This window comes from Cyclobacterium lianum (assembly GCF_900143075.1).
Lineage (GTDB): Bacteria > Bacteroidota > Bacteroidia > Cytophagales > Cyclobacteriaceae > Cyclobacterium > Cyclobacterium lianum.
This window is the reverse complement of the sequence record NZ_FRCY01000001.1, coordinates 230687-288357: the sequence shown is the minus strand read 5'-3', so window position 1 is coordinate 288357 and position 57671 is coordinate 230687. Positions and strand designations below refer to the sequence as shown.

The following is a 57671-nucleotide window of genomic DNA, read 5'->3' as shown; positions in this document are numbered from 1 at the left end:
TGACTGAACACAGGCCCAGCCAGAATAGCCAAAACAAGTAGCAGGAAGAGTCTTCGGAAAACCTTGCGCATGGGTTCATAACAAATTATTAACGGCAATAATTTCGTAGCATACCCGAAATGTTGCCGGCAGTGTCCTTATTACCAGCCCACGTAGTCAGGAGCTTTTACACCATTCATCCGAAGGTATACCAAACATTGGGCCCTGTGATGTGCCTGGTGGTCGCGCAGCAGATAAAAAATGTTTTCCTTAGTCATGGAAACGCCTCCGAATTCAATCGTCTCATTTAGCTGAGAAGCTGAGGCGTTTCGGATCAAATCCAGCACATAGTTATTGGCGCTATCCAGAATATTCAGCACCTCTGCTTTCGCAAAGCCGGACGCGTCTTCCTGGTTATAAAACGCTTTACGATCACCCGTAATGCGTGCGGTGAGCATGCTGATATTGTCTGCGATATGAAGCCACTGGCGCTGAAAAGACATGGCCTCTTCCGTAGGCTTGTATCGATATCTTTCTGCTGGCATGGCTTCTGCCACGGCTTTGGAATAGCTTAAACTTCTTTGCCAGACTCCGGCATACTGTTTTTCAAAATACTCCTGCGCATGTAGATTCGTTCCAGCCATCATAAATAAAAGGAGTGCGATTTGTCGAAACACCATTTGATTGTCTGCATTTTTCAATTGCAATAAGCTGAAGTTTCGATTAAAAAACAATTGTAGCGGACTGTTTACCTCACATTTAGAAGACGACAACATCCTCGAAATCAGATTCAAGAATAAGCCCGGCTTGTACCTAAAAACCGGGCTCGGTCCCAGGGGAAAATGCTGCAGGGTTTCTCAGTCCTGATCCAGAATGTCTTTGATCCTTTGCAGGCTGTCTTCCAGGTGAATTTTGCTCATCCGGTCAGCTGTCCCGGGTATCGCCCGTTCTATCTGCTCCTGCAGGTTTCTCAGACTTGCGCGCGCTGCAGGTCGAATATCAGATTGGGATGCATCAAGCGAAGCTGCTGATCTCCCTGTGGCATTTTCAGTAAGCAACAGCTCCAGCCGCTCAATGTGTGCCCGCTGCAGGCTCCTGCGGTTGACATCTATCAGGCTGCCCTGACCCAACTCTGACCAGATCCCTTCCCGGAGCTCATCCATGAGTGTCAGGAGACCGTAGGCTTTTTCCCCATTTATGGCTTCATTCTCAATAACCCGGCCCAATCGCCCCCATTCCAATATGGCATTCAGGTTGTTCACTTGTATTTTTCTGATACGGTCAAGAATACCAAAATCTTCTATTCTGCGGGTGATGGCATTGTCTGTAAGCCAATCCTGACTGGCAAACAATTCCCGATTGAGGAAAGCCATGGCCTCTTGCTGGGTAGTCTTGTCTACGTGGGTGTATACCGCCTCATCCTGGCCAACGGCCTTATATATTTCGTATACGCCTCCGATATTGGTCTTTACATGACCCATGTAGCGGTTAAATTGTGCCAGTACCTGCCCATACAATTCCTCCAGATCATCGTAATCCTTGAAGGGCTTGTCCTCCTCAGCAGTCCATTCGATCAGATTGGGCAGGATTCTTTTCAGGTTTTTGATCCCATAATCCGAGGCTTTCATGGCGTTATCTCCCAGGTCTTCGCTCTGTGTGCTGGGATCATAGGCATTGCCCTGTCTGCCATAGCGAAATACCGGATCTCCTTTTTTGTCCAGTATCCACTGATCAAGTATGGCCTGCTCCTCCTCCGGGGTAGCGGCTTCCAATATGGGTCTGTACCCCCAGCCAACGGCAAACTTATCGTATGGACCCACCTCCGGGTACAAATGCACCCCTTCATCCTCAGGCTGGGCGATGTAATTGAAGCGGGCATAATCCATAATGGAAGGAGCCGTACCGTACTCGGCAGTGAATGTAGCCGAACGCAGGGAATCTACCGGATAGGCGAAGGATGATGCAAAATTATGGGGCAATCCCAGGGTATGACCTACCTCATGGGCAGAGACAAAACGGATCAGCCTACCCATTACTTCATCCTTAAATTCAGTTCCTCTGGATTCGGGATTGATGGCAGCCGTCTGGACAAAAAACCAATTCCTCAGCAGATTCATTACATTGTGGTACCAGCCAATATCCGATTCGATAATTTCGCCTGAACGGGGATCTGATACATGGGGACCATAGGCATTCTGAATATCCGAGGCAAAGTACCGGATTACCGAGTAGCGGGCATCTTCAGGATGCCAATCCGGATCCTCTTCTGGGGTAGGAGCATCTTTGGCCACAATGGCATTTTTAAATCCTGCCTCCTCAAAGGCCACATTCCAGTCTTCCACCCCTGCTTTCAAATAGGGTACCCACTTTTTCGGGGTAGCTGGATCGATGTAGTAGACGATTTGCTTTTTCGGCTCTACCAATTCGCCTGCTTTAAATTTCTCCATGTCTCCCTCCTTCACTTCCAGTCTCCAGCGATCCAGATAAGTCCTTTGGCTGGCCTTTTGGGCATCTAGCCCATAATCTGTCACCCGGGTGCTGAACCAGCCCACCCGGCGGTCTGCCAGGCGCTGCATCATGGGTTCCTCCGGCAGCAAAACCATGCTGCTGTTCATTTCTACTGTAATCAATCCCGTGCTGGAATTGGAAGGTGGTTCAGCGGCGGCATAGGTGAGTACATATCTTGCTTCTATATTGGTAGGGTAGGGACTGATGCGCTCCACATAGGTCCGGTCTGTGTCCAGCCGGGAGACTTTATATTGCGTGCGCCTGCTCTTTTGTAGGCCTAGCGCCTGCACATCCTTCGAAAAAAGATCGGTAACTTCTATTACCCAGCCCTTGTCCTCTTTCCCCTTTGCCTCTACATCAAATCGATACAGAATCGGCTCCAGGTTCGAATTCTTCACCGCATCATAGATGGGGAGCGAATCAGCGGCCGTATTGGAATAGGAAACCACTTTGAGTAAGATATTTTTATCGTTCTTATCCCAGCGCAACATTTGGGTATTGGTCCGCTCTCCCCCATATCCAATTCCTGAAGCTGTCCTGGCAATGGTCGTCACCATCAACATCTCCCTTCCAAGCATTTCTTCGGGGATCTCATAGTAATATTTCCCCTCCACATTATGTACGGTAAACAGACCGCTTTTAGAAATAGCTTTATCCGTGATTACCTTGTCATACGGCTTTAAGCCATCTTTGGATTCCGGAGCTTTCTCCTCCTTTTCTACTTCCTTTTTCTTGCTTCGTTTGATACTTCGTTGGGCCTGCGCCTGATCCATACAAATCAGATTGAGCAATAAGCCTGCACAAAAAAGTACCAGAGCTGCAAGCCTGATATTCCGAATACTTCTGTTCATTACCAATTAATTTTATTGAATGGCGAAAATAAAGTTTTAATTTGAAAGGGCTGCTAACTCCTGGACAGAAATAATCCCATAAATTACATCTGCCTATTCTAAACCTTCCTGAAGAAGAATGGTTAACACCTTGCGCATGTTTGAAAACGAAATCATAATCATCGGAGGAGGATTGTCCGGGCTCACTGCCGCCTATCTACTGGCAAAGCAGGGAAAAAGTGTTTTGGTCATAGAAAAAAAAGCCTATCCTTTTCACCGGGTCTGCGGAGAATACGTATCCAATGAGGTGCGTGACTTTCTGATTAAAGAAGGCCTGTTTCCATTCGAACACTATCCGGCCAGCATCAACCACTTCAGATTGAGTGCGGTAAATGGTGATGTAGCGGATTTTCCTCTGGAACTCGGGGGCTTTGGTATCAGCAGGTTTGTGCTGGACCATCACTTTTTTCAGAAATGCCGGGAGGTTGGGGTCAGATTTCTTCAGAAAACTCAGGCCACGAACGTCCGTTTTCTGCCCGAGAAACGGCACTTTTTAATTGAAACCAGCGATGGCAGTCTGCTTCCGGCAAGCTATGTACTGGCGGCCTATGGCAAAAGATCAAAAATAGACAAACAACTTAACAGGGGCTTTGTACGCCAAAAGAGTCCGTACATAGGTGTCAAATACCATATCGAAATTGAGGGCCAGAATGAAAATATGGTAGCCCTGCACAATTACAACGGAGGTTATCTGGGTATCAACAAGGTAGAAAATGGCCAATTTAACCTCTGCTACCTCGGAAGCCGTACCCAATTAAGGGACTCGGGAAGTATTGGTGCTATGGAGGAAAAACACTTGTACGCCAACCCGCACATTAGGGAAATATTTGAAAAAGCGCATTTTCTCTGGGACAGGCCTGAAGTGATCAATGAAATCAGTTTTGCCACAAAAAAACCTGTGGAAAACAACATGCTCATGCTCGGTGATGCGGCTGGAATGATCACCCCCCTTTGTGGCAACGGCATGGCCATTGCCATACATACCGGCAAACTGGCCGCCGACGCATTTTTGCAACACAGCCGTCTGGAGGATCTGCAGAGGGCCTACCAGGAAACCTGGAAAAACTTTTTCTACAGCCGTCTCCGATTAGGCAGGAATGTGCAAAGACTATTCGGAGCCCCTTTGGTTTCATCCCTCGCCGTCAATGTACTCAAGAAATCCTCCTTTCTTTCCAGAAAGATCATCCGCCAGACTCACGGATTGCCGATTCAGTGAAAGGCAAGCCCCGACAGGGCCCACCTCTCTTTGAATATTGAAATCAAAAGCGGATGGACACACCCGCCATGTAGTTCGTGCCTGCCATGGGGTAATAGTAGTTTTCTGTTACCAGCTCCCGGCCAGTGGCTCCTTCGCCAGGAATAAAATAGCTAAAGGTATATCCATTGGGTTCGTATAACTGGTTAAAAACATTGTTTACTTTTATTGTAAATGCGATCTCCTTCACCCATTCCGGGGACCAGAGGTAGGAAAATCTGAGGTCAGAAGTCCAGAATGGATCCAGGCTGCGGTCTTCCTGCTGGGTATTGTCCAGGTATTGCCGGCCCACGTATTTGTTGAGCAGGCTGAGTTCCATATTTTTTAGCGGTCGAAAATCGATGATTGCGCTACTAACCAGTCCTGGAGAAAAGGCAATATCGGTGTTGGTATAGCTGGTACTCTCCTGACCGGCAAAACCCCAATTTTCATCATATACATCATTGTATTCCGTAAAGGAATCAATCTTGTTTCGGCTCAGAGCAATATTACCACCCAAAGTCCACTGGGGAGCCACCTGTACGGCCGCATCCAGTTCTATGCCTGCCCTGTAGCTGCTGGCCACATTCTCCCTTATATAGGCGCCCACATCATTAAGTTGACCTGTGAGTACCAACTGGTCTTCGTAGCCCATATAGTAAAAATTGGCACTGTACTGATAGCCGGCTCTGTTTACCCTGAGCCCCGCTTCCAGGTTGTTCAGTTTTTCGGGCCGCGGAATCTCTGTAAGCGGCGAATCGGTAAAATCCCTGCGTACCGGTTCCCGGTTGGCCACCGCATAGGAAGCATATAGGGTCTTCCCATTTCCCGTCTCATAGGACAATCCAACTTTTGGATTAAAGAAGTTATAGTCCTGCTTGCCGGAAATGTCTCTAAGGTCATTGTTGATCCCATTAAAGCGGTAGTGGATATTTCTCCATTGCAGGTCTCCAAATAGATACAGGCGATCCCTTAGCTCATAGGTGGATTTCAGATACACATTTCGGTCATCTTTGACCGCCACATTATCATAGTATCGGTCCCTGATATCAGTATCGCCGGCAAATCTCATCCAGATGATCTCTCCAAAGTGGTCTCCGTCATACCGGTTTGCCCCGCCTCCCAGGATAGCATCCAGCTTGCCATCGTCAGAAACATATTGCAGCGAGAATACGCCACCATAGAAATCATTGTCGAGCCACCTCCGGCGGATAAGGTCCGTACTGCTGATCAGCTCATTGCCGATGGCTATGGGTGCTATCCCATAATTGCCCGGCAAATTATCATCGGGCCGGAACTGCTCGTAATACCCCTGTCCCTGCGTGTAGTGCAGGGCAAAATTGGCTTTTATGCGGCTCCCCCAACTACCGGCATAGATAAATTGATAATGGTCTTGCTGGTAGTTATCCGTCTCATTTTCGTAGGTATAGCCGTTGTAGGTACGGTTTGTTTCCAGCAGGTTTTCGGGTACCCCGTTCCAGGCCTGATAGGTCTGCTCTGTTCCTGAGAAAACATTTACCTTGAATACATGATCTTCTCCATAATAACCTCCGGATACAAAATAAGACTTCAGATCCGAATATGCCCGGTCTATATAGCCGTCGGAGCTGATTCTGGATAGCCTGGCATCTACTGCCCAGCGATCGTTGATCAATCCGGACCCTGCCTTGACGGTATGTTTTCGGGTATTGAATGAACCGAAGGAATGGTCTGTTTCTGCATATGCCTTTTCCCGCTTATTGTCTGTTTGGATATTGAGGCTGGCTCCGAAGGTGGCAGCCCCGTTGGTGGAAGTGCCTACCCCTCTCTGAATCTGAATATTTTCCACAGAGGAGGCAAAATCCGGCATGTTTACCCAAAACACCCCGTGTGATTCTGCATCATTCAGGGGGATACCATTTACCGTCACATTGATGCGGGTCTGGTCCGTACCCCGTATGCGCAGGCCGGTATAACCTACCCCTGCTCCGGCATCGGAATGGGTGACCATGGACGGGGTATAATTCAGCAGCATCGGCAAATCCTGTCCCAGATTATTCTTTGAAAGGTCAGATTTTTCTATCAATTGAAAGGTAGTAGGTGTGGTGGCGGATGCCCGCGTGCCGGAAACAATAAACTCCTCTGTGGTCAGCGTAGCCGGTTCCAGGTCAATCAGCAGCATGGTGTTTGTTTCCGTTGACACTTTCAGACTCCGTGTTTGGTAACCTACAAAGCTGATGATCAATGTGTAATCCTCTTTGTCAAGAGCCTCCAGGTTAAACTTACCCTCCCGGTCTGCGACCGTGCCCTTCGCGACTTCCTCTACATAAATATTGGCTCCCGGAAGAGGCATGCCATTACCGGCATCCCTGACTTCTCCTTCAATGCGGCTTTGCGCCTGAGTCCAATGACAAAACAGCGACATTGCCGCCAACAGATAAAAGCGAATCATGATATTTTACGAATTTCGGTTAAACATAAAAGGAAAAAAGGGGCTTTCCTTTTTCGATTGTTTACCCAATAGCATTGCGTACGATTAGCTATTTCTCATTTCCCTTCGCCGGCACTACCCGGATCAGGTAATATGGGTATGATCTCAGCCCGTTGCTTTGGGGCACCCCTAATGATCTGCTGACAAATGTAAGCGGTAGAAATGGATTTGGCAAGCCTTTCCGGAGAAGTTAGGCGGTACCCAGAATTCTCAGGTGACGAAAATGGGACAGAAAGGCCATACGAAGCCTTTTATGTTCCAGATATGTAATGTCGTACTCTTTACAGGCCTGCCTGATGATCCTGCTGATAGCCGGATAGTGGATGTGAGAGATCTTTGGAAACAGGTGATGCTCTACCTGATAATTTAAGCCGCCTAAAAACCAGGTCAGCAGTTTGTATCCGGTGGCAAAATTCGCTGTGGTGCGAATTTGGTGAATCATCCACTCATCTTCCAGGCTGTTTGTGGCAGGAGCAGGGACCGGAAAAGCAGTCTCTTCCAGACTGTGGGCCAGTTGGAACACCGTAGTCAGAAGCAGGCCCGCAAACAAGCTGTATACCAGAAAGCCAGGTAGCCATTGGCTCCATCCAAGCATGAAAACGGGGATGGCGACAAACAACACCAGGTGGATCGCTTTGAAACTCCAGAAGCTGATATGATCGGAAAGTTTCATTTTTTGGATTGGCACCATGCCTACCCTTTTGGTCACGTATTTTTTATAGTCTGTGAAAAACACCCAGTACAGGTACAAGAGTGAATAGGTGAAAATAAAATAGTAATGCTGGAAGCGATGGATCCTGAATTTTCGCTGGCTTGGAGAAAGCCTTAAAAATGGTCTGGCATTCAGGTCATCGTCTACTCCGTCCACATTGGTATAGGAGTGGTGTACCACATTATGTTTGGTTTTCCACATAAATACATTTGCACCCAAAAAGTTGATGGACAGGCCCGCCATCTTATTGATCCAGGGCTTGTCGCTGAAGCTTCCATGTGCCCCATCGTGCATCACATTGAATCCTATAAACGCTGTCAACGCGCCGAGCACCAGGCATTCTGCCAGGGCAATGAGCCAATGGGGAGTAAAAAAAATAAGGTGGGTGTACACCGAAATAAACGATAAAACCATTCGCCCTGCTTTCAGATACAAGGGCCGGTTTCCCGAGCGCGGCAGGTTTGTCTCCTTGAAGTAAGCACCAACCCTCTGTTTCAGGTCCTGATGGAAGGTAATTGTGGATTTTGAAAATTTTGGCGTAGCCATAATACGTTATTGGATTTAAATACTGGTGATTGTAAGCAGAAGAAAGGGCTGGATTGGGAAGCACGTGAAAAATCCCTTTGTCGGACTAAAACACATTCTTTTGTAAGGTAGGCATTTCAACTGGCAATATCAATCGAATTCAACACTATTGATCAGGTGCATCATGTCTGTCTTGACATATTCGATGATCGGTGCCAGGGAATCGTTTTTTACTGCCGTTTGGAAGTACAGGGCTCCACGCAGAAAATGCTCCGTGGAGTCGGTAACAAAAAACTGAAATTGAGTGGGTACCTGACCGCTCAACTCCGCCACCAGACCCGTATAGCCCCTGGGGGTCCGGACCAGACCTTCGTCTATACCATAGGCTTTTACCTGATGTTTGAATGTCAGGTTTAACGCATCGTCCAGGTAAGCCTTCAGATTTTCTTTTTTTCCTTCAATGGGTTTGTAGGTAAGGTGTACGCGGGCACCCAGAGAGGTATAGTGCAGGTTGATCCAGTTCTTTTCATCCATATTAAAGGAATCCGGCTCAATCTGCAGGTGGCTGGAATGTTCAAAAGAATAGGGTAGGTCCATGTCGAGAGATTCAAACTCCCGCTCAGGCAGGTCTATCCTGTTGTAGCCCATGGGCTTGGGAATATAGTCTTCCCCGCAGGCGCTAAGCAGAACTATCGTCAGAATAATCCAGCTAACGCTCAGGGCGGGCGATGGTGCTTTTAATTTAACCGGCAGCATCAATCCTTTACCCAGGTTACTTTATCAGAAATGGGCTTGCGGCGGCCCTCCGGCCAGCGGTCTGATGCTGGCTTGGCTACATAGAAAAACCCCATTAGCTTGTCCTCCTCGTCCAGTCCGAAGAAAGGCTTTGCCTCCGGCCAGAAAGTGGGGCCGCCAGTGCCCCAGTACGCTGCCAGACCATGGGCGCTGGCAGTCAGGTACATGTTTTGCACCGCCATCGCCACTGCAGCCACTTCCTCCATTTCCGGAAGATTGGCCCTCAAGTCCTTCTTCATTCCGATTGCAATGACATGAGATGCCTTTAAAGGGTTTTCTTTCAGCTTGTTGTAGGTAGCTTCAATAAAATTGCCTGTCTTTTCACTCCTCTCTCTGTAAAGGTTTGATTGAAAATCAGCAAGCTTTTGCAGGCCTTCGCCCGCAAAAACTACAAATCGCCAGGGTTCTGTCAGCTTGTGTGTGGGCGCCCAATTGGCATTTTCCAACATTTCCAAAACGATGTGCTCGTCCACCGGGTCGTTTTCCTTAAACTGGGCTACAAATTGCGATCTCCGGTTTCGGATGATTTTGTTGACTTCCTCTATATTAAATACGGGTCTGTTATTCATGATGGTATTTTATGCTAATATTTTAACCCAACCTTTATTCCTCCATAAAAGTTTCTTGTCGCAGCTGGCTGAAAATACCTGCCTCCAAACGGATTCAGGTCATTTCCAAGGCTGTAACTGGCATTCAACATATTTTCTACCCCTGCAAAAACCTCCAGGTCCAATTTGTTGCCGGCCGTACCTCTCCAGCCTGTTCTGGCATTCACCAGGTGATAGGCCTCTTGGTACACGGTATTGGCATCGTTAAGCGGGATATCATCCACAAACTGATGTGTAAAATTGACATAAAATCCCGGTCTGGTCCGTATATCCAACTGATTAACCACTGTGTGTGGAGCCACTCCGGTAAGATCATTCCCGGAATAATCGTTTTCGCCCTGCATGAAATCGGCAAAGGTAAAATAATGACCTGCAAATGTATGGGTAAGTTTCAGTTCTTGTACAAAAGCCAATTGATTCCTGATCAGGGCATAGTCTACCAAAAATTCTATACCTTTCTGGTCGGTAGCACCTGCATTCCGAAACAAGACTACCCCCTGTTCATTGGTATAGGTGGTGATGGTTTCATCCAGTTGGAAATAAAATACGGAACCATCCACGTTGACCCGGCCCTGGTTGAAGCTGCCGCGGTAGCCCAATTCATAGTTGATGCCTTTTTCGGCTTCCAGATCGAGGTTGATGGTACCTTCGTTGGTCCTGACCTCATCGATGGTAGGGGGTGAAAATCCCGAGCTGATACTGGCATGCAGTGCCGCTGTGGGGTTTAATTTTGCGGACAAGGCAATCCTGGGAATGATTACCGGATCAAAGGTTCTTTTTGCAGTAGAGGGCATCCCGTTGATTGCATCAATGTTTCTGGCAATATCAAAGCTGGAAAAATTTTCGCTCAGGCCCAATGTCATCAAAAACCGGTCTGAAAGCTCTGCTTCTATCTGCTGAAACAGGAATGCGGTGGTGGTCAGCAACTCATCACTAAACCGGACTGTATCGGCCATTCCTCCCCGGTTGCCAAAATTCTGCGCCGCAGTTTTCGAAAATTGGTATTCTCCCCCACCAATCAATCTTACAGGAATGGGTCCCCAGGCACCATCATAGGTAAAGCTCGACCTTCCGCCATAGCTATACTGTGTCTCTTTCTTATAATCCAGGTTAAATGGATTTTCAAAATCCACTGTATTGATATAGATTGATGTCTTGTTGCTGAAGTTAGGGTTGATTTGGTAATCGTGAGATAGGACACCGTACATAGACTGCTGGTCTATAGAAGCATTCTGCGCCGCTGATCCGGGTCTGGCCTGCCGGGGATCCTCCTCCCGTTGAGCTGCCGTCAACGCTCCGGGCAATTCGTAAAAAAGATCTGAATACAGCAATTGGGTGGTGAGCCTTTGCTTGTCGGAAGGCTTGAAGTATCCCGTCACCTGCAGCACCTCCCGATCCATCGCTGTATGCTCCCGGTATCCGTCAGAACGCTGTTTGGCATAAGATACTTTAATTCCGCCTTCCTCCATCTGCTGGTCCACACCGATCCGATAACGCATCAGTCCGAAATCCCCCAGAGAAAAATCGGTGCCAATCCGGTTTTCTGTTACCCGCAGGTCAGATTTAAAGCTGATCACTCCCCCATTGCCAGCACCATATATGCTGCCTGCCGGTCCCTTGATGATCTCTGTATTCTGGATATTGGAAAGGTCCAGCATGTTGAGTGGGGTGGTACCGTCCGCAGCAGTAAACGGTATCCCATTCCAGTACACTTTTACATTTCTTACGCCAAAGGGAGCACGCAATGAACTGCCCCTGATCGATATCCTGTAACTGGCAGGTGCCCGCTCTTCTACGCGTATTCCTGGTTTGGTATTGAAAGCATGAACCAACGAGGTTTCATTAAACCGGTACAATTCGGATTCTGCAACCCTGGCGATGCCGGCTGCCTGCTCCAAAAGTGGCCTTTCTGAATCAAATGAACTCACCACCACCTCCGTCAGGGATGTTTCCGCCCGCTGCATGGATATTGTCAACTCACCTGAATCCGGAACGGTCACCTGCCTGCTCTGAAAAGCCACGTGGCTCAGTTGCATTTCTGTCTGCACCGCAATGGTCAGCGTTATAACACCATTCTCATCGGCCACATAGGCTTGCTGGTTATTGCCTTTCAGTGAAGCATAAGGCACAGGTTCCCCTGACTGCTCGTCCACCACTCGTAAAGTGGTCTGGGCAAAAACAGAAACAGGTAGTAGCCATATAAGGAGTAGAAATCGAAGCATTAGAATTATTTTTGATTTTTTTAAACTGAATTTCAAAATTACCCCATTTTCCCTTTAATCCACCACCAATAAAAAAAACCTGTGGCGCTTAATCAAAAAATCAATATCTTGCCCGGGCATTTTCAATAAATCTGCCGGAAATTATGGATAGAAGAACAGCCATGAGGCAACTGGCGATTCTTACAGGAGGGGTCATTGCGATTCCATCCTGTAACTTCAGCGAAGAATCGCTCCTGCAAGCCTATCAAAACCTTAAAATAACTGCTTCCCAAAAAGCAACACTGACAAAAATCACCAATACGATCTTTCCCGGAACAACCCTGATAAAGGCGGAAGAAATTCAGCTCCAGGATTTCGTACTTGTCATGTGCAATGACTGCCTCAGAGAGGAGCAACAGGAAATCTTTGTAAAAGGACTCAGGGGGTGGGAGACCTTTGTACAGGAAAACTTTGGAGAAGCCTTCTCAAAAATGGAACAGGATAGCGCTGCAGATGCCATTCGTCAGACCATGACGATGGAAGCAACTCCGGAGAGTGAGGCTGGAATCATGGCCCGTTTTCTGGCCTTTACCAAACAATTTTCCCTGCAGGGTTACCTGAATTCAGAATACTTCATGACCGAGGTTAAACCTTATGAATTGGTCCCTGCCCGATTTTTTGGAAGTAAAAAAATTGAAAAAGCATAAATGAATCTAGCGCAATGGCGAATTTAAATATCAAAAGCAAGAAAGAAAACACCTATGATGCCATCGTGATTGGCTCAGGAATGAGCGGGGGATGGGCGGCAAAGGAACTTTGCGAGAAGGGGCTTAAAACGCTGGTGTTGGAAAGAGGACGGGAGGTGAAACACGTTCAGGACTATCCCACTACCAATATGATGCCCTGGGAATTTGAGCACAGGGGAAATATCCCGGAAGCGATCAGGAAGGAAAATCCAGTCGTCAGCCGCTGCTATGCGTTTCGGGAAGACGCACAGCATTTTTTTGTCAAGGATACCGAACATCCCTACGTGCAGGAAAAGCCATTTGACTGGATCCGTGGCTACCAGACCGGGGGTAAATCTCTGCTCTGGGCCCGGCAGGTTCAGCGCTGGAGCGATTTTGACTTTGAAGGCCCGGCCAGGGATGGATTTGCTGTGGACTGGCCTATACGGTATAAGGATCTGGCGCCCTGGTACAGCCATGTAGAAAAATTTATAGGGGTTTCGGGCAATAAGGATGGAAAGCCTAATTTGCCTGATGGTGAGTTTTTACCGCCCTTCGAACTGACAGCAGGAGAATTGTATTTCAAGGATTTTTTACGAAAAAATTATCCTGAAAGAGAAATCATAGTGGCCAGGTGTGCCCATATTACCGGCAACCAGGAATTTTACGCCAAACAAGGCAGGACCTTGTGTCAGAACCGCACGCTATGTCAGCGTGGATGTCCTTTTGGAGGATATTTTAGCAGCAATTCTTCTACGCTACCCTGGGCTGCAAAAACCGGCAACCTGAGCATGCAGCACCATGCCGTAGTCCATTCCATTATATATGACGAAGACAAGGGAAAAGCCACAGGGGTGCGGGTGATAGATGCCCAAACCAACGCCTCCACAGAGTACTATGCAGATGTGATCTTTGTCAATGCCAGTGCACTGAATACAAACCTCATCCTGCTTAACTCCATTTCCAACCGCTTTCCAAACGGACTCGGCAATGACAGTGGGGTACTCGGCAAATATGTGGCTTTTCACAATTATCGCGCAGGCATATCCGGTGAGTTCGATGGGTTGAAAGAGTTTACCACAGAGGGACGCAGACCTACTTCCGGTTATTTCCCCAGGTTCAGAAACGTATACCGACAGGAAACCGACTTTCTGAGAGGCTATGCGGCAGGCTTCAGTGCAAACCGCAGCATGGTCAATGACTACTCTGGCATAGGAGATGAACTGGAACAAGCCATGACCCGTGAGCAATACGGACCCTGGAGGGTCGGTTCCCACATGATGGGTGAAACCATTCCTAAAGAGGAGAGTCAGGTAAGTCTGGATCCTAACCTGACAGATGCCTGGGGTATCCCGCAACTTAAAGTCTCCATAGACTATGACGCCAACGATGAGGCCATGATCAAAGACTATCTGGAGCAGATGACGGAAATGTTTGAGGCGGCTGGATTTACCAATATCCGCACCCGGGATGACAAGCGGGCGCCCGGGCTGGACATCCACGAAATGGGAGGGGCAAGAATGGGCAATGATCCCAAAACCTCCATACTGAATAAATGGAACCAGGTTCATGCCTGTCCGAACGTCTATGTCACTGATGGAGCCTGCATGACCTCGACGAGTACGCAAAATCCTTCCTTGACATACATGGCCTTTGCGGCCCGTGCCGTGGACCATGCGGTGAAAAACCTGGGCTAAACACTTTTCTCTTCACATCCTGAAAGAGCTGACGTTTACCCTTCTCCGGGAGAATGAGACTTTAAAATCCAAGCGGTTTTGAGTACCTTCGTTTTTTCAATCAATAACCAGCAAACATGGAAATTTCAGGAAAAATAATTCAGGCACTAGAAGAGCAATCAGGAAATGGCAGGAATGGAGCCTGGCGAAAAAGGGATTATATCATGGAAACGCCCGGCCAGTATCCAAAAAAAGTATGCCTTACCGTTTGGGGTGAAAAAATTGATCAGTTTAACATACAGGAGGGCATTGAAATCACGGCAAATATTGAGGTCGAGAGCCGGGAATTCAATGGCCGTTGGTATACCGATGTCAAAGTCTGGCGGGTAAATAGCCAGGACAACAGCGGAAGCGGTGGAGGACAGCGCACCGGAACCCAAAAAAATGACCAGCCGGATGTCAGCACATTTTCCGACGACAGTGAAGGGGATATCCTGCCATTCTGAAAAGAGCTAATCGGTCTGTTTTTGGTGGTCACTTAAAGCGCTGCAACAAGGACAGCACGCGCTAAGCCAATTTTTTGCCGGCAGGAAATGAAATCAGACGAATGAGCATAGTGGGTAATCCAACGGACAAAACCACGGTAAATTAGATTTTTTGTCTATATTTACTATAAATCCCTCATTTTCTGCCGGCTATGAAAATCCTTATCCTTTATTTTCTGGGCTGTTTACCGTTGATTTCGGTGAGCGGCCAAATTAGCAAATCCGGCCCACCCATCATTTTTATCTATGATGCGAGTGGATCCATGTGGGGCCACCTTGCCGGAAAAACCAAAATGCAAATTGCCGCTGAGGTACTGACGGATGCGGTCAATGAGCTTCCCGAAAACCAACAAATCGGCCTGGTCGCCTATGGACACAGAAATAAGGGCGATTGCAGAGATGTTGAGTTTTTGGTAGATTACAATGAGGGAACGAACCCCGAATTCATCGCCGCTGTTGCGGCAGTCAAGCCCCTGGGCATGACCCCATTGGCCTACGCTGCCTCGTTGGTAATAGATCGGATAAGAGACTCAAAAACCCCGGCCACCGTGATCCTTGTAACGGACGGCATTGAATCCTGCGACGGCAATATCTGCGAGGTGGTAAGGAAAGCCAGAGAACAGGGAGTGGATTTTCGTTTGCACATCATCGGATTTGGCCTCGTCGATGAAGACACCGGACAATTGGAATGTGCTGCAAAGGCAGGTGACGGCCGGTATTTCCCTGCATCGGACGCGGCAGACCTGGGAGCCGTAATGCATGAAGCCACTGCCTCTACCGTTGACAAGCCCAAAAATAACGCCTCTGTATTTGCGTTTCAGAACGGGAAACCCATTGATGCCCTGATAGAAGCTTATGATATCATTGGGAAAAGGGATCCAATCCGCGTTCGGACCTATCGGGATACGGCATATTTCTACCTTCCCCCCAGCACCTATAACTTTGAGGTAAGACCGCTCGAAGGAAGCGATGTAAAAACAGTCACTGTCTCCGGAATCAAAAGCAGAGAGGACGACCTGGTGCATCAGGAGATTGGTTTTGACGGAGGTAAAATCAATATTGCCATCACCAACAACGGCAATTACTGGGATGCCATGGTCAAGGCGATTGATCAAGACGGGGCTGTGGCAGGGGCCGTCAGAACCTACGATGCCGCAAAGGAACTAGAGCTAAACCCCGGCTTATATACGGTGACGATCCAGGCGCTTGACATCAACGGTCTGGATACCTTTGCTGAGATTGAAAATGTCTCCGTCACCTCTGGTGGAACCCGACCGGTAAAACATGATTTTCAAACAGGAACCGCCTTTATCGATGCCAGGCTGGCGGACAAATCTATTGACAGTATAGTGACCATCAGCGAATCCGCGTCTGGCAGGCAGGTGGCTGCCGGACGCACCTACGACCGAGGCAGATCTTTTTTATTAAATATCGGTGTCTATATCGTAAAAATCACCCCTCTGGGACCACACAATGACCGTAGCCCCCAGTTACTCACTATTGAGGTAACGCAAGGGGCTGAAATAGTAAAGACCGTTATCTTCTAGATCATGAAAAAGCTTTTCAAACCCGCCAGTCTCTTGTTTAACCTACTTTGTTTACTTGTGTTTTTTTTGACCGGAATATTTTATGCCGGTTGGATAGGTGCAGGGGAGGGACAGGGACTGGCTGCCGGCGCTATTGTATTGAGCTGGGGAGTCACGTTCGCCTTGGTTGCTTTTTTGGGCTCCTTCTTTCTTACCTACCATCTTGTTCACAAAAAAATAATTGTTGTGAACTGGATTTTCTTTGCCCTTTTGCTGCTCGCCTATGGAATCAGCCACTACCGCTACGTAAACCGGACCAAACCTGAGGAAAATAAAAGCATTCCTATACATAGCAGGCCGGATTCCACTACCCCAACCGGTGATCAGACAGGTGTGCTTACAGCTTTTGAATCCGCCCAGCCCGCAGACAGAAAAAGACCAGCCGCCCCGGATCACAGCCTGGGTATGGGGTATTTTTCACCCAATGTGTCTGACAGCAGCATACTGTATTTTTACCATAACCCAAATCTTGAAAAATCCATGCTGGAACCTACAGCGCAGGACAGCATCACCTTCAGGAAAAATGAATACAATCAATTTGAAATAGCAACTGCCCCACCATGGCTGGTTCCGGATATCATGAAGCTGGATTATGACATGCTCTATTTCAAAATAAAAAGTGTATCCAGAGAATGGGTAGAAATAATTGTAAATAGCGGAAATGGACAATCCTCATTTGTATACAGACAGGCTGGAGAGCTGGTTTATTGGCCGGAATTTTTGCTAAATGTCAATTCGGTAGAATTGCTGCCGGATGCGGGAGAAAAAGTAAAAACACGTCCCTTAACGACATCAGGCGACATCCAAACGACTTATGCGTTTTTAAGGCCGGTGAAGATACAGGGAGACTGGGCAGAAGTGGTCTTGCTAAACCAGGATTTTCAGGAAGTGGGCAGAGGCTGGATACGGTGGAGGGAGGAAGATCACTTGCTTATCCGTTTTAATCTACTCAGTTAATTTTTAGCCCCGATTGATGAAGAAGTATTGAAATGGATCGTGTACCGTGCCAGATTAACCCGATAATCCGGGTTTAAACAGTATTAAATTACGGATTTCCTGGCCGAAAACCGTTCTCAAAATATAAAAAATACCGAAATTGGGATTCTACGCTGGCAAGGGGTTAATGAATTCAGGTACAATGAATCCGTGATTAAAATGCTGGAGATACTGGGATTTTGCAGGGAGTATGCCTGTAGTTGTTTAAACCATAATATTAGGACGAATGGTATGGCAGTAAACCTTAACCGACCATCAAATTTGGCTTTTACATGGATAATGTCGAAATCTGGCAGGGAATTATTATAGGCGCTGTTGGTGGTGCCATCGCAGGATTAGTCATTTGGCTGGCCGAGCATTCCCGCCAGGAGTACCTGAAATACTGCCATGTAAAACGGGTGGTGAAATGGCTGCAGGAAAATACCAAACCTAAACATCCGGAGGAATGGCGTTCTACGAGGGCCATCGCCAGTCATAACAATTTGTCAGAGGACCGGATCCGATTTATTTGCAGTCATTCTGATAAAATACAGTTGAATACAAAAGATGGAAATGAGTCAAAAGAACTTTGGAAACTAAAGCAATCATGAAAATTCGATTACTACCAGTCATTTTTTTTGTATACTTTCAGGGCCATGCCCAGGGCAGCTATTCACACCAACCCCAACTAGAGAGCCGGGCGGTAGCCCAATTGCACGTAGGGCAGTTGATTTTTAAGGACCTCAATAAAAACAGTAGACTGGATCCCTATGAGGACTGGCGACTGCCGGTAGCACAGCGGATCGAAAATCTGCTGAGCCAAATGCACCTGGATGAAAAGGTTGGCATGTTGCTGATCAACACCCTGAATGCAGCACCATATGGTCGTATGGACGAGCGGGCCGTGCAATTTGTAGAAGATGAAAAGATGACCCGTTTTATTTTTCGGAATGCGTTAAAAAATAATCCGAGCCGCACTGGAGGAGCCACTGGATTTGGAGGAGCCGAAATCACCCCCTTCGAAGCGGCACAATTTACCAATTCCGTTCAGGAAATGGCTGAAAATACCCGGCTCGGCATACCAGTAATATTCAAATCCAATGCACGAAACCATGTAGATTTTGATGCCAGGGCCGGGATCAATGTTTCTGCAGGCGCTTTTTCGGCCTGGCCGAAGGAAAGTGGGCTGGCTGCTACCCGGGATATGGAACTGATTGCTGATTTTGCCAACATCATGGCCAAAGAATGGACGGCCGTTGGCCTGCGAGGCATGTATGGCTATATGGCTGACCTGTCAACTGAACCACGCTGGTACAGGGTGCATGAAACGTTCACTGAGGACAGCAAACTGGCTTCGGATATTATCACAACGCTCGTAAAAAACCTGCAGGGTGAGTCTCTGAACGCAAACAGCGTAGCGCTGACGATCAAGCACTTTCCAGGAGGCGGCCCCCAGGAAGGAGGCGGCGACCCTCACTATGATTTCGGCAAAAACCAGAGCTATCCGGCAGATAATTTCGATTACCACCTGGCCCCGTTTCAGGCAGCCATAAACGCCGGAGCCTCTTCTATCATGGCTTACTATGGCATACCAGTGGGGCAGGCCTATATGCCAAATGATGTGGGCATGGCCTTTTCCAAAGGTATCCTCACCGAGCTGCTACGCGAAAAATTGGGTTTTAAAGGCTATATCAATTCTGACACGGGCATTATCGGTGACCGGGCATGGGGTCTTGAAGACAAGACCGTAGAGGAACAGATTCTCATTGCCATAGAGGCCGGTACAGATGTACTCTCCGGATTTAATGATAACCAGCAAATCCTGGATTTGGTCCAATCCGGTAAACTTTCAGAAAAGCGCGTGGACCTATCCGTGAAGAGGCTTCTGAGAGAACAGTTTGAATTGGGCTTATTTGAAGACCCCTATGTGGACCCCAACCGTGCGGCCTACCTGCTGGGCAATCCGGCCCACCAAAGGAAAGCGGATATCGCCCAGAGAAAATCCATCGTTCTGCTTCAAAACAAAATGAATCTCCCGCTTTCACTTCCGGCAGAAGAGGACTCCCTTTTGATCTATACTTTGGGCGTAAATCCGGAGGTATTTGAGGATCAGTCATGGCCTGGCATAAGGGTACAGCCCGGTGATCACCTTCCCAGCGAAGACGAAGCCATTGTTCCCATCAGTGATGCTGCCGAAATTGCCATCATTCGTGTAAATGTATCGAATAGTGGCGGAAGAGAAAGCGGAAGGATGTTTGGCGGGGCAGACCCCAAAGAACTGGATTTGCTCTCCCTATCAGCCATGGAGGGCTCGGCGTCCTGGGAAATAACTCCTTCATTAACAGACATAAAAACCATCATGGAAAAAGTTGGCGCTGAAAATACGGTACTGGCCATTGACTTTCGCCAACCTTATGTTCTGGATGAAAAATCGGGAATCCTGAATGCAGGTGCTATACTGGCAACATTTGGTGTCACGGATGCGGCTCTCCTGGACATCCTTACCGGAAAATTCAAGCCAACAGGGAAACTACCCTTTGCCCTGGCGAATAAACCGGAAGCTGTAGTAGAACAGGCACCCGATGCACCGGGATATCCTGAAAAGGATACCCTCTACCCTTTTGGTTTTGGCTTGACTTATTGAAAATTATAGGCAATCGAAAAAATTAATGGTCTCTTCCTGCACCAATTGAAAGTCCTGGTTTTCGGGATCAAATCGTTCGTTCCAGGTACCCGTCGGTCCCCCTGGGACCATGGGGGCTTCCGAATCTGTACAGGCAAAAGGAAAAAAGCCGGCTTCGGATACGCAATTGAAGTTTTCATGGGAGGTAATGTTATATCATGCAGAAAAGACGGATAAATTTTCCCTTTTGTCACCATTTCTATGGAAAAAATGCAATCGCGTTAAAAAATCACTGATATATATATGCAAATATAACGGCTATAAAACACGACCTATTCCCCCAAAATCTTCCTCCAACCCTTTTGTTCTACTTCCTTTGCACTGGCTTCCACCTTTGCCTTTAAGGATCTTTTGAAAGCTTCCATACGGTTGCCCACTGCTTCCTCAAAAGCCCCAACGATGGAAGCAGCCAGGATGCCGGCATTCTTTGCCCCATTCAGTGCTACTGTGGCTACCGGTATACCAGACGGCATCTGGAGAATGGAAAGAATACTGTCCCAACCATCGATGGAATTGGACGACTTTACAGGCACCCCAATTACCGGCAGACTGGTCAGGGAAGCCACCATTCCCGGGAGATGTGCTGCGCCCCCTGCCCCCGCTATAATTACCTTAATGCCCCTCTCCCTTGCCTTTACGGCATAATCGATCATCCGATCCGGCGTTCGGTGGGCCGAAACGATCGTAAGCTCGTAACCTACTTCGATCTCCTCTAAAAACTTCGCTGCTTCTGCCATAACCGGAAGATCCGACTGGCTACCCATGATAATACCTACCTTAATATCGCTCATGCTTTTATTTTAATTAAATTCTTTAATCGCTGGGCCTTCTCTCTGAGCAGCTGCATGTCGTCTTCCAATACCGTCACATGTCCCATTTTGCGAAAAGGCTTGGTCAGTTTTTTCCCATAAAGGTGCAGGTAAACGCCCTTTTCTTTTGCGGCTTCATCCAGGCCTTCCACCAATGCGTCTCCGGTAAACCCATCTTCGCCCAGTAAATTGACCATGGCCGCAGCACTTCTGATCTCCGTATTTCCCAGCGGCATGCCCATTACCGCCCGCAGGTGTTGCTCAAACTGGGAGGTAAAATTGGCTTCTATGGTATGGTGGCCACTATTGTGCGGCCTGGGGGCAATTTCATTGACCAGAATTTCTCCTTCTTTGCTGACAAACATTTCGACAGCAAGCAGGCCGACCATATCCAGTTTTTCGATCACTTCCAGCGCCAGGGCCTGTGCCTTTCTGTCCGTTTCAGGCGCTACCGAAGCAGGGGAAAACAGAAATTCGACCAGATTATGGACTGGATGGAAGGCACATTCCACGGAAGGAAATGTCTTTACCTTTCCCTGCTCGTTTCTGGCTACGATCACGGCCAGCTCCTTGTCAAAATCCACAAATTTTTCCAGTAAACCCGGTGCGTCAAAGGCTTTGTCCAGATCAGCTTTCTCACGTATGAGCTGTACACCCCGGCCATCGTAGCCCTCCTTACCCAACTTATGAACAGCCGGTAAAAATGCTGCATGCTGGCGTACCTCTTCCCTGTTTTCTGTAAGCAGAAAGGGAGCAGTAGGGATACCATTATCCAGGTAAAATTGCTTTTGCTTTCTCTTGTCCTGTATCATTTCCAGGACCTGGGGCTGGGGAAAAACTTTTTTGCCTTCCTTTTCAAGTTGGTAAAGGGCCTCTGTATTGACATGTTCGATCTCGATGGAGATGATATCACAATCCTTCCCAAAATCGTAAACTGTCTGATAGTCTTTTAATGCTCCCTGAACAAATCGGTTGCAAAGATGCTTACAGGGCGCATTGGCATCAGGATCAAGGATATGTATGTCCAGGTTGTAATTGATTCCGGCCTGAATGAGCATCCTGCCCAACTGCCCTCCACCCAATATGCCTAAGGTCTGTTGCTGGTAGTTTGTTTGCACGGTTTTCCTGTGTCTTTTTTTAAGCCACTAAAATAGGCAATATCTACGGTTGCAAACAAAAAAAGCCTCCCTAAAGGGAAGCCTTTTATCAAATTTCGTTTATTCGCCTATACGGATCTTCCGCCAATAAGACGAAACAATACCGCTATCACGGCCAAGACCAATAAAATGTGAATCAGTCCACCTACGCTATACACAAACGCTCCAAAAATCCATCCAATCACAAGGATGATCGCTATCAAATATAATAAAGAACTCATAGTGGTGTTGGTTAAATTAATTTATATAGAATACACAAAAATTACCAAATTTTATGCCAAAAAATATTTGCATACTTTTTTATATTTTCTCATTTAATTTTTATTCCCATCAGCTCCATGAGTTTTTGCGCATTGAAATTGGGGCAGGGTCCAGGTTTAATGGTGTAGTCAAAAACAATTTCATCCTGCTGAATATCGTGATGGAAACTGTAATTTACCAGAGATGGCAGCTTGCGCTCCAACCCGCTCAGCTCAATGTCATGTGTAGAAATGATGCCCCTGGAAGCAGTCTGTACCAGTTGATGAATCAACGCTTCACTTCCCATGATCCTGTCTGCAGTATTGGTCCCTTTTAAAATTTCATCCAGTAGGTAAAACAGGGGGACTCCCTTTGCCGCCTGATCCAGCAATCCCTTGATTCTGGCCAGTTCCGCATAAAATGAACTCACACTTTCCCCCAGGCTATCGGTATTTCGCATACTGGTATAGAGTTGGAAGGGTCCGCTTTGAAAAAACCTGGCGAAAGGAGGCACCCCCATACCAGCCAATACCATGTTGATCCCCACAGTTCGCATAAAGGTGGTCTTACCAGACATGTTAGAGCCAGTCAGCAATACCACTTGCTGCGTTTCGCCGAGCGAAAAATCATTGGCGATGCATTCCTCCGGTTTGATCAGCGGATGTTTTACCGCCTTCATGCGCAGTATATTCTCGTTACTCCATTGCGCAGGGTAGACCAAATCCTCTTCTTCAATAAAAGCCGCCAGAGAAACAAGTGCTTCCCAACTCTCAAAATTCTCTTCCCAGAGCTGCATGTTTTTCCCTACCTTTTCTTTCCAACTGGTAAGTCGGTAAAACACATAAAAATCGGTCCAGAAAAAAACATTAAAAATCAGGTACATCAGGTTTGTCCGGTTTTGAATCAAAAAAGTGAGGCTTTCCAGTTGCTTTAAGGCGTTTGAGGCCAGAAAACCATGATTTTTTACCGGCTTTTGGTAAGCTTCAAGAATAGGGTGGTCAAAATGCTCCGCTTCAAGCAGAGCGGCCCAGGCTTGAAAGGTTTTCAGATCGTGATCGTTAGGCATGGCCTTCATGGCCTTCAGCAGCGGAGAAAATACCACACTCAATAGCCCCAGGCTAATCAAAATATACAGGCTGATGTATGCAGCAGAAATGTAGCCAAACAGTACTGCGATCAGTAGTGACATTCCGGCGATCGGTCCGAAAACCATGGGCAGAAGGAAAGCTTGCTTCCAATTTACCTTGCTGTTCAGCCATTGATAAAACAAATGTTTGGACTTTTCCTGCTTCAGAAAGGCTTTCCCCAGTGCTTCAAAAACTACGAGAAATTTTTTCTTTCTACTTAGTTCCGTCAATGCCTCCTGCTTCTGCTGCGCCTGCCCGGGAGACAAAGGCCATTGCATCCAGGAAGCGAGTTTCCTGCTTCCACCCCTGCTCACGGTATGGTCAATCAATTGGAAAAGCGAGTGGTTACCGAAAAGGTCAAGGTCACTTGAAAACGGATGTCCCGGATCAATAAACACCTCGCCCCCGTCAAATTCAGTTAACTGACGCTCCTTTCGCCTGGTCCTTGCCTGCGCTATTTCTTTTACCGCCAGGTAAAAATGCTCTATATCCTTCTGTTGATTGAATTGCAGGATCAACCATACAAAAACCCCACTCAAAGGAATAAACACCAATGCTATCCAATGTGCCTCAGCAATTCCAACAACCAGTACAATTCCCATCAGGAAGAACATGATCAGCCTGGCTCCCGAAAGGAGTAATATCCTTTTGCGGGCCATGGCCAGTGATTTTTCGGGATCTGAAAGGTCAAAAGCTGTATTCATTGTGGATGTGGGTTCTAAGATCAGGGACCAAAGATAAAATTTATTTTCTAGCTTAGAGAAAAACACCTCCCCTCATCGGCTGAATAGAAATTAAAGCCGTGAGCACCTGCATATTGATAGGCCGTATCAATTAAAAGCGCAACCATTTAAATGGATTTTCGAGCAGGAAATTCATGAATATTAAAATAAATTTTTAAACTTTTTCAACAAACCCTTTTAATTAGAAACAAAAACAAGTCTATCAGTGCATACAAGCTGCATTTTTAAATTGGGCAGCCACATTTTTTTGTACATTTTTTCGAGCACACCTATTTTTTTGCTTTTTGAAATCAAATATATGTTTTGTTAATTTTAAAAGTAAATAAATTTGTTTTTTATTGGTTTAGCAATTTTTTCAATATTACATTTCGAATACAAACAAACGATCATTGACTTTATCACAAGGTTAGAGATGGGGATTTCAAAATTTAGTTTCCTGAAATATTGGGTTGCAAGTATTCCTTTCATTCTCTTTTCCTGCATGCCGACGGAATCTGAAGATCTGATACCCGCTGCAGAAATACTTTCTTCCGGAGAGGTTTCAGACATGATGGGTTTGATAGAAGAGGTAGACCTGCTGGTCCTGTCTGCCATGCAACAGGATCTGACACAGTACAAGATCAGGCCCTTGCTGGATGCTTCAAGCTGCCCGGGATCAAGCATTAGCAGAGATGAAAAGAACAAGCTGATCAGGGTAGATTATGGTGACGGATGTGTCTGCAACAGGGGACTGGAGAAAAAAGGGGCAATTGTAATCTCCTACACCGATGAGTTTCTGTTTAAAGGAAGTGAAATGAGCATTACATTTCAGGATTTTTCTCTGAACGGACACAGGATGGAAGGGCAGCGAATATTGAAGAATCTGGGATATCAGGTCTCGAGCAGAAGCCTGAGATTTTCTTCAGATACGGAAAATTTTCAATTGGTCAACGTTCAGGGAAAAAAGTTCAGCATGCAGCAGCGATACGTACGGGATCTGCAACTGTCTACAGAAAAAACAGGTTTCAGGATATACCTTTCAGGATCGGGACGCCTGTCTACGGAAAAATATCTCAGCACATCCTTTGAAATCGTAAAACCCATCGTGTACCTGCAGGAATGCATGGAATCTGCTGTTCCCAGCCCTTCAGAGGGTAGTTTGCAGCTTTTTAACCAGGGGGATAAAAAAATATTGGTTCATTTTGATGCGAAAGCATGCGAATAAAAAATTAAAGGTTTTATTTTTTTGAAAGCAAATTACGTGTGCGGTTGGAAGTGAAGTGGATTCAGTTTTGGTAGTTGGTTACTTTTTAATGTAGGGTTTGCCCGGAGCCTCTTTAACTTGGTAGTGTTGGAGGCTCCGGCTTTTTCACCCTTATTCTTTGCTATTATCCCTTTTTCTCAGGCATACCTTCCGGAAAAAAGTGGTGCACATCCCGCTGTGGGAATGGTACTTCAATATCAGCACCTTCCAGAGATTCTTTGATCGCTTCCATGTTGTCCCAATACACCGGCCATAAATTATCGGCATCGGCCCAGCACCTCACGGACAAATCCAGTGAATTGTCTCCAAAATTTGTAAAATATACGGCAGGCGCAGGATCGTTGTGTATGCGATCATCCCTTTTCAAAGTGTCTAAAATCACCTGTCTGGTTTTTTTCAGGTCAGTGCCATAGGCTACGCCTACAGCCATTTCCACCCTCCTGGTAGGTTTAACAGAAAAATTGGTTATGCTATTGTTGGCCAGAGCTCCGTTAGGAATAGTAACCACTTTGTTGTCAAAATTTCGAACAGTGGTATAGAGAATGGCGATATTTTCTACTGAGCCAAGGGTTCCCTGTGCTTCGATGGTATCCCCTACCTTAAAAGGCTTGAAGATCAGTATCAGGATCCCACCTGCAAAATTGGCCAATGATCCCTGAAGGGCCAGACCAATGGCCAGGCCGGCGGCACCCAATACAGCAATAAAGGCAGTTACTTCAACCCCCAGGGTGGAAAGTACAGCCAGAATCAGCAGTATATACAACAAGCCTTTTAAAAAGCTTCGTAAAAAGCTTGATAGAGAGGGATCAACATCATATTTCACGAAAAGTTTGTCTATCGCCTTTAAGGTAAAATTGATCACCCATTTACCAATAAAGTAAATAATTACGGCAATCAGAATACTCTTCAGGGCGAGTAAAATAAGCGGCAGCGCATTTTCCATCATACCTGCAAAATCAATGGTATCCATGTCCATAGTTGTCTGTCTTTTATGTTTGAATTGGTTTAAAATACGAAAATTTACTCAAAACCAGCAAATAACCTGCCATCTGAAGGCCCAGTTCCAGGAAATTTTAAATTTTTCGACATTGGCAGCCTTTAGGATGTGCTCCCAGTCGTTTCTGGAGAAAGCGCGCAATACCGACAGCGGCGCATCATTTTTTACCATCGCCGATCTCGAAAACAGGCTGGTTAGCCCCATGATACTGTAGTAGGCCAGAAAATGGCGGTGAAGGTCATTGATGACAATGCCGATGCTGCCGGACTGCTTTAGGTTTCCGATCAGCGAAATAAGTTCTTCATTGGTAAAATGATGGGTAAATAAAGTACAGGTGATCAGATCTGTGCCCTGCTGTAAAAATCCCGGGTCAAAAACATTGGCTACATTGAAGTCTACTTCCATACCTGCAGCCCTGCATCTTTCTCTTGCAAGGGCAATGATGTTGGGGTTGGCGTCTATCCCGGTCACTTTACAATCATGCCCCTTCTGGAGGCTCCATTTTTTTATCCATATGGCCATATCCCCCCCACCACAGCCCAGGTCGGCAATAGCGTACTGCTCCTGAGGCCTCTGCCGCATCAGGTAATCCAGGCCTGAGGTGGTCACGCTGTTGCCGCCAAGTAGCCGGTTAATGGTCTTTAGCTCCCGTATAGTTTGGTCCAGCTCTCTGCCGCTGCATTGCAGGTCATCCATCCATTCTTTGGCCTCGCTTCGTTGGGAAAATTTATCCATCATTTTTCCAGCAATAATGTTTCCAGGGTAAGTCCGGGGCCAAAACCCATGGCCAGGATATCTCCCTGTATGGCTGGATCTTCTAAAATACCTGCCAATACAAACAATATCGTGACTGACGACATGTTTCCAAATTTCCCCAGCACTTCATGGGCATGAAAATTTTGCTGCTCTCTGATACCGAAAGCCATTTCTATTCTTTTCAGAATCTGTCTACCCCCCGGGTGTATGGCAAATTGCCGGATACGGGAAATGCCGAATTTCTTTTCCAGATTTCTTCCGAACTGCTGAATACCGTTACTGAGCAGCTCCGGAATATATTTGCTGAGTTTCATCTCGAAACCAAAATCTCCTATCGACCAGGCCATATCCGACTCTCCTTCTACCAGGATATTGCTTTGGTATGCTTTGATAGCAAGTCCCTTCGCAGATGATTTGATCAATACAGCGGCAGCTCCGTCTCCAAAAAGGGCGTTGGCGATGACATTGTCTTCATTGTAGTCTTTCTGAAAATGGATGGTACAAAGCTCAACGCCTACTACCAATACCTTGGCATCCTGCTCACTGTGACAGATGCGGTCCGCCAGTTTTATCGCGTTGAAGGCAGCATAACAGCCCATAAAATGTATGGCATATCTTTCTATGGTATTGGCGAAGCCCATCGTTTGAATGATATCCATTTCCACTCCCGGAGCATACATGCCCGTACAGGAAACCAGCACCAGATGGGTAATGCTTCCTGGCAATGCGTCTGCTTTTTTCAAACAGCGTTCGATGGCCAGATTGGCGAGAACAGGCGCCTCCTTTCTGAAAATTCTCATCCTGCTGGATGTACCCGGGAAAGGTTCCAGGCTAGGATTGTTCGGAAAAAAGGCAAACTTTGCCGGGTCTTCGTGGTGAAAATCACTCAATGCACTGTACCGCTGACGGATACCGGACTTCCGGTATACAAATCCTAATTTTCTACTTTCTTTGCGATCCAAGCCATGAGCCATTTGCATGAAGCGACTGATTTTCTCCTGAGGTATAGGGTTTCCGGGATTGGCCAACCCTATACTGACGATATGGCTTTGCATGGATTTCTATTTAGCTGATATTTATTGTAATTTTCAAGATAAGTAAAAAACCGTTGCCCTGACGAAAAATTATAAAGCTTTCGAGTTATGTTTGCCAAATCCAACTGGGAACATCTGAGGATTCCCTTTTCCTACTACCTGATGCCAGTGTACTTATTTGCACTCGCAGTTGTTCCAGAGATTGACACTGGCAGGGCGATTTGGGTGTGGGTCATTCTTCACCTCCTCCTGTATCCTTCCAGCAATGGATACAACAGCTATTTTGACAAAGACGAGAAAAGTATCGGCGGGCTCAAAAACCCCAAAAAAGTTACCCGGGGATTGTACTACCTTTCACAAGTTTTCTTTTTGCTGGCGTTATTCGCTTCCCTTTTTCTCGGTATAGTCTTTTTTGCTATGGTTTTGGTGTATGGACTGGTGTCCATGGCTTACAGCCATCCCTCCATCAGGTTGAAGAAATACCCCTACATCAGTTGGCTCACCGCCGGCTTCTTTCAAGGGGCATTTACCTTTGGAATGTGTTATGAAGGCATTACCGGCTCGGGATCCACCCAGCTCCTGCAACAGGAGGTCTGGGTGCCCGCGCTACTGAGCAGCGTTCTTTTGCTGGGGTCCTATCCATTGACCCAGGTCTACCAGCACGGTGAAGACCTCAAAAGGGGAGATATTACGCTCAGCATCAAACTTGGCGTGTCGGGTACTTTCGGTTTTGCCGCCATTTGGTTTTTATTGGGAGGTGTTGCTTTTATTCAATATTTCCTAAATATTCCCCTGCCCCCCGCTATTTGGGCATTTTTGTTTGCCATGTTGCCCGTGGTGAGCTATTTCTCCCTATGGTTTTTGCTGGTCCGAAAAAATCCCGAAGAGTATGTAAGCCACCAAATGGCCATGTGGATGAACAAGGTATCCTCCACTGCACTGAATATCTTTTTCATTTACCTGGCCTTCCATTTCTAAATCAGATGCACAGGTAAGGCATCCCTTTCCCGGGCTGCAGCCCGGGCCCGGGAAATAAGGAGCCATTTAAACTAAATATGGGCCAGTTGAGGCTTTATGAAAAAGATATTCTTTATATTGCTGCAAAAATTAAAACGAAGTATGTATATCAATCGCATCATAAAGGGCTTTCTGGCCCTTTTGTTTGCAGGCCTGTTTTTAGCTGCCTGTTCTACCAGATCCGGAGATCCTAAAATATTGGTCTTTTCCAAAACCTCGGGTTACTACCATGAATCCATTCCGGATGGCGTTCGGGCAATAGTGAAATTAGGGAAGGAAAACGGATTTCAAGTGGATACCACTACCAATGCGGCCATGTTTGCAGAAGAAATACTGCAACAATACAGTGCGGTGGTATTTCTCAGTACCACGGGAGATGTGTTGAACCATTACCAGGAAGCAGATTTCGAGCGGTACATTCAGGCAGGCGGCGGCTTCGTGGGCATACACGCTGCAGCCGATACCGAATATGACTGGGCCTGGTATGGAAAGATGGCCGGAGGTTATTTTTCAGATCATCCGGGCATCAATGACCCGCATCCCAATGTGCAGGAAGGTGTAATCGATGTGGTGGATCAATCCCATAGCAGCACTTCATTTTTACCTGAACAATGGACAAGAACAGATGAATGGTACAGCTACAAGGATTTCAATACAGACGTAAAGGTGTTGATGACATTGGATGAGGACAGTTACCAGGGAGGAGAAGATATGGGAGAGCATCCCATTGCCTGGTACCATGAGTACGATGGAGGCAGGGCCTTCTACACCGGAGGCGGACATACTTCAGCTTCGTTCGAAGAGGATTTGTACCTGAAACACCTGCTGGAAGGCATCAGATATGCCATAGGAGATAACAAAATACTGGACTATTCCAAAGCGACCAGCAAAAGGGTTCCGGAAGCGGACCGCTTTGAAAAGGTCACTATGGTGCGGGGTGGGTTTACCGAACCCACCGAAATGGCCATCCTGCCCAATCTGGATATATTGGTGGCCCAAAGACGCGGCGAAATACTGTATTATCAGGCCGGTGATTCTACTGCCAATCAAATCGCGCAACTGGATGTATACTGGAAGACAGACGTACCCAGAGTAAATGCAGAAGAAGGCTTGATGGGAATCAAAGCAGACCCTGATTTCGAAAACAACCGCTGGGTGTATGTCTTTTACAGTCCCGTGGGTAAATCTGTCAACAGGCTGTCCAGATTTAAATTTGAAGCTGAAGAATGGAAAATGGATAGCGAACAGATCATTCTGGAGTTTTATTCTCAGCGGGATATTTGCTGCCACACCGGAGGGTCTATAGCCTTCGACAGCGAAGGATTGCTCTATGTTTCTGCCGGTGACAATTCTACTCCCTTTAACCAGCCCAATCAGACGCACACCTTAAGGGGGTACGCTCCTCTGGACGACCGGCCCGGATTTGAGCAATACGATGCGGCCCGTTCTTCCGGAAACACCAATGATCTTCGCGGAAAAATACTCCGGATCCGGGTCAATGAAGATGGAAGCTATAGCATTCCCGAAGGAAACCTGTATCCCGAGGGCATGGAGGGCACCCAGCCGGAAATATATGTACAGGGTAACCGTAACCCCTACCGGATCAGTGTAGACCAGAAAACAGGCTACCTCTATTGGGGAGAAGTCGGTCCTGATGCAAGGGCAGACAGCCTCGGGGTGAGGGGGCCAAGGGGATACGATGAAGTCAACCAGGCGAAAAAAGCCGGGTTCTTTGGTTGGCCCTTCTTCGTAGGAGACAATTATCCTTACAATGCCTATAATTTCAATACGGGTGAACCGGGAATACAATTTGACCCGCTGTCGCCGGTAAATATATCTCAAAACAATACCGGCCTTCGGGAGCTGCCTCCTGCCCAGCCTGCCTTTATCTATTATCCCTATGACCAGTCTGAGACTTTCCCCCAGGTAGGAACCGGCGGACGAAATGCGATGGCCGGGCCTGTATATTATTCGGACCTGTATCCGGATGGTGGAGGACTTCCAGACTACTACGACGGCAAGCTCTTTATCTACGAATGGATCCGAGGCTGGATCAAAGTGGTAAGCATGGATGAAAATGGTGATTATGTGAAAATGGAGCCCTTCATGGAAAATGTGCGCCACAATGCCCTGATCGATATGGAACTTGGCCCGGATGGCAAACTGTACCTGCTTGAATATGGCAATGGCTGGTTTAGTGCTAACCCTGATGCCGCACTCTCGGTTATCAATTATAACCCCGGCAACAGGGCGCCGGTGATCGCCGGTATCAGCGCTGATAAGACTTCCGGGAGCCTGCCCCTGGCGGTAAACCTGAGTGCTGAGGTTACCGATCCGGAAAATGATCCGCTGACTTATACCTGGGACCTGGACAATGGTGACATCATCACCACCGATGTGCCTGAACTTAGTTATTCCTTTGAAAACATCGGAGACTATGATGTGTCTGTTCGGGTAAACGATACCAGCGGTGAGACCGTAAGTAGCAATACCATCAATATCTATGCGGGCAATGTCGCCCCGGAAGTGCATATTGAGTTTACAGGAAACGGAAGCTTTTATTTTCCAGGGAAAAACGTAGGGTACCAGGTCCTGGTCAACGACCCGGATGATCCTGAGGCAGGCAATGATCTGTCTTCTCTTTATGTTTCGGCAGATTATATCGAAGGTTTTGATCAGGCCGAGGCCGCTATGGGCCACCAGGTCATGTCAGAAGCCATGGCCGGCAAAAGCATCATGGAATCACTTACTTGTAAAACCTGCCACAAAGAAAATGAAACCTCTATCGGCCCGGCCTATACGGAAGTCGCAAAAAAATATGAAGGGGATGCCGGTGCGGTAGACCATCTGGTAAATAAAATCCTCAAAGGCGGTTCTGGAGTTTGGGGCGAAACCATGATGCCGGCAAATCCCACCCTTAAGGAAGGAGATGCCAGAAAAATTGTGGCCTGGGTACTCTCCCTGGGAGAGTTGGAAAATCTGGAGGCCTCTCTACCAGCAGAAGGAGAACTTGACCCCCTTCAGGACAAGGAAATGGCGGCAAATGGCGTTATGATCCTCAACGCCAGCTTCACAGATAGAGGGGGAGAAAATATCAGGCCTCTGAGTTCCTCCACCACTGCATTCCTCAGAAATAGCAAAATTAATCTGGGCGATCTTAACTCAGGCGGAGGGTTCAATACATTCGATGTGAATGGACAACAAATATTGCTGGCACCAACGGGCCAGGGGCATTTCTCCTTAAAAAATGTTGATCTGAATGGCATTTCAGGAATTGCCTTCCTTGCAGGTTCGCAGCGTGCATTTGACTTCGGGTACAGGGTTGAGGCCAGGATAGGTGGTCCCGAGGGCAAATTACTTGGCCAGGCGATCATCAGAAAGAAACCAGCGGAGGGAATGACGCAGTATCCTTTCGAACTTTCTTTTCAGGATGCCGGTGAACCTGGCTTCCAGGATTTGTATATCGTGACTTCCTCACTAAACGAAGAAGAGTCTGTTAATATGGCCATCATGTCCATGGAAATGATGCCGGAATAACATACAAAACAGGCACTGCGGTAAGGCGGAGATATATACTAGCCGCTTACATCTAAAACCACCCCGAACCACCAGGCGTTCGGGGTGGTTTTTTTTGTTTTTCTTTGCCGTCACCTGTTTTTTATAAGCATACCGATCGACTGTTTAGCAAAGAAGAACTACCAAAAACCCTTCCCGACTTTCGACTATATGGAAATTATTTCCCAAATGAAAAATTTGCTCCGACCTCAACTGAAACGCCGTGAGTGCGATCCCTAAGCAGGCCGGTTTTAGAAACAGGCAACCAGTACTGGCTCCGCAAAAGCAATTTCCATCGCTTTGTCAACAGGTAATTGGTTCCAACTCCAAGGCGCAAATGGCTGACTGTAAACTGCCCGGGGCGGGCTGAGGCATAGTCGTATTCCTCCTCGAAATTATTTTCAAATTCATAGGTAAAATCTTGCTGGTACAAGTAATTGCCGACTATTCCAAAAGCACTTTCAAAGCTGACACCAGCAAAGCGGGGGCTTTGCCAGCGAAGCTCCAGAGGGAAAAACCACTGCCGGTTGGTAAGGTATATTTCGTCCAGATTACTGATGTCCTCAGGCACTCCCGGAAGACCATCCACCAATGCAGGGTCTAATGCCATGATTTCCTCATCATCCAGCTCCCCTTCAACCTGATTACCTATTGCTCCCAGGTAAAGCCCCCAGCCGCTACGCCATTCCAGTCCCAGGTGCGCTCCGTACTGAATGGGGGTATAATACTCAATTAAACGACTGATTGGAAACTGCAGAGAAGTGCCAGCCTCCAGGTGTACTGATGGGCCCATCTTTCTGGGAATGAATGTCTGATTCAAGTTGCTGGTATCTCCGACAACGATTTCCTTTTCTGCCCGCATCACAAACTCATTCGGGCCGGTGACCGCCGGGGCAGCATATGATTTCCTCCGGCCGGTACGACTAAGATCTTTCTCAAAGATTTCAGCAGCACCCGGAACATTCAAATCCAGGCCAGTGGAAAGCTCCACCATTGCAGACCGGTCACCATCATAGCATTTGGGTATTACGTGAGAGGTGTCCAAAGTTATGGAATCAGCTGCTGCTCCTTGCTGTAGCTTTGCCGCCGTTGCTTCAGACCCGGCAACACCCAATCCTCTTGCACCTCCATAAGCCACAATTCCAATTGATTCAGTAGGGTTTTCACTTAAACCGGATGCTGTATTCTCTCCAGGTAAACCCTTAGGGATTTCTTTGACAAATATCTTCTGGTACATATAAACGGTATCCACCAAATATACAGTATCGCTTCTGTGAACTGTATCTACCCATTTCCTATCCTCTTCCGGAGAGAAATGGGTGTCGGCGTATTTTTCATCTTTTGTCTCCAACCACCAAATGGCACCCAGGAACAGCACCGTAGCGTACAGGTAAGGTGAAAGCCAATGCTTCCAGAAAGAAGTTTCTGGCCTATCCAGCATCTGGGAAAATTTTTCCCAGGCACCCTCATCTTCAGGGGAAGGAAGCTGTTCGAGCTTCTCCCTGATTTTCTTTTCGAATGGATCTTGCTTAGCCATGATATTTTTTCTTTTCCAGGTGAAGTGCCGCCAGGGCTTTTTGCATGCCTGCTCTGGCTTTTGCATAGTTAGATTTAGATGTGCCCTCTGAGATACCCAATTGTTCAGCAATTTCTCTATGGGTATAGCCCTCTACTGCATAAAGGGAAAACACCATCCGGTAGGCAGGAGAAAGATTTTGTACGAGAGCAAGGATTTCTTCTGCACTGATTTTGTCCAGCAAATCATCGTTAAAAGAAGGTGAGATCGGTGCTTCCTCGTAGCTGCGAAACCGGTCTTCGTAGCGTTTCCTGCGCCGGTAATGATCGATAGCCGAATGGACCATGATGCGACGCAGCCAGCCTCCAAAACTCAAATCCGGACTGTAGGTTTCAAGCTGCCTGAATACTTTGAGCATACCTTCATTGACTATTGACCGGGCTTCGTCCAGATCCTGAGTATAGCGGCGTGAAACATTCAACGCAAGCGGGTAAGCCAACTTAAACAAGCGCTCCTGCGCCTTCCGGTTGTGTTTGCGACACCGGCGAATCAACTCCTGGATTTCCTTGGAATCGGGTAAGTTCATAATTGCGTATATCACGATCAAAGCACCTAAAAAGGTTGCCTCAATGAAAAAATTTCTACTTTCAGGCAACGGTTTCGGAAAGCCGGGACGTAATGCCTCTGAAACCAAATCAACATCTATATGAAAAAGTCAATTGTATTGCTATTCTTATTGGGAATCACCACGGGCGTTGTCAGAGCACAGGAAAGCCCTGAAACCCTTTTTGGCAACAAACTCTCTCTCGAGCATATTGGGTTTATGGTAGATCCGGGTGCCCAATTAAGCCAGGTCGCGGGCGAGGGTGCCGGTTTCGCAAATTTTCGGGCGGGCATAATCTTTCACGACAAATTGACCGTAGGTGGATTTTACGGACAGCTGCTGAACGATATCCGGCCTTCCTCATTTGAAAACTCCCTGCCATCAGGAGCCCACATGGATGCTTTTCAGGCGGGGGGATTTCTCGAATACACACTTTTCTCCACTCGCCTTATACACTTTACTTTCCCTTTTTCTATGGGGGTCATGGAACTGGAGATCGATGAGGAAGGCAGATATCTGGATTATGAAGAAACACAAAATCTCTTTTTCGAGCCCGGCGCCCAGCTCGAAATAAACCTGCACCGCTTTGCCAGATTGCATGCCGGGCTGGGGTACCGGATCATGGGTGCAAGCCTGCAAGACGCTACCGGTGTGCCAGCAGCCGGAAATAACCTCACTTTCCAGGTGGGCCTGAAAATGGGAGTGTTCGCTCTGAAAAATTTGAAAGAAAATTAGATTCCGATGAAATCCTATCCTATTATCCTATTACTAGTTGGGCTACTGTCCTGCAACTTATTCGTAGAAGAATCGCCCCCTTCTGAAGAACAATTGTCTGAGAGAACTATCACTGCCGCTGACCTCTCAGAGACATTGGTGTCTTCCGCTGGTGTCCGCATCAGTAGGTTTATCGAAGATGACCGAGATAAAACTGCTCATTTTGAAGCATTTGTCTTCAATTTTGATGCCGATGGATCTGTACTGGCTAACTCCGGTAGTCAGGAGATCAACGGAACTTACCGGTTCTTACGTGACGATGGAAAACTCGAGTTGAGCATGACTTTTCCATCCAATTCCAAGTTAGTACCAATTGCCCTAAGCGCATGAAAATGAAGGTGAAGGTTACTGTTTCGAAAAATCGGCTCTAAAAATACAATGTAAAAGCAGGCCATTTATGACCTGCTTTAATTTATTGATATTCTGCTTGCCTTATGGCTAAAAAAACTCACCTTAAAAATATCATTTACACAGATTTTGGGACACTGTCCAATTTTCCTGTAGACTTCAAGATTTACGCACATACAACTTCCGCATACCCATGTAACCCGGTACACTTTCCGAAATGCCACCCTGTTATTCCAGTCTGGCAAGACGCAAAACTTATATTGAGATTTAAGAAAAGGGTGTGGTGTTTTTTAGCGTCTTCAAAACAGTCACCTGTTTTGCTCGGCTTCCTCCTTACGCTTTTCTATCGTTTTTTCTCGTTCCCTAATTTTCTCTTCAATGACTTCTATCTTCGCTTCCTGTTCTTTGCGCCACTCCTTCATTCTGGCTTCAAATTCCTCCATCCGGGGTTCGTTGGCTTTTCTCCAGGCTTCCATTCTGGCTTCAAATTCCTCCATTCTGGGTTCGTTTTCCTTTCTCCAGGCCTCCATTTTTGCTTCAAACTCTTCCATCTTGGGCTTAAATTCAGCTTCCCAATCCTTCATTTTTGCCTCAAATAATTTTTGAGCATCAGCCATTTTCTGCTGAAAATCCTTCATCTTCTGCTGAAATATTTCTTTCTGCGCCATCCCATCAGGTGTGGTATCTCTATGAAACTGTACAATTTTGGAGGCGTAAATGCGGATACTGTCTCCAAACCCATCCATAAAGGTGTCAGCAATAAAAGGATGGGCGTCTGGAAATACCGGCGCGGGAGGCATGGCCGGGAACACCGGTGCAGCAGAAAGACCCGGAAAGACCGGTGGAGCAGGAATTGTCCAGGATGGCATATCCGGAACGCTGTCAAGCCGGACATTGGCCTCCACCCGCTCGCCAGCCGAATCCATCTCAACGGCTATATCCATGCTGAGGATCCGGGTTGACGAGGCGGAATTGGTTTTATTGGTATCAATATCGAGATCCAAAGACAGGGGGGAGTCCTGATCAATAGCATAAACGGTTGCGTAACGGAGCCTGGTCTCCAGCCAGTCTTCCCGGGGGAGATCTTCCTGTTGTGCCGTTCCCAGTAGCAGCACACAGCTTAGCAAACTTGTGATCATCATGGTTTTTGTGATTAATGGTGTATTGTTTATTCTATTGGGTTTCATCCCCATCATTCGTTGTATCCTGTGAAGGGTCGGAAATCCGGACTTACTGGCGGCCATGGCCAGTTGGGGTGTCGGTGTGCTGGTCATGTTGACGATATGGGCCAATGCGTGCGCCAGATCAGCACCTTTCGCTCCACAGGCTATCGCCAAATCATCAGTAGCCTGCTCTCTGGATTCCCTTATGGTCTCATTTATCCACCAGAAGGCCGGATGGTAGAAAAAGATCATTTCAAGAAAAGACTGAAACAGGTTGAACGCAAAATCATGGCGGCGAACATGGGCCAGCTCATGGGCAATTATGGCCTCCAGCTGAGCAGAAGGCATATTGAATACCAGACCCGCAGGAATCAAAACCATCGGTTTGAGTATCCCAAACACCATAGGCACCTCGATTTCTTCACTTTTTCTTATGCAGACCGGAAGCCGGATCTGCATCTGTTGCATACAGGTTTTGGTGCAGTCAAAAATCCATCCGGACAAATCTGCAGAGGACCTGCGCCTGATCTGCTGCAAACTGACAAAATTTCCCAACAGGCGCAGCATGTAAAACACCACGCCAATAAACCAGACATTGACCAGGTAGGGGAGCACCTTCCGGAAGAAATCTACGGCCATAGCAGTCAAACCTTGCTGGTATCCGGCAGGTCCGGAAGGCATGGCCAGGTATGTAGAAGTAGCGGACGGCATGGCAGGCGCTGCCGCCAGTTGCAGGTATTCGTAGCAGACTGTGGACAGAAAGCAGAGGAACATCAGGATCAGGCTGAAAAAACCTGCCAGGTAGCGGTATCGGGGTATCCGAAAAATGGGAATACGCAATATCAGCGCATATACACCCGCCAGCAATAGAAATTGCCACAGGGAATGCAGCAAAGCCCAGCCCAGCAATTCGGGTATGTCGGATAAAGGCAAGGTCAGATTCATGATCTCTTGTTTTCAATTTTGTCCAGAAATGCACGGATCTCCTCAATTTCCTCCCTGGAGGGATCACTTTGCCCCAGGGCTTGCATGACCAGCTTTTTGGCTGAGCCACCAAATGTTTTGCTAATAAAACTTTTCACGAGTGATTGCTGGGTATCTTTCTGGCTTACCTCAGCACGGTACACATGTCTCTTTTTCTGTTCATCTCTGCTAAGCAAACCTTTCGCATACATATTTTGCATGATTTTGAGTGTGGTAGTGTATCCGGTTTCCTTGTCCAGTGCCAGTTTTTCGTGCACATCCCGTACACTGGCCTCGCCCAGATCCCAGATAATGGCCAATACTTCCAGTTCGGCCGCTGTCGGTTTTTCCTGCATCTTTAAGTACGATTGATTTCGTATCAAATATATACGACATAAATCGTAAATCAAAATTTTATACGATTTTTATCGTATTAAAATTTGTTAAAAATATGCCGGATATTTTTTTCCAAACAGCGCTTCTCACTTAATTTGTGAATGTGTTTGATTAGCTTCAACTGGCAACAGCATCCGGAATATAAACTGGTACTGACAGCAAACAGAGACGAGTTTTATGAGAGGCCCAGCAAGGCCCTTCACCGCTGGGACAGCGGAATATACGCCGGCAAGGATCTGAAGGAAGGAGGTACCTGGCTTGGCTTTCATCCGGACGGCCGTTTTGCCGCACTCACCAATTTCCGGGATATAGCCAATGAAAAACCACGGGAAAGATCCAGGGGTGAGTTAGTGACAGGTTTCCTGAACGGTAAAAAAACACCACTTGACTACCTGCATGAGGTAGCAACAGTGGGCAGCTCCTACAATGGCTTCAACCTGCTGGTCGCTTCAGGGGAGGAGATGTATGTATACTCCAATTATGGCGGCGACATACTACAGGTACCACCGGGCGTACACGCCATTTCCAATGCCTACCTGGACAGTCCCTGGCCAAAAGTAATCCAGGCCAAAAATCAACTGGTGTCTCTCCTGGACCGCAAAAATCCCGAGCTGGACGATCTATTGGGCTTGCTGCAGAGTAGGGAAACCGCTCCAGAGAGCGAATTACCCGAAACAGGTCTGTCGGTAGAACTGGAAAAAGCGGTCTCCGCCCAATTCATCTGTGTAGGAGATTACTACGGCACCGTCAACACCACTGCAGTACGCTGGCACCACGACGGCACCATGGGGATCAAAGAAATCCGTACGGTACCCCTTAAGGAAATCAGCGAGTTTACCATCCCGCCAAAATAGTGGCTTTCCGGAACTATGGTCGCATAATGGTGTTTATATGCATATGAAAAAGTTGGAACTATTGATTATTGGCGCCGGACCTATAGGCTTGGCATGCGGTATAGAAGCAAAAAAGAATAACCTGGACTACCTGATCGTAGAAAAAGGTGTGCTGACCAATTCAATCTATAACTATCCGGTCAATATGACTTTTTTTTCCACTTCAGAAAAACTGGAGATGGGAGACATCCCCTTTATGTCTATCTCCAATAAACCCACCCGTCCCGAGGCCCTTGAATACTACCGAAGGATCGTCAAACACTACCAGCTCAGGATAAACCTGTACGAAGAGGTTTTACAACTGGAGAAAAAAGATGACGGATTCCGGGTCAATACTTCCAAAGGTGTTTACCTGGCCGAAAAGCTGGTCCTGGCGACTGGTTTCTACGATCTCCCCAACACCATGAATGTACCAGGTGAGGATTTACCCAAAGTCACGCATTATTATAAGGAACCCTGGCCCTATATCGGCCAAAAAATAATCGTAGTCGGTGGAGGCAACTCTGCCGTTGACGTAGCACTGGAGACCTGGAGAAAAGGCGCAGAAGTGACCATGGTCGTTATGAAGCCAGAAATCGATCAAACGGTGAAGTACTGGGTCTTGCCGGACATTGAAAACCGCATCAGGGAAGGGTCCATCAAAGGCTACTTCAATACTACCATCAAAGAAATCCGGCAGGATGAGGTGGTACTGAATACACCAGAAGGGGAAGTAACTATTGCCAATGATTACGTACTGGCCATGACAGGCTATAAGCCCAATTTTGCCCTCCTGGATCAACTCGGCGTGGAGCTGAGTCTGGATGAAAAAAGGCAGCCCTGCTATGATGACAGCAGCCAGGAATCCAATGTACCCGGATTATATTTAGCAGGCGTGGTTTGTGGCGGACTGAATACCAGGGAATTTTTTATTGAAAATACCATTGTACATGCCAGAGCGATCATTGAGGACATTGTAAAGAAAAAAGCTATACCTTCAAAAGTCGAAAAATAGCTGTGGCGGATTGGCAAATAACCTGATAAAGAAGAAGATCCACAAAAATCCGAATGTATGATCGCAATGTTGACCATAGCTTTTTCAAGAATCCGGTTGGATCGGACATGTGGTCAGAAGCTGCCTTTTAGTTTGCCTTCCTGAAGCATTTTAAAAATGATTGGTGGAAGGAAGAACGCACAAATAGACGGAGGGTATAAGGACAAAAAGCAGGTCCAAAATTATTTTCCCCTGCTCGGGTTTGTCTCAGGATGGACCTTATCCTGATGAAGTAAAATGGTGGAAGTGGGATAGGCGATGCGGATATTGTCTTCTGGCCCCAGCCGTTCCAGGATACTTTCAGTAATGGCATGCTCAAACATACGCCGTTTTTTTGGATCACACAGGTAGCGCATGGATAGCTGAATGCCCCTTTCGGTAATTTTTGTAAAAATCATCGGAGTAAATTGCTTGTAGACGATCAAATGATCCTGCTTGGCTTTTTTAAATACCCGTTCGGCCAGTTTCAAATCTTCCTTCAGGTGTTCATTCAGGATTTCCAGCAGTATTGCCTTGGCCTTTTTGAAATCGCTTCTCAGGGTAATGTAAATTTTCTGCTCATTCCAGATATAATCAAATCCGATGGAATAGTTGGCCTGGGAATCCATAAAAACCTTACCGTTGGGCACGTGAATCACCCTGCCGGTACTTTGATCTGCATCCACCCAATTGCCAATTTCCAGCAGGGAAAACTGAAACAACCGGAGATCAATGACATCCCCTTGTACTTCCCCAATCTGAATCCGGTCACCCACATCAAAGGGCTTTCTCAAATAGATGAAAGCCCAGCCGGCGATGTTCACAAAAATATCCTTCAAAGCGATGGCGATACCTGCGGAGAGCAATCCAAAAAAGGTAGTTACGGATTGAAAGTTGTTGATCCAAAGATTGCCTATGATGAGAATCCCAACGATAAATGAGGTATACTCAATGACTTTTCTCCAGTGGTACTGCCGTTTGAGTTCCACGGCATCGCCCCGATAAATGAGCCTTACAGAAATCTTGTTGATCAACCACATGATGAATACAATCAGGATAGTCTGCAGAATCCTGTTTCTCAAGGCTACATCAATGTCAAAATCCAGGAGGTTATCAAACATGTTACCGGTATTGTCAAAATCAAGGTTTAAACTAGGCAAATATATGCCAATAATTCAACGGTGTAGAAAGAATTATTTTGAAAGTCTGGATTTACGGTTGCCAATCCATACCCCGATAATAACTGCGACAATCCCAAAATAATGGAGCAGAAATAATCTTTCTCCGTCCCATACACCCCAGAGTATGGCCACCAACGGCACCAGGTAGGTAACGGAACTCGCAAAAACCGGCGTAACCAATTTGACCATGGTATTGAACAATATCAGAGCGGCAGCGGTGCCGACAATACCCAGTAAGGAAATGTAACCGGCGGCCAGCCAAGCGCCCTCCACATGCAGCAGCTTAAAGGAAAATTGGGTAAAGGCCAATAAATACAGGGCCGCAAGCGGCAGCACCATCATCAGCGAAATGGCGGTAATGGTCTTTGGCCTGATTTCCTGAACCCTGTATTTGATGATATTGACATTGAGGCCGTAACAAACCGTTGCCGCCACGACGAAAAGGCCGTACAGGTTCAGGTCAGAAAAAAAGGAAACGCCGGTCTCCGAACCGGCCAGTACCAGAATTCCTACACCGACAAAGGCAATGATCAGGCCCAGGGAAGCCTTCCAGGTAATAGTGGCCTGAAAAAATAACCCCCCTACCAACACCACCATCAGGGGAGTCAATGCGTTGATCACGCCGGCCAGAGAGGAGGAAAGGTTGGTCTGGGCTGTAGCAAACAGAAATGAGGGAATAAAACTACCGACAAAACCGATTACCAACAGATAACCCAACTGCTTCCGCCTCAAATCTTTCAATACCGGCATGGCCAGAGGCAGCAGTACTGTGCCGGCGGTTACGATCCGTAAGGCGCCTACTTCTCCGGCAGAAAACACCAGCAAGGCCTTTTTGATCAGGATAAACGAACTTCCCCATATCAAGGCCAATACCAACAACATCCCCCAGTTTTTAATTGGCTGGTACTTGTCTGCTTCAGGCATTGGCGTGAAAAATTTTCATCTGTCTGTGGCTCGTGAGTGGTTGAAATGTTGATTCAGAATGCGGCGCCGGCAAATACCCTGGAAACTTCATCCAGAATCTGCAGCACCTCCTTATGGTCTTCTGAAGTAACCAATGCGGTTCGGTAAGGTTTAAAATGTGGTAATCCCCTGAAATAATTGGTGTAATGTCTCCTCATCTCCAGCAGACCCAGCTTTTCTCCTTTCCACTCTACGGAGAAATCCAGATGCCTTTTGGCTACTGCCACTCTTTCCTCAAGGTCTGGTCCCTCCAGCAGCGCCCCTGTAGCAAAATGGTGTTTGATCTCATTGAAGATCCAGGGATAGCCAATCGCCGCCCTGCCAATCATCATACCGTCTACGCCGTATTGGTCCCGATAAAGCCTGGCCTTTTCCGGACTGTCTATGTCTCCGTTTCCAAACACCGGGATATGAATCCGCGGATTATTTTTGACCTCCGCCAGGTATTTCCAGTTTGCCTCCCCTTTGTACATTTGCTTGCGTGTACGGGCATGTATACTGATGGCCTGAATGCCTATATCCTGCAACCTTTCGGTCACTTCCACTATGCGAATGGAATTTTCGTCCCAACCAAGGCGGGTCTTGACCGTGACCGGAATGTCCACGGCCTTCACAATCTCGGACGTCATGGAGACCATTTTGTCAATGTCCAGCAAAATACCTGCACCAGCCCCCTTGCAGGCGACCTTATTGACAGGGCAGCCATAATTGATGTCCAGTATGTCCGGGCCCGCGGCTTCGGCTATACTTGCCGCTTCCCGCATAGAACTGATTTCATTACCGAAAATCTGAATCCCTATGGGTCTTTCGTAGTCGTAGACATCTAGTTTCTGCACGGACTTTGCTGCATCGCGTATCAAACCCTCCGAACTGATAAACTCTGTATACATGAGGTCTGCCCCGTTACTTTTGCAGACCGCACGGAAAGGCGGGTCACTGACATCTTCCATGGGCGCCAGCAAAAGCGGAAATTCCCCCAGTTCTAATTCTCCAATTTTAATCACACTATGAAATTTTTTGCAAAAATGATTGTTTTTCCTTGAATATCAATAACATTGCCACAAATGTAGCCCAAATCACCGGTATTAATTTAGGTGCCGGGGCGGTGGTTACCTTGTGGTGCACGCTATTTCATGTAAATTTACTGAGAATATGGAAATATATGAACATCGGGCGGGCCAACAGGTACATCAGCATTGGCTGCTTTCTATCACAGTTTTGGTGCTGATCGTATTTGGTACCCTTGCTATCCTACAGACCATCGCCATAGGTTTGATACCTGTATTATTTGGAATTTCATTTGATCAGCTACCAGGACTACTCCAAACTACTCTGAACCACCCAAACAGCAGGATGGCGTTTTTGTTTATTCAGGGATTGGGTGGCGGACTGGCATTTCTGGCAGGAGGATGGATATTCATACGCTTCGTAGATAAGAAAACGTTAAAGATAAAAACCCATTTTACCCGGACCATACCAGCACAGATAGGGATCACGGTGCCTTTGCTGCTGGGCTTTGTGCTGCTCAATTCCTTGCTGGTTTACCTGAATATGAATGTGGAATTCCCCGATTCCATGCGTGGACTGGAAACAATGTTCCGGGAAAAAGAAGACCAACTCATGCAATTGACCAGGTTCCTGACCGATTTTGATTCCGTTGGAGAATTGTTAATGGGCGTTCTGGTCATAGGCGTACTGGCGGGCATTGGGGAAGAATACCTCTTCCGCGGTATCCTGCAACCAAAACTGCACCATTACACAGGAAGTGCCCATCTGGGTGTCTGGATCACGGCTTTCATCTTTTCTGCCATCCATTTTCAATTCTACGGTTTTCTACCCAGGCTGATGCTCGGAGCTTTGTTTGGTTACCTTTACCTCTATTCCGGCAGCCTGGTCTATCCCACGCTGGCCCATATTTTGAACAATACCTTTACCGTATTCATGGTCTATCTGAATAAATTCGATCTGGTGGAATTTGATATGGAAGATTCGAGCCAATTGCATTGGGAATATGTGCTTCTGGGAGCTATCGTTTTTCTGATGAGCTGGCGGATGTTTTTGAAACTGGAGAAATCAAAACAATATGGGAAAATGGCATAAAGTTTTTGTAACCGATGCTCCGATTCGGGCAGAAATTGTCAAAGGTGTTTTGGAAGAAAAAGGTATAGCAGCAGTTATCCTGAATAAAAAAGATCCGGTTTACAAGATTCACGGTAACATTGAAGTGATGGTTGTCAGGGAAGATGCCGTCCGGGCATTAAACATTATTGATCATGAGATCTCGTTTTAGTATCAGCAACTACAGCAATCTGGCACAGCGTGTGATCACAGCACTGCTTGGGGCGGTTGTTATCATTACCAGTACCATATATAGCGAATGGTCGTATTATGCCACCTTTGCCATCATTCTTGGTTTCACCCAAATGGAGTTTTACAAGCTTTCCGGTTTGGATGGGATGCTTCCATTGAAGAGTTTTGGGACTTTTGTCGGACTTTTGATCTTTACCTTCACATTTTTAGAGGAGATGAAAATCATCCCAATCGCTTATTATTTCCTTGTTTTCCCTCTGGTATCCATGATTTTCTTTATCAAGTTGTACAGAAAATCAGACAAAAAACCCTTTACCGGCATCGCCTATACCATATTGGGCATTTTCTATGTAGCCATTCCTTTTTCACTGCTCACAGTAGCCGCCTTTTCAGTGGACAAAACTTTTCATTTTGAAATCATCATCGGCTCGCTTTTCATTCTGTGGGCCAGCGACTCCGGGGCCTTTTTTGCCGGTACCAAATTTGGAAAAACGAAGCTTTTTGAGCGGGTGTCTCCCAAAAAATCATGGGAAGGCAGTCTAGGGGGAGCATTCACGGCATTGGTAGTCACCTATTTCATTTCCAAAAATTTTACTGTTCTTCCGGAATGGCAGTGGTTTTGCATCATGACCATCATCATCATCGCAGGCACCTACGGAGACCTGATAGAATCGCTTTTCAAGAGGAGTATAGCCATCAAGGATTCCGGAAAGGGCCTTCCGGGCCATGGTGGGTTTATGGACCGTTTTGATGGTTTATTGTTATCCACCCCATTTATTGTAGCATTCTTGAAAATATTTTAATATATCCTCAAAAAAATGCTAATATTGTAACGGGAAGCGTACCTCCTGTTGTTAGCCTTTTGCCGGGCATCCAAAAACGCTTTATTTGGATTAAATGTTGTATCGCCATGACCATTCATAAAGAAGGAAAATCACTTTTGTTCTGGACCCTGATCGTTCTTGCTGCCATCAATATTGGCTTGCACCAGGCCTTTCCGGAAAAGGACATGTTGCTGAATTTAGTTTTGTTGGGCAGCATCATCCTCTATCTGGCCATTTTACAATTTTTCCGAAATCCAGCCATACCCCTACCCGATGACCCCCACCTGATCTATGCTCCCGCCGACGGCAAGGTCGTGGCCATAGAAAAAACCTTTGAAGAGGAATACCTCAGGGAAGAGAGAATCCAGGTATCTATATTCATGTCTCCGATCAATGTGCACGTCAACCGCTCTCCCATCACCGGCATACTCAAATATTTTAAATACCATCCGGGAAAGTACCTTGTCGCCTGGCATCCTAAATCCAGTACTGACAATGAACGCACCTCTCTGGTAATTGAACATAGCAGTGGCATTCAGCTTATGGTAAGGCAAATCGCCGGCGCCATGGCCAGAAGGATCAAGTGGTATGTAGGGGAAGGCGATCCTCTTGTGCAGGGACACGAATTCGGATTCATCAAATTTGGCTCAAGGGTAGATGTATTTATTCCTACAGATGCCGAAATTCTGGTAGATATCGATCAGGTAGCGAGAGCTGGCATCACTCCCCTGGCCAGGTTCAAATCCTGATCCGATCAAAATTTCTAAGGTATCTATCCGGAGCTCACTTTCAAGTATCGTTTTTAGTAAGAGATCCCCCTTGTATATAGCAGGATAGCGTATATAATGCGCCTGCGATAAGCCCGCAGTCGGTATGCTGCCCCCCGAAACCCGCGCCGGTTGCTTTAGGCGTTACCTGATAGGGTATAGAAAATGCAGTACGCCGTTTCTTCAGGCAATCATCAGGCGATTCGCGAGGTCTGCGCGCCGTTCTTTTCACGGAGGCAGGCTCATTCCCAAACTGTACCGGTGGTCAGCCAAGGCCCATATCCAGTGCCTTTTTTACCAATTCCGCCACGGAAGACACTTCAAGCTTTTGATGGAGGTGCTTACGGTGTGTTTCTACCGTAAAAATACTCAGGTGCAGCTCATCAGCCACCTCCTTGCTGGTTTTGCCTTTTGCAATCCACTTTAGAATCTCTATTTCCCGCTTGGAAAGTTTAAAGGCGGTCTTGAAATGGTCGTACTGCTCGAAATCATCGTCTTCGGCTTGTTGCAGGACGTGATCAAAATTAGCCAGATACCTGTCTTCCATTACCTCTCTGATCGTAAAAATAAGCTCATCCGGATCGGCATTTTTCAAAATATAGGCATTGACACCCTGTTTGATACATTTCCGGAAAATTTCTTCTTCATCATACATGGAAAGCACGATGGTCTTGGTTTTCCACCGTTTTTTTTTGATATGCTGAAGAATGGCCAGACCGTTGGTCCCCGGCATGTTCATATCTGTGATAACCAGATCCACCCTGATTGTTTCAAGCGCTTCCAGTGCTTCCCTCCCATTGTGAAAAACACCGGTTACTTCGAAGTCAGCCTCTCTTGACAGCAGGTTTTGAATCCCGGCGGCAAAAAGCTTGTGATCATCTGCCAATAAGATCCTCGTTTTGTTTTCCATCATGCGCTAGTTTTCCTCTCTCTAACATTATCCTGATTTCGGTGCCTGCATCGGGAACAGAATTTACCTCTACCCTTCCCTCAATGGCCTGTATGCGGGATTTTAAGTTTTTTATACCCAGACCATTGGAAGTCTGTGAAGTATCGAACCCTATTCCGTCATCCGCAATCACCAATACCAATTCATTTTCGTCCAAGCTAAGCTTGATACTGATCAGGCTTGGGGAGGCATGTTTGATCGCATTGTTCAAACATTCCTGAACCATTCGGATCAACACCAGCTTTTTGTCTCCCTCCAGCATATCGACCGGATCTCCTGACTGTTCAAATGCCGTAGTACAATAGCCGGTCTTTTCTATTCTGGCCAGTTCTTCCTTCAAAAAGTGCTCAAACGCCAGTTCCCTGATATAATCGCGGTTGATGGATTTGGACAGGCCCCTTACTTCTCTGATTACCTGATTGATCAATTTCCTGCCTTCGCCCAGACCTGAGCCATCCGGATTGTTCAACACCAACTTGGTGAGGGAAAGCAATTGTCCGATGTTGTCATGTAGCTCCTGACTAACATGATGCAGTGTTTGCTCCCGAATTTCCTTTTCTGCATTCAATATGGTGTTTTCATAATCTGCTTTCAGGATCTGAATTTTGTGCCGGTTTTTGATCTGCCGCTGCCGGTGAATCACCACGATGGTGATGATAAATACCGCCATGATCACCATCAGTACTACGCCCGTGAGAATTGCAAGAAAGGTATTTAAAGAACTATCTTCCATTTCCGCTCCTCATGAAAATCAAGCTGGAATAAAAAGAAAGGCCAAAAATCAGGTATAGCAGTGCCGCAAAAATCCGGTTCAGGGAAGCCAATACCGTCAGGTACCATTTATCGATATCCCACAATAGATTGATGGACCCAAAGTAGATAAAATTGGGACAGTAGAAGAGGAGTATAGCAGCTATGTTCCAAAAGTGGGGTACGCTCAGCAGCGGCTGGTCCCAATATCCGTCTACCAGAAATATCCTGTACAGCAGGTAACAACAAAGGGCCACGATCCCGAAGCTTCCCAGCAGGTGGGTGTAGTGCTGAAACATCGCCGTAGGGTGCTGGAAAAAAAGCGCATTGACCGCCGCCCAAATCAAAAAACAGGGGATAAAAAAGAGCAATGCCTTTTTTATCCTTTGCTGATCGATTAGCGCATTCAGGTAGGCCAAAATCAACAGTGTCTCGCCAATTACAAAGAAAAGGTTGTAAACCAGCACGTTTTGTCGCCCTTGCTGCACCAGGTAGTAGGCATAAAGCTCAAAGGCCATCACATATACGATGATAAAAAAAATAAGCAAATGTGATTTTCTTTCTTCCAAACCATACCTGTGGTTTAGATAGAAAAAAAACAACGAAAACAACAAACCAAGGCCAATAAAGGAAAGGTATAAAAACGGGGTCATGGGAATAATGGCATTGTTTGCTACAGCAATATCAACAATCGGGGGGACAAACCTTGCCTCCATTTATGATCATGGTTTCCTGGTCTGGATCTTTATTCCCGTCGGAAGCTGCAAGCACCAGGGTCAGTTTGCCAATATAGGCTTCTGCTCGTTCCTGATCTTCCCGTTCAGACAGGGTGTCTTCATCATACATCCCGAGAAAAATTTTGATGCCCCCGGTCTCCGGATCTGTTTCCGCCAGCAATTTCTCGATCACTCTTCTATCAAACCATACCGATCTGGTCTGCTCAATGGCCTTTTCTTTGTTGATTGCCTTTTCCGCCTCAGTGATAAACGTGTTGTAGTTCTGCTTCAGTCTGTCAAATTTCTTAAAATCCATGGGAAAATTTGCTTTTAGGTGATTTAGTGATAATCAAAATTAACTATTCCTGTGTATAAAGTACGGAATAATTAAAAAAAATACTCCTGTTTGCTACTGGCCAAACAATAAATTGGCATTCATGCATTTAATCCCCACAAGCCACTTTTCCAAAATCAACTACCTATTTTTTGCCTTACTGACAAATTTAAACCCGGTAAATGGCCTTTTTTTCAAGTTATCTGTACAACAAAGCGTAGTCTTTGCATCAAATTCTGCTACTGCAGGTTCCTTTTGGAATAAAATAGCTATTTTGGTCCCTGATACATATCCAATAAATTATTCAAACGCATGATAGTCTCCCTTTTGATCATTGGTATCCTGTTCGTTTTGGTTATTACTACCTACAACCGGCTCATTCGTCTGCGCAACAATGCCCGGGAGGGATGGAGCGGTATAGATGTTCAGTTGAAAAGAAGGGCAGATCTGGTACCGAACCTTGTCACTACTGTAAAGGGGTATGCCACTCACGAAAGACAATTACTGGAAGAAATTACTAATTTGCGAAACCAAAGCCTCTTGGGGCAGACCGTCCCGGACCAGGCCAAAACTGCTTCCGAACTGGGAAGATCACTGAAACGGCTGATGTTCATTGCTGAGGCCTATCCGGACCTGAAAGCAGATGGCAATTTTTTGAAGCTGCAGCAGCAGCTATCCGAAATTGAAGACTATCTTCAAAAATCCAGAAGATATTATAATGGCACTGTACGGGAGCTCAATATCAAAATCGAATCTTTCCCTTCCAATATCATTGCGAGGATTTTTGGGTTTGCAAAGTTTGATTTCTTTGCACTCTCAGATGAATCTGACAGAATGGTACCAGAAATCAATTTAAGCTAAACAATGCGCCAGATCTTTCTATCTCTAACCTTTATTTATTCGCTCTGCTTTTCTTTCGCTCAGGCGCAGGAAAGCGAAGAAATACTTCGTTACCACAGCGAAATAGAAATCCAATCGGATGGCTCTCTGCTGGTAACTGAAGAAATACAGGTAAGGAGCACCGGGAATGCTATCCAAAGAGGCATTTTCCGGAGTTTTCCCGTCCGCTACAGGGACCGCTACAACAATCAGGTCCGGGTTGGATTTGAGGTAGTGGAGGTTCTCAGAGATGGTGAAAGTGAGCCCTATCAGGTCATCCGTCAGGGTGACTACGAAGTAGTGCGGATAGGTGAAGAAAACACCTTTCTGGATCCTGGTATTTACGATTACACCCTTGTATATACTACCAACAGGCAGATCGGATTTTTCGAAGATTTCGATGAACTGTATTGGAATGCCATAGGAGACAGTTGGGATTTCCGGATTCTGGAGGCATCGGCAAGAGTTGTCCTTCCGGAGGGGGGGAATATGGACCAGTACACTGCCTATGCAGGTCCTGCCGGAAGCAGTGATTGCCCCTGCGATATAGAAAAGGAATCTGACCGCAGCCTTTTAGTTAAAGTAAATGAACCGCTGAATGCGGGGGAACCATTAACCGTAGCTGTAGCCTGGCAGAAAGGGCTGATCGCTCCCCCTGGAACGGCCCAGCAGACAAAGGAATTCCTGGGTGACAATGCAGGCATATTCACCGTCCTGGTTGGCCTTATACTTGCTTTTGCCTATTATTTTTATGCCTGGTCCAGGGTGGGTAAGGATCCGCACAAGGGTGGGATTTACCCCCTCTTTGAGGTTCCCGAAAATCTGGATGCCCCTGCCGTAAGGTACCTGTACAAAATGGGCTTTGATACGAAGGCCTATGTGGCCGCCATAGTGGCGCTGGCCACCAATGGCTGGCTGAAAATTAACGAAGAAAGGAAAAAGAAATATGAGCTTGAAAAAATCGATTTTCCTGAGACCAGCAACAGTGGTTACCAGCGCATCATGTCCAACCTTTTTCCGGGTGCAAGTCAGCGCATCAGCCTCAATCAGAAAGAACACAAAAAGATAGGCGGGGCGATGAAAGGCCTGCAAAAGGACTTGAAGGAGCGATTTCAGGGCAGTCATTTTAAAAACAATTATGCCTGGCTGGTTCCGGGTATATTGATTTCTATCGCCAGCATAATTTTGGGCGTAAAATACACCATGGATAACTCCCTGGAGTCAGAAAATGTATTTCTGATCATGGGATTATTTTTCTGCTTGTTTTTCCTCATGTTTTTAGGTAAGGTGTTTATGACCATCATGCATTACCTGGATTATGGATACGTAAAGATGAGTACAATTATCAGTGAAGTATTCAGCTTTTTGTTTGCCCTGGCCTTTCCGGCCGTTGCCATCTATTTCTTTGATGCACAATTTCCTGTAGGCTTTTTATTGACCGCGCTAGTTTTGGGGCTGATCAATGTAGTTTTCGCTTTCCTGATTAAAGCCCCCACCGAAAAAGGCAGAAGGGTAATGGATGAAATCGAAGGATTCCGGATGTACCTCAACGCCGCAGAGAAACCCCTTCTGGAAACCTACAATCCGCCGGGCATGACCCCTGAGATTTTTGAAAAATATCTGCCCTATGCACTGGCTCTGGATGTGGGCGAATCCTGGGGCAAAGCCTTCGAAAATAAAATCAACTCCCTGTCGGGAGAAGAACGCCAGGCTACACGCCGTTATCAACCTTCCTGGTATGCCGGCACCGGCTTTGCCGCTGGTTCACTGGCTGGATTTTCCTCCAATCTGGGAAAATCATTTGGCTCCGCTTTGAGCAATTCGGCCAGTCCTCCGGGTTCCAAATCCGGTAGTGGTGGAGGAGGCAGTTCCGGCGGAGGCGGAGGTGGCGGCGGAGGCGGTGGCTGGTAGCAGCAAAAAAAAACCCTGAATGCTACTTTCAGGGTTTTTACTTATCAGAATATCAATACTATTGTTGCTGCAATACGGTTTTCATGGCCTCCAGGTACGAAGGTTCCGGTACTTCTGCCTCCTGCAGCAGCATCACAAAATGCTCTGCCAGAATTTCCTCTGGGTGTAAGGTATAACTGGTATTGTCACCAATTTTCTGCTTGAGGTCAGTAGCAGCGGCAAAATTTTTCAATACAGGCATATTATCTACCAAGGTAGCCTGCTTGTCATCATCTCCACCTTCTACAAACATCAGGCGTTGTTTCAGGTAAGTGAAAAAGGAGCCGCCATCCCACTCTTCCTCAGAAATCAGGATAAACACCACTTCCTCACTCTGCCCGTCGATCTGCAAGGTGATGGTATGTTCCAGAAACGGAGCATCAGGATTTGTAATGACAAAATCCCGTATACTTTCCGGGTAAGCAATGCGGTTGCTTTCATAAAAATTGATTGTCTCAAACAGGTCCTTTCTTACTTCCGGCTTGAAGCGGGTCAAAATATGAAACAGCTCGTGGATCAGAAAACTTTCATTAACCAGTCCGCGTACCACAATGTAGTTTTCACGGGTATAGCTTACTGCACCGCCTTCTTCCTCCATTGTAGATTTGATCAACAGAATTTCCTCCGGAAACTCCAGCTGGAGCCCCATGGCTTCTATTTTATCCTTTATTCCCAAAATCCGCTCTTCCAACACAGTTTTTTCTTCCTCAGTCCATGCCTGGGCTTGTTGAGAGGCATAAGTAAGGTAATCCTCTTCTTCTGTGCTTGCCTTATTCTTGGTCCTGGAGGCCAGGTCAAACTTACTTAACAGCTCGGTATAGCTATCAGAAGTACCCAGTCTCTCTGCTGCCTCCTCTAGAGGAGTAAAGACGATATTGGTACCTTCAATAAACGGTACTTCTATTTCCGGGTCCCGTGGTGCCGGATTTTCCGGATCTTCCGGCTCCTGGGGCGGATTTGGTTCTTCCACAGTACATGCTGCCATGATGATCAGTAGCAATAGGGGATAAATGCTTAGTTTTTTCATTTTTGATAAATTAATAGATAGGGATATTATATTTTGTTATTATTCTTTTTTATGGTCTATCACCCGCTGAAGCAGCTTGCCAAATGAGGCATCGTTTGGCGGAGACAGCATGGTGATGTGTTCACCATCAGCCTCCCATACCCGCAATTCCTTGACAAAAGGTTTCCATCCGAAACAGGCCTTATCCGGAAGGTACCCCGCCGCAATCCTGGCTTTGATCAAGTCTACTGAACCTGGATACTTTTTTATGCTGTATTCCCGGCAAGCCTCTTTGTATACATATTCTACCCGCTTGTAGGTTTGCAGCAGGGAGGATTCAGGGTTTTCCCGGTCTGGATTGAACAAACGTCGGAGCCTATTGATCTTTTTCTCAAACGATTGCCTCTTTTTTCGTTTAAATATAGCAGGCTGCTCGATCAATAACTCCACATCAAACTTTCTTTTTCCAATAGCGTGTCTGATCTGATTGAAAGTCCGCTTCCAAAAAGGCTTATTGTGATCACTTTGGAAGGCATAGGTATCAAACAAGACCAATTTTTCAACCTGCTTCCCCATTTCCAACAATTGAAACGCCATTTCGAATGCTATAATTCCTCCTAACGAATATCCTGCCAAAAAGTATGGCCCATCGGGATTTTGTTGCAATACTTCGCTAAGATACTGGGAAGCAATGTCCTCCACTCTACTCAGAGGCTGTGCCACACCGTCCAGTCCTTTGGCCTGGATGCCGAAGACCGGCTGCTCGCGATCCATTTTTTTCGCCACCGCGTAAAATGGCAGAATATTTAACCCTCCACCATGCACGATATACAAAGGGGGCTTGCTACCGGAAGTTTTGATGGCCACCAGACTCTTCCACTCACTATCTCCCAGTACGCCACTTTTGATTGCCTGGGACAGTTTTTGAACCGTAGGATACCTGAATAGTACCGATAGGGGCAGCTTGATGCCAAATACTTTCTCCAACTGCACCATCACCCTTACCGCAGTGAGGGAATGGCCACCAATTTCAAAGAAATTATCCCTCTTTCTGATCGCATCTCTTCCCAGTGCCTTCTTCCAGATATCGGCAACCAGCCGCTCTTCCGGACTCATTTCTTCCTCTATGGCAACATAGGGATGGGAAACCCGGTCCGGATAGGGCAAAGCATTGCGGTTCACTTTGCCGTTTTCCATTAAAGGAAATCTTTCCATCCCCACAAAGTCTGTCGGAATCATATAATCGGCCAGGCTCAGGCTGAGCTGACTTTTCCATTGTTTTACCTGCTCAGAAGAAATTCGACTTCGGCTCCCTGCTGCCCTGGCTTCTCCAGAATTTACCACTACATAGGCAACCAAAAAAGGCATGTCATCCAGGTCCTTCTTTACATGTACGATCACATCCCCCACACCCTTCAAGCTACGAATGGCATTTTCCACTTCCCCTAGCTCCAGCCTGTATCCCCGGATTTTTACCTGGTGATCCAGCCTCCCAGCGACTATCAGTTCTTCGTCTGCACTGATGCTACCCAGATCACCAGTTTTGTACAATCTCCGCACCTGCCCGTTTTCAGCGATCAGCTCCAGAAATTTTTCCCGGGTAAGATCAGGGCTGTTGATGTAGCCTCTGGCAAGGCCATGACCTTCGATGAAAATCTCCCCCTTAGCTCCTTTTCGTACCGGATTCCTTTCCCCATCTAATATATGGATTCTTGTGTTCCTGACCGGTTTGCCAACAGTCATCGGCTTGTCAGTAGAGGACACCCGCTTGATGGTGGAGTAAACGCTGGTCTCGGTGGGTCCATACACGTTCCACAACTGCCGGCAGAGAGGCAGCAGCCTGTCGGCAAGAGCTTTCTCCAGGTGTTCCCCTCCGCTGATGATTTTCAGCTTGTCAGATCTTTCACTCCAGCCATTGAGCAGGAGCATCTTCCAATGGGATGGCGTTGCAAACATGAGCGTGATGCCCTCTCTGCGTAAAGTATCAACAATAACATCCGGCTCTTTGCGCTCCTGCTGACCAAGCATGTAGGTTCGGGCACCGAAAACGAGAGCAACCAGTGTTTCCAGCACAGCGATATCAAATGATACGGAGCTTACGCCCAGGATCTTGTCGTCTTTGGAGAGCCCTGGTTGCGCTCCCACGACTGCGATGAAATGGTTTACGTTGGCATGATCCAGACGGACACCCTTGGGCTTGCCGGTGGTACCGGAGGTATAAATAATGTATGCCGGGTCATCACCAGATACATTTAGCTGGGGATTATGGTCAGGAAGGGAGGCAGTTTCCGTATCGAAATCATGCCACATGATCCTTTCCACTTTGGTTTCCAGGCGGTCGTGTATGCCGGATTCCGTCAGGTAAAATCTGCAGGAATCTTCCAGCATGTAGCTGATCCGGTAATCCGGAAAATCACTGTCTACCGGAAGATAAGCGCCTCCTGCTTTCAGAATTCCCAGCATGCCTATGTAATATTTGGGTGACCTGTCGACGAGCAAGCCTACGATGTCGCCCTTCTCGAGGCCCTTCTTCAGCAGATAATGAGCGAGTTGGTTGGCTTTGATATTCAGATCACCATAGCTCAGAATCTTTTCTCCAAAAACGACTGCCGGCCTGGAAGTGTCTCTGGCGACCATTTGCTCAATTTGCTGATGTGCGGGTGTAAAAACAGCATTTTGGGCTGCTTCCCCGGAATATATTTCTCCAATGGTGCCGGAGACGCGATCTGACGAAATATCCCCGAGCTCGAGCTCCGGGTTTTCCAGCATTCGCCCCAGAATGTCCGCAAAGTCCTCAGCGAGCTTTTCGATGAATACCGGGTCAAATATATCCCTCGCATATTCTATCCGAACATTAAAAGCCCCCTTGTTTTCATTTACCAGAAAGGTCAGGTCAAACTTCGAAGTGGTCTGTTGCACTGGGACAACTTCCATGGACAGGTTATTCGAAAAATTCTGGTTTTCATTGCCGTATTCCATGACAAACATGACCTGAAACAAGGGGTTCACACCCAGTTGCCTTGACTGGGCGGTGGCCGCAACGATTTTTTCGAAGGGTACATCCTGGTGCTCGTATGCCTGCAATGTATTTTGCTTCACCCGCAACAGGATTTCTGTAAAAGTACTCTCTGGTTTCAGTACGGTACGGATGGGGAGCGGATTGACAAAATAGCCCAGAAGCGGTTCCAGTTCTGCCTGCTTCCTGCCACTTACTGCTGTCCCAACACAGATATCCTGCTGACCGCTGGTTCTTTCCAACAGCGATTTAAACACAGTCAGCAAAATCATAAAAGGAGAAAGACCCAGCTTTTTACCCAACCCGAGCATGGCATGCTTCTGATCGGGTCCGATCTGGAAATCAAAAGTCGCACCCTCATTGCTTCGCTTTGATATTCCTGCAGAAGGCTCATTGAGATGGATAGGCCGGACACCCCTCAAATGATCTTTCCAGAATTGTAGCTTATCGTTCAGCACCGCGTCAGTAAATCTTTCTCTCTGCCACAGTGCGTAATCTGCATATTGAATTTTCAGGTGGGGTAACAAGAGGTTTTCCCCGGAAAGTTCTGCTTTCAATAGGGCAAAAAGTTCTTTGATAAACAAGGGAATGGACCAACCATCAAATGCGATATGGTGAAAAACCAGCATCAGCAGGCTTTCGCTTTCTCCACTTGCAAATTGCCTTGCCCTGAGCATAAAGTCACTTCCCAGATCAAAAGGTCTGTTCAGGAAATCGGCCATTTGCCCATCCAATGCCTCTTCGCTGTCTGCTTGCTGGTCTGCGGCCATTTGCCAGCCCAGGACCGGCATCACTTCCTGCCAGGTATCTTCCTCCTGTTCGCGGATCACCGTCCTGAGTATTTCATGACGTTCCATGATGCTACGAATAGCATTGGAGAGTAGCACGGAAGAAACCGGCCCCTTTAATTTTAACAGAACAGGTATGTGGTACTGAACCGATCCTTCAAGTTTATCGGTAAGCCATAGGCTTTCCTGGCCAAAAGACAAGGGAATGTTTTCCGGCCTTGGTTTCATTGCCGGGATACGCTCTGCTTCCCCTGCTTTTTCTACCTGCTCTCCGATAAGTGCGGCTACCTGACGTACTGACGGATGCGCAAACAATTCACTGATGCTTACTTCATGACCCAATGTTTCCCTGATCCTCCCGATCAGTCGGATAGCCAGCAGCGAATTGCCTCCATAATCAAAAAAATCAGCATTCACACCCAGGCCATTAAATTGCAGCACCTTCCGCCAGATATCAAGCAGATCACTTTCCAGCAAAGTCGAAGGGGCTTCAAACGAACCTGGTCCCTCTTCGGGGATTGGCTCCGGCTTTAGGCGCTCCAGCGCTTTGCGGTCTATCTTCCCATTTGGGCTCAGTGGTAACTCATCGAGAAACTGTATCCTTGAAGGAACCATGTAGCGTGGCAGACGACGCGATATTACTGCAATCAAATCGCTTTCCCTGACGCGATCATCTGCTGCCACAAAAGCAACGATCTGCTGCTCTCCGGTATCCGTATCCTGCAAAACAGCTACTGCATTTTTAATTGAGGCATGTGACTGCAGCGCGATGGAAATTT

At 46.9% G+C, this 57671-nt stretch carries 49 protein-coding genes and 1 riboswitch (2 of these 50 running past the window's edge); of the genes, 21 read left to right on the top strand and 28 right to left on the bottom strand.

Annotated features, from left to right (window positions below):
• From BUB19_RS01135 to BUB19_RS01125, 3 genes are all read right to left on the bottom strand, one after another.
• Positions 1 to 71 carry the start of a rhodanese-like domain-containing protein gene (locus tag BUB19_RS01135; RefSeq protein WP_073090421.1) on the bottom strand. It extends 430 nt beyond the left edge of the window, so only the first 71 of its 501 coding nucleotides appear in the window; its start codon is at positions 69 to 71; its stop codon lies off the left edge, out of view.
• Between the two features lie 69 nt (positions 72 to 140).
• Positions 141 to 755 (bottom strand): DinB family protein, encoded by a 615-nt coding sequence (locus tag BUB19_RS01130; protein ID WP_084096881.1) that lies wholly within the window; start codon positions 753 to 755, stop codon positions 141 to 143.
• Between the two features lie 81 nt (positions 756 to 836).
• Positions 837 to 3338, bottom strand: coding sequence for a zinc-dependent metalloprotease (locus BUB19_RS01125; RefSeq protein WP_073090415.1), 2502 nt, complete (start codon positions 3336 to 3338; stop codon positions 837 to 839).
• A gap of 136 nt (positions 3339 to 3474) precedes the next feature.
• On the opposite strand from BUB19_RS01125, the gene BUB19_RS01120 reads away from it, so the two are divergent.
• Positions 3475 to 4593 (top strand): NAD(P)/FAD-dependent oxidoreductase, encoded by a 1119-nt coding sequence (locus tag BUB19_RS01120; RefSeq protein WP_073091439.1) that lies wholly within the window; start codon positions 3475 to 3477, stop codon positions 4591 to 4593.
• Positions 4594 to 4636: 43 nt separating this feature from the next.
• Here the strand turns inward: BUB19_RS01120 and BUB19_RS01115 are convergent, their stop codons facing one another.
• The 5 genes from BUB19_RS01115 to BUB19_RS01095 all read right to left on the bottom strand — a co-directional run bounded on the left by BUB19_RS01115 (position 4637) and on the right by BUB19_RS01095 (position 11943).
• Positions 4637 to 7042, bottom strand: coding sequence for a TonB-dependent receptor (locus BUB19_RS01115; RefSeq protein ID WP_073090412.1), 2406 nt, complete (start codon positions 7040 to 7042; stop codon positions 4637 to 4639).
• A gap of 83 nt (positions 7043 to 7125) precedes the next feature.
• A riboswitch (TPP riboswitch) is annotated at positions 7126 to 7222 on the bottom strand.
• 49 nt (positions 7223 to 7271) lie between these two features.
• Complete coding sequence (locus BUB19_RS01110; RefSeq protein ID WP_073090409.1) at positions 7272 to 8339, bottom strand: fatty acid desaturase family protein; 1068 nt, start codon at positions 8337 to 8339, stop codon at positions 7272 to 7274.
• Positions 8340 to 8468: 129 nt separating this feature from the next.
• A complete protein-coding gene (gene gldD / locus BUB19_RS01105; RefSeq protein WP_073090405.1) occupies positions 8469 to 9074 on the bottom strand; it encodes a gliding motility lipoprotein GldD in 606 nt (201 codons plus the stop codon).
• The gene (locus tag BUB19_RS01100; RefSeq protein WP_073090402.1) at positions 9074 to 9682 is read right to left on the bottom strand and encodes a nitroreductase family protein; all 609 of its coding nucleotides are present in this window, start codon (positions 9680 to 9682) and stop codon (positions 9074 to 9076) included. The genes gldD and BUB19_RS01100 overlap by 1 nt, the downstream gene beginning before the upstream one ends.
• A gap of 14 nt (positions 9683 to 9696) precedes the next feature.
• The gene (locus tag BUB19_RS01095) at positions 9697 to 11943 is read right to left on the bottom strand and encodes a TonB-dependent receptor domain-containing protein (protein ID WP_073090399.1); all 2247 of its coding nucleotides are present in this window, start codon (positions 11941 to 11943) and stop codon (positions 9697 to 9699) included.
• A gap of 143 nt (positions 11944 to 12086) precedes the next feature.
• On the opposite strand from BUB19_RS01095, the gene BUB19_RS01090 reads away from it, so the two are divergent.
• The 7 genes from BUB19_RS01090 (at position 12087) to BUB19_RS01060 (ending at position 20073) form a co-directional block, all read left to right on the top strand.
• Entirely contained in the window at positions 12087 to 12629 is a 543-nt protein-coding gene (locus tag BUB19_RS01090) for a gluconate 2-dehydrogenase subunit 3 family protein (protein ID WP_073090395.1), read from the top strand.
• Positions 12630 to 12643: 14 nt separating this feature from the next.
• The gene (locus tag BUB19_RS01085) at positions 12644 to 14344 is read left to right on the top strand and encodes a GMC oxidoreductase (protein ID WP_073090392.1); all 1701 of its coding nucleotides are present in this window, start codon (positions 12644 to 12646) and stop codon (positions 14342 to 14344) included.
• A 116-nt stretch (positions 14345 to 14460) separates the two neighbouring features.
• Positions 14461 to 14829 (top strand): DUF3127 domain-containing protein, encoded by a 369-nt coding sequence (locus BUB19_RS01080; protein WP_073090389.1) that lies wholly within the window; start codon positions 14461 to 14463, stop codon positions 14827 to 14829.
• 191 nt (positions 14830 to 15020) lie between these two features.
• Positions 15021 to 16415, top strand: coding sequence for a vWA domain-containing protein (locus tag BUB19_RS01075; protein WP_073090385.1), 1395 nt, complete (start codon positions 15021 to 15023; stop codon positions 16413 to 16415).
• A 3-nt stretch (positions 16416 to 16418) separates the two neighbouring features.
• Complete coding sequence (locus BUB19_RS01070; protein WP_143155875.1) at positions 16419 to 17411, top strand: hypothetical protein; 993 nt, start codon at positions 16419 to 16421, stop codon at positions 17409 to 17411.
• A gap of 311 nt (positions 17412 to 17722) precedes the next feature.
• Positions 17723 to 18040: a hypothetical protein gene (locus BUB19_RS01065; RefSeq protein ID WP_073090379.1), complete on the top strand. Its 318-nt coding sequence runs from the start codon at positions 17723 to 17725 to the stop codon at positions 18038 to 18040.
• On the top strand, positions 18037 to 20073 hold the full coding sequence (locus BUB19_RS01060) for a glycoside hydrolase family 3 protein (protein ID WP_073090376.1): 2037 nt from the start codon (positions 18037 to 18039) through the stop codon (positions 20071 to 20073). Before BUB19_RS01065 ends, BUB19_RS01060 begins: the two co-directional genes overlap by 4 nt.
• 311 nt (positions 20074 to 20384) lie before the next feature.
• Here BUB19_RS01060 and purE read toward each other — a convergent pair whose 3' ends face one another.
• The 4 genes from purE to BUB19_RS01045 form a co-directional block, all read right to left on the bottom strand.
• Positions 20385 to 20903: a 5-(carboxyamino)imidazole ribonucleotide mutase gene (gene purE / locus BUB19_RS01055; protein WP_073090373.1), complete on the bottom strand. Its 519-nt coding sequence runs from the start codon at positions 20901 to 20903 to the stop codon at positions 20385 to 20387.
• Positions 20900 to 22039: a 5-(carboxyamino)imidazole ribonucleotide synthase gene (locus tag BUB19_RS01050; protein ID WP_073090370.1), complete on the bottom strand. Its 1140-nt coding sequence runs from the start codon at positions 22037 to 22039 to the stop codon at positions 20900 to 20902. The genes purE and BUB19_RS01050 overlap by 4 nt, the downstream gene beginning before the upstream one ends.
• 107 nt (positions 22040 to 22146) lie before the next feature.
• A complete protein-coding gene (locus BUB19_RS23925) occupies positions 22147 to 22299 on the bottom strand; it encodes a lmo0937 family membrane protein (protein WP_143155874.1) in 153 nt (50 codons plus the stop codon).
• Positions 22300 to 22388: 89 nt separating this feature from the next.
• A complete protein-coding gene (locus tag BUB19_RS01045) occupies positions 22389 to 24149 on the bottom strand; it encodes a MutS-related protein (protein WP_073090367.1) in 1761 nt (586 codons plus the stop codon).
• A gap of 520 nt (positions 24150 to 24669) precedes the next feature.
• Here BUB19_RS01045 and BUB19_RS01040 point away from each other — a divergent pair.
• Complete coding sequence (locus BUB19_RS01040) at positions 24670 to 25392, top strand: hypothetical protein (RefSeq protein ID WP_073090364.1); 723 nt, start codon at positions 24670 to 24672, stop codon at positions 25390 to 25392.
• A 163-nt stretch (positions 25393 to 25555) separates the two neighbouring features.
• On the opposite strand, the gene BUB19_RS01035 is transcribed toward BUB19_RS01040, so the two are convergent.
• Genes BUB19_RS01035 through BUB19_RS01025 form a run of 3 tightly spaced genes read right to left on the bottom strand, consistent with a single transcriptional unit; the run spans position 25556 to position 28239 of the window.
• Positions 25556 to 26407, bottom strand: coding sequence for a mechanosensitive ion channel family protein (locus BUB19_RS01035; protein ID WP_073090361.1), 852 nt, complete (start codon positions 26405 to 26407; stop codon positions 25556 to 25558).
• 48 nt (positions 26408 to 26455) lie between these two features.
• Positions 26456 to 27166 (bottom strand): methyltransferase domain-containing protein, encoded by a 711-nt coding sequence (locus BUB19_RS01030; RefSeq protein ID WP_073090359.1) that lies wholly within the window; start codon positions 27164 to 27166, stop codon positions 26456 to 26458.
• Positions 27163 to 28239, bottom strand: coding sequence for a type III polyketide synthase (locus tag BUB19_RS01025; RefSeq protein WP_073090356.1), 1077 nt, complete (start codon positions 28237 to 28239; stop codon positions 27163 to 27165). Before BUB19_RS01025 ends, BUB19_RS01030 begins: the two co-directional genes overlap by 4 nt.
• A gap of 87 nt (positions 28240 to 28326) precedes the next feature.
• On the opposite strand from BUB19_RS01025, the gene BUB19_RS01020 reads away from it, so the two are divergent.
• Positions 28327 to 29196 carry a UbiA family prenyltransferase gene (locus BUB19_RS01020; RefSeq protein ID WP_073090353.1) on the top strand — a complete coding sequence of 290 codons (870 nt, stop codon included), beginning with the start codon at positions 28327 to 28329 and terminating at the stop codon, positions 29194 to 29196.
• 96 nt (positions 29197 to 29292) lie between these two features.
• On the top strand, positions 29293 to 32772 hold the full coding sequence (locus BUB19_RS01015) for a ThuA domain-containing protein (RefSeq protein WP_245802749.1): 3480 nt from the start codon (positions 29293 to 29295) through the stop codon (positions 32770 to 32772).
• Between the two features lie 196 nt (positions 32773 to 32968).
• Here the strand turns inward: BUB19_RS01015 and BUB19_RS01010 are convergent, their stop codons facing one another.
• A complete protein-coding gene (locus BUB19_RS01010) occupies positions 32969 to 34327 on the bottom strand; it encodes a hypothetical protein (RefSeq protein ID WP_143155873.1) in 1359 nt (452 codons plus the stop codon).
• Complete coding sequence (locus BUB19_RS01005) at positions 34320 to 34892, bottom strand: RNA polymerase sigma factor (RefSeq protein ID WP_073091428.1); 573 nt, start codon at positions 34890 to 34892, stop codon at positions 34320 to 34322. Before BUB19_RS01005 ends, BUB19_RS01010 begins: the two co-directional genes overlap by 8 nt.
• A gap of 120 nt (positions 34893 to 35012) precedes the next feature.
• On the opposite strand from BUB19_RS01005, the gene BUB19_RS01000 reads away from it, so the two are divergent.
• Together BUB19_RS01000 and BUB19_RS00995 are read left to right on the top strand one after the other, a co-directional pair.
• Positions 35013 to 35645 carry a hypothetical protein gene (locus BUB19_RS01000; RefSeq protein ID WP_073090348.1) on the top strand — a complete coding sequence of 211 codons (633 nt, stop codon included), beginning with the start codon at positions 35013 to 35015 and terminating at the stop codon, positions 35643 to 35645.
• 6 nt (positions 35646 to 35651) lie between these two features.
• Positions 35652 to 36014 (top strand): hypothetical protein, encoded by a 363-nt coding sequence (locus tag BUB19_RS00995; RefSeq protein WP_073090345.1) that lies wholly within the window; start codon positions 35652 to 35654, stop codon positions 36012 to 36014.
• A gap of 326 nt (positions 36015 to 36340) precedes the next feature.
• Here the strand turns inward: BUB19_RS00995 and BUB19_RS00990 are convergent, their stop codons facing one another.
• Positions 36341 to 38140: a M56 family metallopeptidase gene (locus BUB19_RS00990; RefSeq protein ID WP_073090342.1), complete on the bottom strand. Its 1800-nt coding sequence runs from the start codon at positions 38138 to 38140 to the stop codon at positions 36341 to 36343.
• Positions 38137 to 38514, bottom strand: coding sequence for a BlaI/MecI/CopY family transcriptional regulator (locus tag BUB19_RS00985; RefSeq protein ID WP_073090339.1), 378 nt, complete (start codon positions 38512 to 38514; stop codon positions 38137 to 38139). The genes BUB19_RS00990 and BUB19_RS00985 overlap by 4 nt, the downstream gene beginning before the upstream one ends.
• Before the next feature lie 141 nt (positions 38515 to 38655).
• Here BUB19_RS00985 and BUB19_RS00980 point away from each other — a divergent pair, with 141 nt between their 5' ends.
• Together BUB19_RS00980 and BUB19_RS00975 are read left to right on the top strand one after the other, a co-directional pair.
• Positions 38656 to 39408 carry an NRDE family protein gene (locus BUB19_RS00980; protein ID WP_073090336.1) on the top strand — a complete coding sequence of 251 codons (753 nt, stop codon included), beginning with the start codon at positions 38656 to 38658 and terminating at the stop codon, positions 39406 to 39408.
• 43 nt (positions 39409 to 39451) lie between these two features.
• The gene (locus BUB19_RS00975; RefSeq protein ID WP_143155872.1) at positions 39452 to 40441 is read left to right on the top strand and encodes a YpdA family putative bacillithiol disulfide reductase; all 990 of its coding nucleotides are present in this window, start codon (positions 39452 to 39454) and stop codon (positions 40439 to 40441) included.
• A gap of 221 nt (positions 40442 to 40662) precedes the next feature.
• Here the strand turns inward: BUB19_RS00975 and BUB19_RS00970 are convergent, their stop codons facing one another.
• The 3 genes from BUB19_RS00970 to dusB all read right to left on the bottom strand — a co-directional run bounded on the left by BUB19_RS00970 (position 40663) and on the right by dusB (position 43607).
• Positions 40663 to 41580, bottom strand: a complete 918-nt coding sequence (locus BUB19_RS00970; protein ID WP_073090330.1) for a mechanosensitive ion channel family protein — start codon at positions 41578 to 41580, stop codon at positions 40663 to 40665.
• Positions 41581 to 41652: 72 nt separating this feature from the next.
• Entirely contained in the window at positions 41653 to 42564 is a 912-nt protein-coding gene (locus BUB19_RS00965; protein WP_073090327.1) for a DMT family transporter, read from the bottom strand.
• A gap of 53 nt (positions 42565 to 42617) precedes the next feature.
• Positions 42618 to 43607, bottom strand: coding sequence for a tRNA dihydrouridine synthase DusB (gene dusB / locus BUB19_RS00960; RefSeq protein ID WP_073090324.1), 990 nt, complete (start codon positions 43605 to 43607; stop codon positions 42618 to 42620).
• Between the two features lie 148 nt (positions 43608 to 43755).
• Here dusB and BUB19_RS00955 point away from each other — a divergent pair, with 148 nt between their 5' ends.
• From BUB19_RS00955 to BUB19_RS00940, 4 genes are all read left to right on the top strand, one after another.
• Positions 43756 to 44703, top strand: coding sequence for a CPBP family intramembrane glutamic endopeptidase (locus BUB19_RS00955; protein WP_073090321.1), 948 nt, complete (start codon positions 43756 to 43758; stop codon positions 44701 to 44703).
• The gene (locus tag BUB19_RS00950) at positions 44687 to 44893 is read left to right on the top strand and encodes a putative signal transducing protein (RefSeq protein ID WP_073090318.1); all 207 of its coding nucleotides are present in this window, start codon (positions 44687 to 44689) and stop codon (positions 44891 to 44893) included. Before BUB19_RS00955 ends, BUB19_RS00950 begins: the two co-directional genes overlap by 17 nt.
• Positions 44877 to 45716, top strand: a complete 840-nt coding sequence (locus BUB19_RS00945) for a phosphatidate cytidylyltransferase (protein WP_073090315.1) — start codon at positions 44877 to 44879, stop codon at positions 45714 to 45716. The genes BUB19_RS00950 and BUB19_RS00945 overlap by 17 nt, the downstream gene beginning before the upstream one ends.
• A gap of 107 nt (positions 45717 to 45823) precedes the next feature.
• Positions 45824 to 46486 carry a phosphatidylserine decarboxylase family protein gene (locus tag BUB19_RS00940; RefSeq protein WP_073090312.1) on the top strand — a complete coding sequence of 221 codons (663 nt, stop codon included), beginning with the start codon at positions 45824 to 45826 and terminating at the stop codon, positions 46484 to 46486.
• 283 nt (positions 46487 to 46769) lie between these two features.
• Here BUB19_RS00940 and BUB19_RS00935 read toward each other — a convergent pair whose 3' ends face one another.
• From BUB19_RS00935 to BUB19_RS00920, 4 genes are read right to left on the bottom strand one after another with little or no spacing between them, the layout of a single operon-like run.
• Positions 46770 to 47417: a response regulator transcription factor gene (locus BUB19_RS00935; protein ID WP_317041564.1), complete on the bottom strand. Its 648-nt coding sequence runs from the start codon at positions 47415 to 47417 to the stop codon at positions 46770 to 46772.
• A complete protein-coding gene (locus BUB19_RS00930) occupies positions 47380 to 48186 on the bottom strand; it encodes a sensor histidine kinase (protein ID WP_073090306.1) in 807 nt (268 codons plus the stop codon). The genes BUB19_RS00935 and BUB19_RS00930 overlap by 38 nt, the downstream gene beginning before the upstream one ends.
• A complete protein-coding gene (locus BUB19_RS00925) occupies positions 48176 to 48919 on the bottom strand; it encodes a hypothetical protein (RefSeq protein ID WP_143155871.1) in 744 nt (247 codons plus the stop codon). Before BUB19_RS00925 ends, BUB19_RS00930 begins: the two co-directional genes overlap by 11 nt.
• Positions 48888 to 49235, bottom strand: coding sequence for a hypothetical protein (locus BUB19_RS00920; RefSeq protein ID WP_073090299.1), 348 nt, complete (start codon positions 49233 to 49235; stop codon positions 48888 to 48890). The genes BUB19_RS00925 and BUB19_RS00920 overlap by 32 nt, the downstream gene beginning before the upstream one ends.
• Before the next feature lie 330 nt (positions 49236 to 49565).
• On the opposite strand from BUB19_RS00920, the gene BUB19_RS00910 reads away from it, so the two are divergent.
• Both BUB19_RS00910 and BUB19_RS00905 read left to right on the top strand, forming a co-directional pair.
• Positions 49566 to 50114 carry a LemA family protein gene (locus tag BUB19_RS00910; RefSeq protein WP_073090294.1) on the top strand — a complete coding sequence of 183 codons (549 nt, stop codon included), beginning with the start codon at positions 49566 to 49568 and terminating at the stop codon, positions 50112 to 50114.
• 3 nt (positions 50115 to 50117) lie between these two features.
• Positions 50118 to 52043 carry a DUF2207 domain-containing protein gene (locus tag BUB19_RS00905; RefSeq protein ID WP_073090292.1) on the top strand — a complete coding sequence of 642 codons (1926 nt, stop codon included), beginning with the start codon at positions 50118 to 50120 and terminating at the stop codon, positions 52041 to 52043.
• Positions 52044 to 52101: 58 nt separating this feature from the next.
• Here BUB19_RS00905 and BUB19_RS00900 read toward each other — a convergent pair whose 3' ends face one another.
• Both BUB19_RS00900 and BUB19_RS00895 read right to left on the bottom strand, forming a co-directional pair.
• Complete coding sequence (locus BUB19_RS00900; protein WP_073090290.1) at positions 52102 to 53109, bottom strand: hypothetical protein; 1008 nt, start codon at positions 53107 to 53109, stop codon at positions 52102 to 52104.
• Positions 53110 to 53148: 39 nt separating this feature from the next.
• Positions 53149 to 57671: the 3' portion of a non-ribosomal peptide synthetase gene (locus BUB19_RS00895; RefSeq protein ID WP_073090287.1), read on the bottom strand. Its footprint extends 4402 nt past the window's final position; only the last 4523 of its 8925 coding nucleotides appear in the window; its start codon lies beyond the right edge, outside the window; the stop codon is at positions 53149 to 53151.

What these genes read in the sequence shown, in the direction of transcription:
- BUB19_RS00940 (WP_073090312.1), top strand. Translation starts at nt 45,824, where the DNA reads ATGACCATTCATAAAGAAGGAAAATCACTTTTGTTCTGGACCCTGATC.
- BUB19_RS01095 (WP_073090399.1), bottom strand. Translation starts at nt 11,943, where the DNA reads ATGCTTCGATTTCTACTCCTTATATGGCTACTACCTGTTTCTGTTTTT.
- BUB19_RS01035 (WP_073090361.1), bottom strand. Translation starts at nt 26,407, where the DNA reads ATGGACATGGATACCATTGATTTTGCAGGTATGATGGAAAATGCGCTG.
- BUB19_RS01040 (WP_073090364.1), top strand. Translation starts at nt 24,670, where the DNA reads ATGCCGACGGAATCTGAAGATCTGATACCCGCTGCAGAAATACTTTCT.
- BUB19_RS01090 (WP_073090395.1), top strand. Translation starts at nt 12,087, where the DNA reads ATGGATAGAAGAACAGCCATGAGGCAACTGGCGATTCTTACAGGAGGG.
- BUB19_RS01125 (WP_073090415.1), bottom strand. Translation starts at nt 3,338, where the DNA reads ATGAACAGAAGTATTCGGAATATCAGGCTTGCAGCTCTGGTACTTTTT.
- BUB19_RS01015 (WP_245802749.1), top strand. Translation starts at nt 29,293, where the DNA reads ATGAAAAAGATATTCTTTATATTGCTGCAAAAATTAAAACGAAGTATG.
- BUB19_RS01075 (WP_073090385.1), top strand. Translation starts at nt 15,021, where the DNA reads ATGAAAATCCTTATCCTTTATTTTCTGGGCTGTTTACCGTTGATTTCG.
- BUB19_RS00975 (WP_143155872.1), top strand. Translation starts at nt 39,452, where the DNA reads ATGAAAAAGTTGGAACTATTGATTATTGGCGCCGGACCTATAGGCTTG.
- BUB19_RS01120 (WP_073091439.1), top strand. Translation starts at nt 3,475, where the DNA reads ATGTTTGAAAACGAAATCATAATCATCGGAGGAGGATTGTCCGGGCTC.
- BUB19_RS01045 (WP_073090367.1), bottom strand. Translation starts at nt 24,149, where the DNA reads ATGAATACAGCTTTTGACCTTTCAGATCCCGAAAAATCACTGGCCATG.
- BUB19_RS01110 (WP_073090409.1), bottom strand. Translation starts at nt 8,339, where the DNA reads ATGGCTACGCCAAAATTTTCAAAATCCACAATTACCTTCCATCAGGAC.
- BUB19_RS00980 (WP_073090336.1), top strand. Translation starts at nt 38,656, where the DNA reads ATGTGTTTGATTAGCTTCAACTGGCAACAGCATCCGGAATATAAACTG.
- BUB19_RS23925 (WP_143155874.1), bottom strand. Translation starts at nt 22,299, where the DNA reads ATGAGTTCTTTATTATATTTGATAGCGATCATCCTTGTGATTGGATGG.
- purE (WP_073090373.1), bottom strand. Translation starts at nt 20,903, where the DNA reads ATGAGCGATATTAAGGTAGGTATTATCATGGGTAGCCAGTCGGATCTT.
- BUB19_RS00920 (WP_073090299.1), bottom strand. Translation starts at nt 49,235, where the DNA reads ATGGATTTTAAGAAATTTGACAGACTGAAGCAGAACTACAACACGTTT.
- BUB19_RS01080 (WP_073090389.1), top strand. Translation starts at nt 14,461, where the DNA reads ATGGAAATTTCAGGAAAAATAATTCAGGCACTAGAAGAGCAATCAGGA.
- BUB19_RS00965 (WP_073090327.1), bottom strand. Translation starts at nt 42,564, where the DNA reads ATGCCTGAAGCAGACAAGTACCAGCCAATTAAAAACTGGGGGATGTTG.
- BUB19_RS00945 (WP_073090315.1), top strand. Translation starts at nt 44,877, where the DNA reads ATGAGATCTCGTTTTAGTATCAGCAACTACAGCAATCTGGCACAGCGT.
- BUB19_RS00985 (WP_073090339.1), bottom strand. Translation starts at nt 38,514, where the DNA reads ATGCAGGAAAAACCGACAGCGGCCGAACTGGAAGTATTGGCCATTATC.
- BUB19_RS01065 (WP_073090379.1), top strand. Translation starts at nt 17,723, where the DNA reads ATGGATAATGTCGAAATCTGGCAGGGAATTATTATAGGCGCTGTTGGT.
- BUB19_RS01005 (WP_073091428.1), bottom strand. Translation starts at nt 34,892, where the DNA reads ATGAACTTACCCGATTCCAAGGAAATCCAGGAGTTGATTCGCCGGTGT.
- BUB19_RS00970 (WP_073090330.1), bottom strand. Translation starts at nt 41,580, where the DNA reads ATGTTTGATAACCTCCTGGATTTTGACATTGATGTAGCCTTGAGAAAC.
- BUB19_RS01030 (WP_073090359.1), bottom strand. Translation starts at nt 27,166, where the DNA reads ATGATGGATAAATTTTCCCAACGAAGCGAGGCCAAAGAATGGATGGAT.
- BUB19_RS01020 (WP_073090353.1), top strand. Translation starts at nt 28,327, where the DNA reads ATGTTTGCCAAATCCAACTGGGAACATCTGAGGATTCCCTTTTCCTAC.
- BUB19_RS01130 (WP_084096881.1), bottom strand. Translation starts at nt 755, where the DNA reads ATGTTGTCGTCTTCTAAATGTGAGGTAAACAGTCCGCTACAATTGTTT.
- BUB19_RS01060 (WP_073090376.1), top strand. Translation starts at nt 18,037, where the DNA reads ATGAAAATTCGATTACTACCAGTCATTTTTTTTGTATACTTTCAGGGC.
- BUB19_RS00910 (WP_073090294.1), top strand. Translation starts at nt 49,566, where the DNA reads ATGATAGTCTCCCTTTTGATCATTGGTATCCTGTTCGTTTTGGTTATT.
- BUB19_RS01085 (WP_073090392.1), top strand. Translation starts at nt 12,644, where the DNA reads ATGGCGAATTTAAATATCAAAAGCAAGAAAGAAAACACCTATGATGCC.
- BUB19_RS01025 (WP_073090356.1), bottom strand. Translation starts at nt 28,239, where the DNA reads ATGCAAAGCCATATCGTCAGTATAGGGTTGGCCAATCCCGGAAACCCT.
- BUB19_RS01000 (WP_073090348.1), top strand. Translation starts at nt 35,013, where the DNA reads ATGAAAAAGTCAATTGTATTGCTATTCTTATTGGGAATCACCACGGGC.
- BUB19_RS00935 (WP_317041564.1), bottom strand. Translation starts at nt 47,417, where the DNA reads ATGATGGAAAACAAAACGAGGATCTTATTGGCAGATGATCACAAGCTT.
- BUB19_RS00930 (WP_073090306.1), bottom strand. Translation starts at nt 48,186, where the DNA reads ATGGAAGATAGTTCTTTAAATACCTTTCTTGCAATTCTCACGGGCGTA.
- BUB19_RS01115 (WP_073090412.1), bottom strand. Translation starts at nt 7,042, where the DNA reads ATGATTCGCTTTTATCTGTTGGCGGCAATGTCGCTGTTTTGTCATTGG.
- BUB19_RS01100 (WP_073090402.1), bottom strand. Translation starts at nt 9,682, where the DNA reads ATGAATAACAGACCCGTATTTAATATAGAGGAAGTCAACAAAATCATC.
- BUB19_RS01070 (WP_143155875.1), top strand. Translation starts at nt 16,419, where the DNA reads ATGAAAAAGCTTTTCAAACCCGCCAGTCTCTTGTTTAACCTACTTTGT.
- BUB19_RS00900 (WP_073090290.1), bottom strand. Translation starts at nt 53,109, where the DNA reads ATGAAAAAACTAAGCATTTATCCCCTATTGCTACTGATCATCATGGCA.
- BUB19_RS00925 (WP_143155871.1), bottom strand. Translation starts at nt 48,919, where the DNA reads ATGGAGGCAAGGTTTGTCCCCCCGATTGTTGATATTGCTGTAGCAAAC.
- BUB19_RS00905 (WP_073090292.1), top strand. Translation starts at nt 50,118, where the DNA reads ATGCGCCAGATCTTTCTATCTCTAACCTTTATTTATTCGCTCTGCTTT.
- BUB19_RS01010 (WP_143155873.1), bottom strand. Translation starts at nt 34,327, where the DNA reads ATGGCTAAGCAAGATCCATTCGAAAAGAAAATCAGGGAGAAGCTCGAA.
- BUB19_RS00990 (WP_073090342.1), bottom strand. Translation starts at nt 38,140, where the DNA reads ATGAATCTGACCTTGCCTTTATCCGACATACCCGAATTGCTGGGCTGG.
- BUB19_RS00950 (WP_073090318.1), top strand. Translation starts at nt 44,687, where the DNA reads ATGGGAAAATGGCATAAAGTTTTTGTAACCGATGCTCCGATTCGGGCA.
- BUB19_RS00955 (WP_073090321.1), top strand. Translation starts at nt 43,756, where the DNA reads ATGGAAATATATGAACATCGGGCGGGCCAACAGGTACATCAGCATTGG.
- BUB19_RS00995 (WP_073090345.1), top strand. Translation starts at nt 35,652, where the DNA reads ATGAAATCCTATCCTATTATCCTATTACTAGTTGGGCTACTGTCCTGC.
- gldD (WP_073090405.1), bottom strand. Translation starts at nt 9,074, where the DNA reads ATGCTGCCGGTTAAATTAAAAGCACCATCGCCCGCCCTGAGCGTTAGC.